This is a genomic window from Bacillus sp. NPDC094064, assembly GCF_050279585.1.
GTDB lineage: Bacteria > Bacillota > Bacilli > Bacillales > Bacillaceae_G > Bacillus_A.
In genome coordinates this window covers 131,826-176,722 of record NZ_JBNNUI010000011.1, presented here as the reverse complement: position 1 = coordinate 176,722, position 44,897 = coordinate 131,826, and the positions used below count along the sequence as shown (strand labels likewise).

The following is a 44,897-nucleotide window of genomic DNA, read 5'->3' as shown; positions in this document are numbered from 1 at the left end:
ATTCGCTCGACTTGCATGTATTAGGCACGCCGCCAGCGTTCATCCTGAGCCAGGATCAAACTCTCCAATAAAGTTAGTTTGTCTAGCATCTAAAATAAAAATTGACGTTTCACGTTGTTTGTTTCGTTCAGTTTTCAAAGAACTTGTCCGCCGCTTCAGAAGCAACTTCATCATATTAACATCTTCATTTTTCGATGTCAACTATGTTTTTTAATTTCTTTTTTATCGTTTTCTGCGTTTCCGCATCAGCGACGTTTATTAATATACCATTATGATTTTGAAATAACAAGTATTTTTTATAAAAAATACAAAAAAATTATCCACTCTACTTCCTTCTATAGAAAGAACTATTATCTTTTCTACTAAAAACGAGTATTTCAATTGTATACCAACAGACCCTGATTAACCAAATTGTATTCCACAATAACTTCTCATATTTTCATTCCCTTCTATATTAAAGTTCATAATCATTTACCTCTCTATAGAATAACGATATAAATAACGAATCCCTCACACATTAAAAAGCAACTCGAATGAACACTTTCTTCTCCAACCCACCATTTCACTTTCTACAAATACTAAAATCTCCACAAAAACATTAACTTAAGATTATTGTTAGAATTTTTTTACATTTAATTAATGAAAAATATCCATTTTTTGTTATATAGTAAGAACGTGCCCACAAAACTATAAATATTAATGGAGGAATTATCTTATGGATAGGTTAACAAAGTTTTCATTAAAAAACCGAGCCGCTATTATTATCATGGTTTTTCTCATTTCCGTACTCGGCGTTTATTCCGGCTCTAAATTGCCTATGGAATTTTTACCCAGCATCGATAACCCTGCAATAACTGTCACGACATTATCTCAAGGGCTCGATGCTGAAACGATGACCAAGGAAGTAACTGATCCCCTTGAAAAACAATTTCGTAACTTAGAACATATTGATGGCATCACTTCTTCCACACACGAGGGATTATCACGTATCGACATTGCATATACATCCAAGGCAAATATGAAAGACGCGGCACGCGAAGTCGAAAAAGCAATTAATATGATTAAATTACCTAAAGATGTATCCAAGCCTGTAGTTAGCCAATTAAATACTTCTATGATTCCACTCGCTCAAATTACCATTCAGAAGCAAAACGGATTTTCAAAAGCTGACGAAAAACAAATCGAGAAAGAAATCGTGCCACAACTCGAAAACATTGATGGTGTTGCTAATGTCATGTTTTTCGGAAAATCAACTTCCGAATTATCCATTGTACTTGATCCTAACAAACTAAAAGATAAAAGCGTAACATCAGAGCAAGCATTAAAAGTTTTACAAGGAAAAGAAACCTCCACTCCAGCTGGAGCAATTACCGTTAATAAAGAAGAATACAACCTTCGTGTAATCGGAGATATAAAAAATGTAGATGACATTAAAAATATTACCGTTGCACCTCAAGTAAAATTGCAAGATGTTGCTCAAATTGAACTCAAACAACACTATGATACAATCTCACACATAAACGGAGAAGAAGGCACAGGATTAGTCATCATGAAAGAACCAAGTAAAAATGCGGTGGCAATCGGAAAGGAAATTGATAAAAAAGTTAAGGATTTAAGCAAAGAATATAAAGGTCAGTTTTCTATTAAACTTCTAGCCTCAACTCACGAGCAAGTCGAAAATGCTGTTACTAGTATGGGAAAAGAAGTAATCCTGGGGGCAATTGCCGCAACTCTTATTATCTTAATTTTTTTACGCAGCTTCCGAACGACACTCATCGCTGTCGTCAGTATTCCTTTATCTATTTTATTAACACTCTTTTTACTACATCAATCTAACATCACACTTAACATTTTAACTCTTGGTGGTTTAGCTGTTGCAGTTGGACGTCTTGTCGATGATAGTATCGTTGTCATTGAAAATATTTTCCGCCGTTTACAAAAAGAATCTTTCTCTAAAGATATTATTCTCGATGCAACAAAAGAGGTCGCCGTCGCAATTACTTCTTCTACTTTAACAACGGTCGCTGTTTTTTTACCAATCGGCCTCGTATCAGGAGTAATCGGAAAATTAATGTTACCTATGGTATTAGCAGTTGTATATTCTATCCTTTCTTCTTTAATCGTTGCATTAACAGTTGTTCCACTTATGGCCTTTTTACTACTCAAAAAAACAAAGCATCGCAAGACGAGTTCTTCACCACGATATGTCGCTACATTAAAATGGGCTCTTTCTCATAAATTTATCATTCTACTTACTTCTTTTTTATTATTTGCAGGATCAATCGCCGCCTACATAGTACTACCAAAAGCGAACATAAAGTCTGAAGACGATACAATGCTATCCGTTAATATGACATTTCCAGCCGATTATGATTCTGAATCTCAAAAACAAAAAGCCTTTGATTTCGAGAAGAAACTACTCTCTAATTCCGCTGTCACAGATGTTATTTTACGAATGGGATCAAGCGCAGAAGATGCACAATGGGGACAAACGACTAAAAATAATCTTGCTAGTATATTTGTAGTCTTCAAAAAAGGTTATGACATCGATCAATATATTAAAGAATTAAAAAAAGAACAAAAAGCTTTTGAGCCCGCCGAACTCGAGTATATAAAAACGAGTTATTCAAGCTCTGGCGGTGGCAACAATCTGCAATTTAACGTAACAGCTACTAACGACACGAATTTAAAAAAAGCTGCTAACATCGTCGAAACGAAATTAAAGAGTATGGATACTCTTTCGAAAGTAAAAACGAATTTAGAAGACTCTAAAAAAGAATGGCAAATTCACATTGATCAAACAAAGGCTGAACAACTAGGTTTAACACCAGAATTAGCTGCTCAACAAGTATCCTTCCTTATGAAGAAATCACCTATTGGTGAAATTTCAATCAATAACGAAAAAACTACTATTATGATAGAACACAAAAAGGAAAACATTAATAAACAAGAAGATATTTTAAATACAAACATACTATCACCTATTAACGGACCAATTCCTTTAAAAGACATCGCGACTATTTCAGAAAAACAAACTCAAACAGAAATTTTCCATAAAGACGGAAAAGAAACAATTCAAATTACCGCAGAAGCTTCAAATGAAGATTTAAGTAAAGTAAGCGCAGAAGTAAACAAAGCGATAGCTGACATAGATTTACCTAGCGGCGCAAAAGTAAATATCGCGGGCGCCACTGAATCTATGCAAGAAAACTTTACAGATTTATTCAAAATTATGGGGATTGCAATTGGGATTGTATATTTAATTATGGTTATCACCTTCGGGCAAGCGCGCGCCCCTTTTGCAATCTTATTCTCCTTGCCATTAGCTGCTGTCGGTGGCATTTTAGGATTAATCGTTTCACGAACACCTGTTGATATAAACTCCTTGATTGGTGCATTAATGTTAATTGGAATCGTCGTTACAAACGCTATTGTATTAATAGAAAGAGTGCAACAAAATCGGGAATACGGCATGGAAACAAGAGAAGCCTTACTCGAAGCTGGTTCTACTAGACTACGCCCAATTATTATGACAGCTATTACAACAATCGTTGCAATGCTACCACTCCTGTTCGGTCAATCACAAGCAGGAAGTATGGTATCAAAAAGTCTAGCTGTCGTCGTCATCGGTGGTTTAGCAGTCTCAACTGTCCTTACATTAGTAGTCGTTCCCGTTATGTATGAACTATTAGATAAAATCGGGAGAAAAAGGCGCTCTCGTAGAAAAATAAGCACTTCTACAGAAACACCGGATATTTAAAAGCTAAAGGCGTTATCTTCACGAATGAAGATAACGCCTTTTCTCTACTTACTGATATAATCCATCATTTTTTCCGCATACTGCTCTAGGGATTCACTAGAATCCACAATAAGATATTCACTATTTAACTGTCTTTTGCTACCATGTAACCACTTTTTTAATTTGACTAATCATAATTATTAATCTCTTCTATATCATTTATAGCACCTGTTAACTTCGTTATACACTTAGAAACTGTCGACTTTCCCGCCCCAGGAAGACCTGACATTTGCAGAAAAACAATCCCCCATTCGCACCTATTCAGCTATATAATTAATTACAAATGCAACACTCATTACATTCATTCCTTCTATTATTAAAATACAAAAAACTCCCTACTTATAAATAGAGAGTTCTCCTTTGTAACTTATGCTGCTTTTACCTTCTTCGCCGCTTTACTTTTTCTTTTCGTTCCTGTAAAACGCTTGTGTAATACAGATGCTACAAAACGTGAAATGATATTGAATAGTAATACCATAATAATTAATACAGCGGCAGATTTTGTCGCAATTAACTTCGCATCTGGGATAACCCCTTCAGAATTTAACTTCCAAATGTGAACCGCTAACGTTTCAGCCGGTCTAAATGGATTTAAAGGGTGCGAAGGGCTCGATAAATCCGCTGCTGAATTTAAAATTGGAGATGTTAAACCCGCTGTGTAAATTAATGCTGCCGCTTCCCCGAATATACGACCCGCTGCTAAAATAATCCCTGTAATAATTTGTGGTAATGATGACGGAATAATAATACGAGCGATCGTTTGCCACTTTGTTGCACCTAATCCAAGACTTGCCTCTTTTACATTAGGAGGAACTTCTGAAATCGCATTTTCACAAACACGAGTTAAACCTGGTAAGTTTAAAATAGTTAAAGCAAGAGCACCACCCATTACCGTGTATCCCCAACCTGTCATTGTAACAAACACTAACAAACCGAATAAACCAACAACAATAGAAGGTAAAGATGCCATCGTCTCAATACACAAACGAACAAAACCTAAAAAACGTCCTTGTTTTGCATACTCGGCTAAATATATTCCAGCTCCTAATCCAAGAGGAATAGATATAACAAGCGTTATAACAAGCATGTAGAAGGAATTGAATAACTGCGGACCAATTCCACCACCAGCTCTTGTATTGCTTGGTTCTCCAAACAAGAAATCAGGATCCCAAAATCCCCATCCCTTTTGTAAAATTTCAAACACCAAGAATACTAGCAGAGCTACAACTAAAGCCGCAACTGCGTAAAAGATACCCGTCCAAATTTTATTTACCGTTCTTGCATTCATTATTATCGCTCACCTCTTTGTCCAATCGCTCGAATTACTAAAATAAACAGGAATGAAATAACAAGTAAAATCATCGCTAAAGTCCATAGCGCATTGTTCCAAGCAGTTCCGTTCAATGTATTTGTCATATCCATTGTCAAAATACCTGTTAACGTTGCTGTCGGACTATATATTCCTTCTGGTAATTTAATCGTATTTCCGATTACCATTTGAACCGCTAACGCTTCACCAAAAGCACGCGCTAAACCTAAAACAATACCTGTCAAAATCCCTTTTTTAGCAGCCGGAACAATTACACGGCTAACCGCTTGCCATTTCGTTGATCCTAGACCATAAGAAGCTTCTAAATATTCAAACGGAACAGAGCGGATTGCATCAGAAGCGATACTAGCAATAGTAGGTAAAATCATAATACTTAGTACAATAATACCTGCAATTAAACTAAATCCTACTCCCCCAAATGAATCACGTAATAACGGAACTAAAATCGTAACCCCTAATAATCCGTATACAACTGAAGGAATACCGACTAATAATTCTAAAACAGGCTTCAATACTTTGTTTCCAAACTTTGGCGAAATTAAATTCATGAATATAGCAAGAGCTATAGCAATCGGCGCACTAATAATAACCGCACCTAATGAAACCACTGTTGAACCTACAATAAAAATCAAAGCCCCAAAGCTTCCTTCGTCAGCATTTGGATTCCATTTTGTCGATGTTAACATCTCAGTAAATGAGATACCACTTTGCGTAAAAGATTGGATTCCTTTACCGCAAATAAATGCAATAATAGCTAATGTAATTAAGACAATTAAAATACCACAAAACGTAACAAGTGTTCTTCCTATATATTCACTTTTCACGTAATTAATTTGTTTTTTCCCCTTCATCACAGGACAGACCCCACTTCACAGATTGAAATGAACAGGACTGGCCTTGCAGCCAGCCCCATAAATTTGATTACTTATTTAATTTAGACATTGGAATGTAACCCATATCTTCTACTTGTTTCTCAAAGTCTTTACCTTTTACATAATCAATGTAAGCTTTTGTTGCTTCTTTCGCTTCACCTTTTGTTACCATGTATTCGTAAGACCAGAATGGATATTTACCAGACGAAATATTTTCAACTTTCGGTTCAGCACCATCAATTTTCACTGTTTGTAGCGCACCTTTTTTCTCACCAACCATGTAAGACATTGCTAAATAACTTATTGAGCCTGGCGTAGAATTAATCGCTTGCTCTACTGCACCGTTAGAATCTTGTGTTGTACCAGTTCCATCATTGATTTTCGCATCTTTCATAACTGTCTTTTCAAATGTAGCACGCGTACCAGATGAAGCCGGACGATTAATTACGTTGATTTTTTCATCTTTCCCGCCTACTTCTTTCCAGTTTGTTACTTTTCCAGTAAAGATATCTTGTACTTGTTGTACTGTTAAGTTATCAACTTTTACATCTTTATTTACGACAAGAGCGAATGCAATACCCGCTACCTTGTTATCTACTAGTTCTTTCGCCTTTTCAGCATCTTTTATTTTATCCGAAGACGGAACATCTGAGTTACCAATTTGAACTGCACCAGATGCTACTTGGTTAATCCCAGTCCCACTACCGCCACCTTGAACTTGAATAGAAACTTTTGAATTTTCCTCCATGAATTTCTTTCCAGCTTCCTCCGCAAGAGGCAGAAGAGCTGTAGAACCAGCCGCTGCAATCGTACCTGATAATTCTTGTTTTGCACTATCGCTTCCTTTAGCAGCCTCTTTATCCGTACTTTCTGCTTTTCCACATCCAACTAATGCACCTGCCACAACTAAAGCTGCTAAAGAAAATTTAATACCTTTTTTCATAACCATGTCTTGTACCCCCATTTGGATTATCGCTTTTCGAATTCATTTTCTTTCGAACCTAAATTCATTGTAGGACAACAATATTATGTGAGTGTTAAGCAATTTTTAAGTTTAAGTAAATAGAGGTAACAGTCCGTAAAAGCTAGACATTCCAACATTTATAGTTAAAAAAGCCAACAAAACCCACATTAAACATGAAGTATTGTAAATTTAATCTTAACAATGTAAATCTAATGTAAATAACTTTCTATATTTTGCCCTTTAGCTTAAAAATATATTTACAATTTCGCTCTCTTTTTCATTTTTACACCCTTACTTTATTTACATTAAAAAGAATTTCAGTAATATTTTTTAGTACAACTAAATAAATTGGAACAATTCTAAAAATAATTGAATATTTTTAAAGTACTAATTGACAGCATTATTCAATGTGGTCTACTATATTACTAACAAAAAGTTTACCTAAGGAAACTTTTTAAACTAACACTAAAAATATAGAGATGAGGTAACTTTTATGGTATCGGCTAATACTAAACCTCTTTCCGATTTTAAAACAGGGGAATTTGTACAAATTGAGAAGATACAATTAGAAGGAACTATGAAACGACGTTTATTGGATTTAGGATTTATTCCTGGGGCAACGATTAAAGTATTACAGCGCAGTCCACTTGGCGATCCAGTCGCTTATCAAGTAAGTAACACAACGATCGCACTGCGTAAGGAAGAGAGCTCCCTTATTTTCGGGATATTAATAGGAGATGATTTCAGATGAGCAAACATCGTATTGCTTTAGCTGGTAACCCGAATACCGGGAAAAGTACATTATTTAATACTTTAACAGGCTTAAAACAACATACTGGAAACTGGACGGGAAAAACTGTTTTAAAAGCTGAAGGGGAATATGAACATAACGGAAGTAATTATACATTAATAGATTTACCCGGAACTTACTCACTGTATTCAAATTCTGCAGATGAAGAAGTAGCAAGGGATTATATTATATTTGAAAAGCCAGAAGTAACTGTAGTCGTTGTAGACGCAACTGCTATGGAAAGAAACTTAAATTTAGCACTCCAAGTGATGGAAATGACAAGCAACGTAGTCATTTGTATTAACTTAATTGATGAAGCCGAGAAAAAAGGTATCGTTATTGATGAAAAGAAATTAGCAAAATCACTCGGTGTACCTGTAGTTAAAATTTCAGCTCGTAACCGAGTAGGTATTGGTCATTTGCTAAACGTCATCGCTAAAGTGGCAAATAGAAAGCTAATTCCAACACCAATTAAAGTTACTTATAGTGAAAAAATCGAAAATATGATTCGAGAATTAGAACCACAAATTTATAAAGTATTCGGTGATACGTATCCAGCACGTTGGATTGCATTACGTATATTAGATGGAGATAAAAATTTCTTAACTGCACTTCAAAAACACCATAACGAACCACTTGTAAGGGAGGTCATAATCAATGGAATCTCACTCAGCCAGTAAAGCTCTTCCATTAGACTATATTATTCAACACGCTCAAACACTTTCAAAAGAAGATATACGAGATGATATTGTCGGAGATATTTATCGAACATCTGCGAGTATCTGTAAAGAATCTGTTCAATATACAAATACTGATAAATTGTATCGTTCTGAGAAACTAGATAAAATTTTTACATCTCCAATCTGGGGATTCCCAATCATGCTAGGTATTTTATCTATTATTTTTTATCTTACAATTGCAGGTGCTAACGTACCTTCTGATATGATTGCTGAGTTCTTTGGATGGGCAGAAGGATATTTAACATCTTGGTTCCAAGCAATGCATGCACCTGAATGGTTACATGGCATTTTAATACTTGGTTTATTCCGTGGTATCGGTGCTGTCATTAGCGTTATGTTACCACCTATGGCAATCTTTTTCCCCATGTTCGCACTATTAGAAAACTACGGATACTTACCACGTGTCGCGTTTAATATGGACCGCTTGTTTAAACGATCTGGCGCACATGGTAAACAATCTTTAACGATGGCAATGGGATTTGGTTGTAACGCCGCAGCTATTATGTCAACACGTATTATTGAATCACCACGTGAGCGTATGCTTGCTATCTTAACAAACAACTTTGTTCCATGTAATGGACGCTGGCCTACATTAATTTTAATGGCTTCATTATTTATGGCTGCTGGATATACAGGTAGCATGCAAACACTTGTTACTGCCGGCGTTGTAGTTGGAATGGTTGTAATTGGTGTTATTATGACATTAACCGTCTCTTGGGTACTATCAAAAACAGCTTTAAAAGGCGTTCCAACTCACTACACACTTGAATTACCACCATACCGTAAGCCAAAAGTTTGGAATACCATAGTTCGTGCAACACTCGATAAATCAGTCTATGTTTTAAAGCGAGCTATAGTTGTAGCTGCCCCTGCAGCTGCATTAACTTGGTTACTTGCTAATATTTTCGTCGGTGACACAAGCCTACTTATGTATTTCGTAAACTTCCTAGATCCATTCGCTAAAATGCTAGGACTTGACGGCTTTATTCTAGCTGCATTCATTCTTGGGTTACCCGCTAATGAAATTGTTATCCCGATTTTATTAATGTCCTACTTATCAACTGGAGCTTTAACTGAAATAGATGATTTTAATCAGATCAAAAATCTATTCTTAGAAAATGGTTGGACTTGGTTAACAGCATTAAACACAATGTTGTTCTCACTTCTTCATTTCCCATGCGGAACAACACTAGTTAACATATATAAAGAAACAAAAAGTGCGAAATGGACATTCTTATCGTTTGCAATCCCTACCGTAATCGCCATTGTTGTTACATTCCTCACTACACAATTGGTACATTGGTTAGGGCTTGTATAAACAAAGCATATGTGAAGGTATCCCCCTTCACATATGCTTTGCGTAAAAGAAACCTGAAATTATTCAGGTTTCTTTTTTTGCACATCAGTATTCCAAGGCTGTGCTCCATACGTTGTAATTTTTTTATGAATGAAGTATATAGCTCCTGGAAGAACCGCCATTAATATCGTGCAACTAATTCCTAATCCAGTAAACAACTTACATCACCTTATTTCACTCTCTTCGGTAACGCCGAACCTGAATGTTCAATTGTTGGATGAACATGAACAGTAATTTCAGCATTACTAAAATAATTTTCGCCTTGATCCCAATTCTTACTTATTTTTTTCCACTCTTTATAGTTATGCCGTTTATATACCTCTCCTAGTTCTAAAACATCCACCTTATATTTTTTTTGAACAAGTCGTATTGACTTTTCAATACGCTTCTTCATTTCCTTTGAAATCTCTTTCGCTAAAAGGTTTTCATTCATCACTTGTTTCGGTTCATTAAAATGCAACTCAGCTAATGTCCCTTCTGTAGATAGATAAATATCAAACTTCGGTTTTGTAGCATTTGTCGTAGACACCTTAATCTTTCGGCGCAACTTATGAATTTCATATGTAATTAGCTGATCTTTTTTACGAACAGTAAAGAAACCTCCAATTTTTTTACCTATTATATAGTTCATCCCTAATGTTTGTTCCCCACTCAAAGTTCCAACACATTTATTATCCTTTCCACGGAACAATGCTGCTCCTTCCATTTGCACCCCTTGTTTCGTTAGCCCTAAAAGAGGTAATGCGAAGCTTCGGTTTGCGATCATTTTCCCCTGTACTACACCAATTCTTGCAGCCTCAATCATTTCCGCATTTTTCGGAGGATGTTCAGCTAACATATCAATATACTGAGCCGGTAAATTTTCAGGTTTTGCACTCTGCTTTAAAAGAGCTTCTGCCTTTTTCTCAGAAACAAACAAACGAATATTTCTTCTCATTTCATGATCGCGAATGTATACATCTAATGTATTTTGCAAAACATGTGGATTCGCCAGTAATTCTTCCGAAAAAATAATCACTTGTATATGCGGAAAAAATAATGTTCGACTAATTTTTGTAGCAATAATTCTTATTTGCTCAAAGACACTATCTGCTTTCGCACTTACGTTAATATAATTTTTACTATCTCCCCCCCCTTGTCCACCTTGTTGCGACAATTTACTCGGGAGTACCATTTGATACGTCCCTTTCATAATCGGATTCGATTTCTTCTCCTTCACAATATCGTAGGCCGCACCTACTACAAATCCTCTTTCTTCTATTTCTTCTAGTTCAGAGCACCCACTTATACATCCAGCTAAAACCATAACCATTATAATTTTAAGAAGGTTTTTCATTTCTACCATTCCTTCTTTTTATTTTATATACAATAAAAACTAACAAAGGCGCTAACACAACAAAACCCATATCTATCCAAGCTAAATAAGTTCCGTAATTTGACAACGTATTTAAATTACCCGGCAACATATTCACCATAAAAATCATAGGAGCACTCACGAAAATGAAAATATGCTTCTTCACTTTCGGAAACATAGCACAAAACAACAAAGAAGCTACGTCATAATACATTGCAGTAGTGTTATAAATAGTAATAATCCAAGTCGTAAAAAAAATCGCATCAAATCTTTCTAAAAAACCTCCTCCAATTTCAATTTCTTTTCCTAATTCAATTGTTGGATACGTTAATCCACGGGTTGTCATATATGTAAAGACACTAATACAAGTTACATAAATTAAAATGTACGACAGCACGTTTACCATCACTGCTTTTGCAACTGCCATTGGTGCTTTTTTCGCTGTCTTATCGTTCAACATCACAGCATAAAACAGAGCTACCTCAAATCCAATAAACGTAAAAATAGAATTTTTAACTCCTACAGCATATTGAGTGACGCCCGTTTGAAAAGCTGGAAATAAATTATTTATTTCCATTAAATTTATATTCAATAAAGAAAGAAGTACTATCGCAATTAAAACAATAGGTAAGAACATAACATTTAACCGTAAGAAAGCTGCTCTCGATCCTGCTATTCCATAAATAACAACTAATAAGAAAAAGAAAGACAGTAGCTGTACGGGCGTATCACTAAATAAATATGTTTGTGAAATAATTGCAATCATTCGCGATTCATACGCTGTCAAAGCAGCAAACGTTAATACTAAAATGCTACTAATTGTGTATGCAACAGGCTTCGTCAAATGTGTACTTGTATATTGAACAAAGTTTTGCTTTGGGAATAAAATAGCCACCCTCGTTACAAACCAACCTAAAACCGCACATATCAATCCACCCAAAAGCAAAATAATCCAACCGTCCGAAAATAAAGTTTGATTGGCAATATCCCTTGGCATAGACAATGCACCTATTCCAATAATCGTCGACGATACTGCAAATCCAATTTCCCGAGATCCAATTTCTTCATCGCCATACTCAAATGGTTTCAATTATTCTCGCTCCTTTGGACGTATTGTAGAATCCTTCGTTTGCAAGTACTCTGGTCTCTCTTTCAACATTGATTTTGGCAAACGAACAATTTCTTCTTTCCAATCTTTATAAAACGCAGGAGCAATCGGAGTTGTATACGGTACACCAACGCTTGTTAAATTCGTAATATGAACACCAAGTGCGATAAGAGCTAGAATAATTCCATACAATCCAAAAGCCGTTGCAGCTAATACGAAGACGAACAGCAAAATCCGAAACGTAATCGTAATACTATATACAGGCAGTGAGAACGTAGCAATTGCAGTAACTGCAATAATAATGACTAAAAATGGATTTACAATCCCGGCATTCACCGCAGCTTCTCCAATTACAAGCCCCCCCACGATACCAATCGTTTGTCCCATCGGCTTTGGTAATCTAATTCCAGCCTCCCGTATTAACTCCATCGTTAATGCCATCATTAACGTTTCAATATAGGCTGGAAACGGAACACCTTCTCTTGCTCCAGCAATTGAATAGGCTAATTTAGATGGAATCAGCCCTTGGTGATATGAAACGAGCGCTACATATGTTGCTGGCAACAAAACTGCCATTATGCCAGAAATCATTCGTAAAACTCTCAATAACGTCCCAATCACCCAGCGCTCGTAATGGTCTTCTACCGATTGAAAAATATCAACAAATACGAGCGGTGCAATAAGAGCAAACGGTGATCCGTCTACTAAAATAGCCGCCTTTCCTTTCGCTAATGAGGCCACAATATTGTCAGGCCTTTCTGTATTCAAAAACTGCGGAAATGGCGATAGGTTATTGTCTTGAATTAATTGTTCAATCGTACCCGTCTCAAAAATAACATCTGTCACTATTGATTGAAGGCGCCGATCTAGTTCTTTTACAATATAAGGGTTAATAATATCTTCTATATATACTAGGGTTACTTCTTTCTGTGATCGCTTCCCCATAATATAAGATTGAAACCGCAACTTCGGATCACGTAAACTACGGCGAATTAGCATTTTATTCACATTAATATCTTCATTTAATCCAACTCTCGGTCCACGGATTAAATCTTCTGTCACTGGAGGTTCTAGACTTCTTTTCTCCCAAGCCCTACTATTAACAACGATAGCAGTCTGATTATTATCGATTAAAATAACCGTATCTCCTGCTAAAATTGCATTCATAATATCTGGAAATGTTGTCTTTACACTCACTTCCGCGATAGAAATAAAACGATCCAATAACGTTTGAACAACAGCTGCTTCATTTGGAATTTCTTCGTATTGCAGTGTACGAATTACATATTTATAAACATTATCCTTGTCTGTTAATCCACATAAAAAAACAACTGCACAACGTGTAAAACTACCAGCAAGAGCGACTTCTCTAATTGTTAAATCATTAGGTGAACCTAACTCATCCCTAATTTCTTTCATAACTTCAAACAAGTTACCTTTTAACTCTAACAATTCCCCCACCTAACTTCCTTTTCAACAAGTTTTTAGTTAGATTCCACTAATAGAAGCAAATATATACAAAAAAGAGCTATCTCTTTTCAAAGATAGCTCTCATACATGAATTATTTTTCTACTATTATATTCTCTCTTTATAGATACACTTTTCGTAAATTCACTAACTACAAATATCACAACAAGATTAATTAACAATGCGACTATATGCCCAGCCACTTCCTCCTAAAAATGTGAATGTCGTATAAATTTCTCCTGCCATAAGAAGAAAGACGAAGATTGTTCCAAACCCTCTTCCTCCAACTGACCATTGTTCTAAATTCATATCTTTTCCATGCTGCGCCCGAATCCCTAAAAAGAGTACCACAAATAAAAATAAAATAATGATAAGTAGTGCTGTCATTTTATATCCCCTTATTAGCAGAATCGAATACGTACACAAGTCCCATACAAAGAGAGGTAATGAATACCGATAATAATACCCAAAATAATAAAAATGCCATCCCGAGTACGTAAGGAGTGACCGAATTTGCAAATACTGGTCCAACTACTAAACAAAGAACTGGAATAAGCGCTAGCACGTGTAGTGTCTTCATCTCATTTATTTATGAAATTCATAATGGATGATACAAAGACTTCCACTCCAATTGGCAATGCGTCTTCATCAATCGTAAAACGAGGATGATGGTGAGGATATATAATTCCTTTCTCTTTATTTCCTGCTCCGATAAAAAAGAATGTCCCTGGTGCCTTTTGTAAAAACGCGGAAAAATCTTCCCCAGCCATCGTCGGCTGTAAACGAGTAACTCGTTCCCTTCCATAAAGCTGTAATGCTGTTTGCTCTATAAGCTCTGTAACTTCATAATCATTTACTACTGGTCGATATCCATATTCATACGAAAACGTATATTTCGCTCCGTAAGCCTCCGTCACATGCTTCACAATCCGTTCGATCCTTTTCTCTGTTTCTTCTCGCAACTCATGCCTTAAACTCCGTACTGTCCCTTCAATCTCCGCTTGTTCTGGAATCACATTATGGGTTGTCCCAGCATGAAATTGCGTAACAGATACTACGAGAGAATCTAACGGATTCGTGAGACGAGATACAATTTGCTGAAGTTGCGAAACGACTTGTGCACCGATTGCAATACTATCAACCGTTTCATGAGGGATTCCAGCATGTCCACCTTTTCCTTCTATCGTAATTTTAAAAACATCTGGTGCAGCCATTGCAGGGCCATAAATTACACCTACTTTCCCAACCTCTAACGACGCCCAAAGGTGAGCACCAATAATATAATCTACCCCCTCCATTACACCTGCTGTGACCATCTCCTCTGCACCACCTGGAAAATTTTCTTCAGCATGTTGGAATAGAAAACGAATCTCCCCTTTAACCTTCTCTCTTTCTTCTACTAACTTATGTACGACCCCAAGTAATATCGCCATATGTCCATCGTGGCCGCACGCATGCATCACACCTGAATATGTAGAAATAAAATCAAACTCATTTTCTTCATGAATAGGAAGAGCATCCATATCGGCACGAACCGCAATTGTTTTACCAGGTTTCTTACCGATTAACTTTGCCATTACACTATATTTAGTAGGCCTTGATACTTCTAAATGCGGGACATTCCGAAGTATATCGAATACAAATTGAGATGTTTTTTCTTCTTGAAAAGATAACTCTGGATACTTATGAAAATGCCTTCTCCACTCAATCAACTGATTCTTTGACAAAACAAGTTCCTTTGCAACATCCATTTCTCATCTCCCCTTCTTCACCAAGTTAAATGTTATTATAGCGTGAATCACTTTCACTTAAAAGAATATTCCGAATTTTCAGTAATGATATTATAAAATAAAAAGGCATCCTTAGATGACTTTTTATTTTTTATAATATAGTAATTGCTTGTTTCCCCATTTGCTCCCAAGCTTTCTCAAATTCTGCTCGTGGAACAGCGAAACGCGGATTGTTTTTTAGAGGATCATTTACATATACAAAGTTTTGATCATATCCAACCACTACTACACTGTGCTCATAATATGTAATTTTCACTTCTCCTGAACCCGTATTCCATGTTTCAAAACTACTTTCAGCTAGCGGCTTAAACGTCGTATTAATAATGACCCACACTGGTGAACCAGAACTAATTACTTTATATAAATCTTGCACGTCTCTACCCGTTAAATTAAGTACTTTTTCAGGAATATATTTTTCTGCTAAATTAAAAATCGGTTGATTATATACGCCATATCCAGGTTCAGATTTCGTATAAATGTTACCAACAAATCCTTCATAAGGGTTGCCTTTCAATCCATTCTGTTCGAATGGGACGCGATGGATCTCACTAGCAAGTTGCATCTTATCTATTTGAATACCGTTATATTGTAATAACATAGCTAAACTTGTCACTTCGCATCCTCGAGGTAATTCTGGTAACTGTTTTATGAATGGTACATTTTCAATCATTGCCGCTTCTTTCATTTCAGACATGAAATCTAATCGTATTTGTTGCACTTTTTGCATAATTTTATCTTTCCCTACAAAAAAAGCTACGCATAATATTATACCGAGAACAAAAATATATTTTAACTTTTTCACCATTAACCAAACTCCATTATATCAATTATTTTTAAGACGTAACTTCTCTCATTGTACCTTTCTTCTCACTAGTTTGCTAGAAAGATTATGTAAATTATCATTCATATCTATATCGTTATAAAATTCCAATTATTTTTAACAAAAAGAAAAATGATGTGTTTTTTCGTAATTTTTTGCTAAAATCAAAATTATTAACGTAGTGACGATATCACCTTGTTAATACACATTCTTATTGTATTTAGTCATAGTTCTTTTTTGCATACTTCTTTCATTACATTTGTTAGTTCAACTTTCATTCCAGATTAGAGAATCGCTCTTTATTGCGGCATTCCATTTCTGATTATTTTTTACATTTTATACTAAGTTAAATATAAAAAAGTTGTCACATTTGAACAGCAACGAACTATCACACGCGAAATAAACTAAATATACAAAATATTCAGCTATCTTCCTTATGATAAGATAGCTTTTTTCTATTTCTTGGATATCTTGGTATAACTTTATTTATCTTAAAATTTTCACAATCACGCTTTTCTCTGGAAAATAGTTTACAATGTAATCAAGTTACAAATGATATTCACCTTAAAAAGTGTGCATTTGTGTCTATTTTTTAACAATATCACAAAAACTATTGCCTTCTATAAATTAATAGGTTTATATTGTTTTATTGGCATAGTTTCAATCCAAGGAGAAAGGAGATTTTCAATCGTGCAACTAAAGAAAGCGTTTTGGAAGTTGGCTTCGCTTCTTCCGTTATCATTACTTCTGTTCCTCGGTGGCTGTGATAAGAAACTCGCAGTATTAAATCCGCAAGGACCTGTTGCAAAAGCACAATATGATTTAATTATTTGGTCATTCGTGCTTATGTCGTTAATTATCGCAATTGTATTCATCTTGTTTACAGTCATCTTGATCCGTTATCGTGAAAAACCAGAGAATATGGACTATGAGCCACCTGATCAACACGGTAACACATTATTAGAAATCATTTGGACGCTTGTTCCTGTTATTATCGTTATCGCATTATCGATTCCAACAGTTAAAGCAACTTATGCTTCGGAAGAGGTTCCGGAAGAGTCCAAACATATTAAACCAGTTGAAATTTATGTTACATCTGCAAACTGGAAATGGTTATTTAGTTACCCGGAGGAAAAAATTGAAACCGTTAACTATTTAAACATCCCAGCTGGTGTACCAATTCAATTTAAGCTTACTTCTGTAGGTCCAATGAATGCTTTCTGGGTTCCAGAACTTGGTGGTATGAAGTACACTATGGACGGCATGATTATGGATTTATATTTACAAGCTGATAAGCCTGGCTCTTACCTAGGCCGTAGTGCGAACTTCTCTGGTGAAGGATTCACTCACATGGAGTTCGAAGTTGAAGCAAAAACAAAAGAAAAGTATGACAAGTGGGTTAAAGAAGTACAAGAAACTGCTCCTAAACTAACAGAAGATAAGTACAACGAAATTGTTAAACCTGGTGTAGTTGGTCGTATGACGTTCTCTAGTCATCACTTAAGTTATGTAGATCCAAAATCACTTGAATATTGTGATTACAACTACTACAAAAACAAAAAATAATAGCTATTATTCCAACAGATTGGAGTGAACACAGTGAAGCTTGATGAATTCTTTGTCACAGGTGACCCGATTATTTACGGTGCAGACGCTTCTATCGTCCTTGTGACATTAGCAATCATTTTCGTACTAACAAAGTATAAAAAATGGAAATGGCTTTGGGACGAATGGTTAACAACTGTTGATCATAAAAAAATCGGAGCCATGTATATTATTTCTGCGGTTATCATGTTATTCCGTGGTGGTATGGACGGTTTAATGATCCGTGCTCAATTAACATTCCCGGAAACAACTTATTTAAACGCTGAACACTATAACGGAATCTTTACAACACATGGTACAGTTATGATTCTTTTCATGGCAATGCCATTCGTTATGGGATTAATGAACCTTGTAGTACCGTTACAAATTGGTGCTCGTGACGTTGCATATCCGTTCTTAAATGCTTTAAGTTTCTGGTTATTCTTTGTCGGAGCAATGTTATTCAACATCGCTTTCGTAATCGGTGGTTCTCCAGACGCTGGGTGGACTTCTTACTTCCCAATGGCAGGTACAGAGTTTACTTCTGGTGTAGGAAATAACTTCTACGCAATTGCATTACAGATATCCGGTCTCGGTACGTTAATGACAGGTATTAACTTCCTAGTTACGATCTTAAAAATGCGTACACCTGGTATGACTTTAATGAGAATGCCAATGTTTACTTGGTCAATCTTAATTACAACAGTCATCATTATTTTCGCTTTCCCAGTATTAACAGTTGCTCTTGCATTAATGACATTTGACCGTCTATTCGATGCTCACTTCTTTACGATGGCGAGCGGCGGTATGCCAATGTTATGGGCCAACCTATTCTGGGTATGGGGTCACCCTGAAGTATATATCGTTATTTTACCGGCATTCGGTATTTTCTCTGAAATCATTAGTACATTCTCACGTAAACGTCTATTCGGTTACAGTGCGATGGTATACTCAATGGTTGCAATTTCTTTACTAAGTTTCGTCGTATGGCTTCACCACTTCTTTACGATGGGTGCAGGTCCAGCGGTTAACTCATTCTTCTCGATTTCGACAATGGCGATTTCGATTCCAACCGGGGTTAAGATCTTTAACTGGTTGTTTACACTGTATAAAGGACGTATTCGTTTTACAGTTCCAATGCTTTGGTCATTGGCATTTATTCCAAACTTCGTAGTCGGTGGGGTTACAGGGGTTATGCTTGGTATGGCAGCAGCTGATTATCAGTACCATAACAGCTACTTCCTAATCGCTCACTTCCACTACGTATTAATCGCAGGTACAGTATTCGCTATGCTTGCTGGATTCACATTCTGGTATCCAAAAATGACAGGTCATATGTTAAATGAACGCCTAGGTAAATGGACATTCTGGATCTTTATGAGCGGATTTAACATCTGTTTCTTCCCAATGTACTTCTTAGGTTTAGACGGTATGACTCGTCGTATGTACACTTACTCTGAAAGCCTTGGATGGGGTTGGTTGAACCAAATCGCATCTGTCGGCGCAGTAATGATGGGTATCGGATTCGTACTTCTTTGTTACAACGTAATTTGGAGTGCACGCCACGGTGAGCGTGACACAACTGGAGATCCATGGGATGGCCGTACGCTTGAATGGGCAACTCAATCTCCTGTACAACATTACAACTTCGCGAAACTTCCTGAAATTAAAGAAGCTGATGCTTTCTGGTTCATGAAAAAACGCGGAGAAACAGTTACACCAACAGCAGAAGAATTAAAACCAATTCACATGCCAAGTAACTCTGGCGTGCCTATTATTGCGTCTTTATTCTTCGGTCTTGCAGGTTTTGCATTAGTATTTAGCTGGTTCTGGATTGCAGCAATCGGCGGCGTTGGTATTTTAGCTTGCTTAATCTATCGTTCATTCGATTATGACGATGGTTACTACGTAAGTGTTGATGAAATTAAAGAAACAGAACATATAGCATGAGAGGTGAAATGACATGGCGGCTTTAGATAAAAGCTTACCTTTGGAATATCAATCCGAACAAAGCAGATTGAACATCCTAGGATTCTGGATTTTTCTTGGGGCTGAAATTATGCTGTTCGCAACACTTTTCGCCTCTTATCTAGTCCTTGCTGGTCGTACGGCAGATGGCCCAACACCAGCGCAACTGTTTGAACTTAAAACACTTTTAATTCAAACAATACTACTTTTAACAAGTAGTTTCACATGTGGTATCGTAATTCACGAAATGCGTAAGCATAACCAAAAAGCAATGCTTGGATGGTTCATCCTTACATTACTTTTAGGCGCAGGCTTCCTATTCTTCGAAATTGAAGAATTTATTTTGTACGTTGGTGAAGGCGCAACAATTCAAACAAGTGCTTTCTTATCTGGATTCTTCGTTCTTCTTGGAACGCACGGTGCCCACGTAACAGGTGGTATCATCTGGGCGACTTGTGTTATTATCCAAATTTTAAAACGAGGTTTAACACCAGTTACAGCTCGTAAAGTATTTATTATCAGCTTATACTGGCATTTCCTTGATCTTGTTTGGGTCTTTATTTACACACTAGTTTACTTGAACGGGATGGTGGCATAAATGAGTCAACATAACAATCAAGCAAACAGTCATGCGCATAGCGGATTCCCATGGTCACACGTTTTCGGATTTATTTTATCGCTTGCACTAACGTTTCTAGCGTTATACGTGGCACTTTACACAACCCTGCCACTTTCAACGATTTTAACAACTATCATCATAATGGCAGTTGCGCAAGCGTTGTTACAATTAATTATGTTCATGCACTTAAAAGAAGGAGAAGGAAGAATTCAAGTTCTTACAATGATATACAGTTTCTTCGTTGCAGCAGCAACAGTTGGTTTAACTGTATGGATTTTCTTCTCAATGTAATTTGCATGAAAAAGACTGCTGAGGAATCTCAGCAGTCTTTTTTTATCCCCTCTCCTATTACATCCACATTACGGAATTTTCAACAGAATCATGAAATATATACTTATTATGACAAATGTTAAGAAAACTCTTTCTTTATGAAATCGAATCCATATGCGTTGCTTTTCTTCCTATTATATGGCTAAATAGGTACTATATTTATTTGAAGGGAGAGAACGCAATGGAACATCACACTTCTGTTCTATCACTTATGGTTGTCGTTGCAATCGCGTTTTTCGTTCCCCTTTTGTTACAACGCTTTAAATTAAAAGCACTTCCTGTCGTTGTTGCAGAAATTATCGCAGGAATCTTTGTAGGTAAAAGTGGATTTAACATCATTGAGCCAGATATGTGGCTTCAAGTCTTATCAACACTAGGATTTATCTTCCTAATGTTCTTAAGTGGTTTAGAAATTGACTTTTCGATCTTTAAGCAAAAAGGGAAAAAGAATACGACAAACGAACCAAATACATTCCAAGCAGCTAGCATGATCTTCTTATTTATTTTCATCTTATCTTACGCCCTATCATTATTATTCGTATGGCTAGGATTTGTAGACAATGCAATGTTCATGACTTTAATTATTTCAACTATTTCTTTAGGTGTTGTCGTGCCAACATTAAAAGAAAATAACTTAGGAAAAACGGCAATCGGACAAATCATTTTATTAGTCGCTGTTATTGCTGACTTAGTTACAATGATTTTACTCGCTGTATTCGTCGGATTACATTCCGAAAGCGGTCAAAGCATGTGGCTTCTACTTCTTCTATTCGGCGCTGGTATTGTCATTTACTTTGTCGCAAGACGCTTCAAAAACATTCCATACCTAGAAAACTTAAAAGCCGGTAGTGTACAAATTGATACACGAGCTGTTTTTGCACTCATTTTAATATTAGTTGGTTTATCTGAATCTGTTGGGGCAGAAAATATTTTAGGTGCCTTCTTAGCAGGTGTACTCGTATCGTTATTATCACCAAATGAAGATATGGTAGAAAAACTTGATTCCATCGGATATGGTTTCTTCATCCCCATTTTCTTCGTAATGGTTGGTGTAAATCTAGAAGTTTGGTCTATTTTCAAAGAACCTTCAAGTATGCTAATGATTCCAATATTAATTGTAGGACTATTTATCTCAAAACTATTACCATCACTCGTTTTACGAAAATGGTATCCACGTAATATCGTACTCGGAAGTGCCATCCTATTAACATCAACACTTTCTTTAGTTATTGCGGCTGCACAAATCGGTGAAAAATTAGAGATCATTAGTCCAAGTTTATCAGCTTCTCTTATTTTAAGTGCAGTTATTACTTGTATTTTTGCACCTATATTATTTAAAAAGATGTTCCCAAAAGTAGAAACACCAAAACCAAAAGTATCTATTATTGGTGCGAGCAGAATTACCCTTCCGCTATCGCTTGATTTAAAACGAGAAGACTATGACGTAACGCTATATATGATACGCCAAAATAAACTAAATGATGAGGAAGCGACATCCCATGACTTCCCTATCGTTAAACTTGATGAAATGACAATTGAATCATTAACTGAACAAACAGCCTTTGATGCAGATCGTGTTGTTGTTGCAACAAGCGATGATGGGCAAAACTTATTATTAGCAGAACATGCAAAAGAGCTAGGTGTTGAACATGTCATTGCAAGCGTAGAAGATCCACTTCTACAAGAAAAAGCAACGCAAGAACATATTGCAGTATTCTCAACAATTAACTCTACACGTATTTTATTACGTGCCCTTATTGATAAGCCAAGTCTCGTTCGTTTAATTACAACAGCGAATGAAACAGTACGTGAAGTTGAACTGCGTAGCAATACATATAACGGTGTTGCACTACGTCGCCTTCCGTTTTTAGGTGATGTACTCGTCATTCAAATTTATCGCGGCAATAAAGCATTAATACCGCACGGTGATACGAGACTCCAACACGGTGATACTTTACTTGTAACAGGTTCAAAAGAACATATCGATACATTGAAAAGCATATTAGAATAAAAAAATGCCCCTCATATAATTGAGGGGCATTTTTTAAAGTTCCATATGGTAAAATGTTACTATCATATATTATGGGGATGGATCACATTATGTCTATTGCAACTTTAGCTCTATTATTATTAGCGGAAGTACTCGTCGCCATTATTCTCATCGGTATTAGTATTGAAATTTGTAGTTACGGCTGGAAGAAATCAAATGGAGTCAAATACACTTGTCTCTTCCTTTCCCTCCTTCTTGGAACCGCTAGCATACTCGGACTTTTCGCTGCACCAGCCTACTTCTTTATACAACTAACCGAAAAAAGCTTATAAGAAAGGATGTTAATATGATTACCGTGAAAAATATTGATGGGTCTGAAACTTACGTATTACGTCAAAAAATTTTGCGACCGAGTCAAACATTAGCAGATTGTAAATATTCTTCTGACTTCGAAGTAAACACTTTCCACTTAGGCGCTTTTGTAAACGATGAACTGATTAGTATTGCTTCCTTCTCAAAAGAAATATATCCTTCCTTACCAGCTGGTAGCCATTATCGACTACGTGGAATGGCTACATTACCAAAATTTCGAAACAAATACGCTGGAAGCTCCTTAATCCAGAAAGCTGAGCAAATCTTACAAGAGCGTAACGCAAACATTTTATGGTGTAATGGCCGAATTACTGTAGCTGACTATTACAAACGATTAGGTTTCCACGAACATGGTGAAATCTTTGAAATTGAACCGATTGGCCTTCATAAAGTTCTGTATAAAAAAATATAAGCAAAGCTTTCCTCAATGCAGGAAAGCTTTGCTTATATTTCAATCTTCACTTTTTATCCTTTTCATATATATGTATATAAACAAACTAGGAACTGAAAAACAAGCAAACATAATAAGTGCTGTTATACTAATTTCCTTTATTGAAATATCTGGTGTTACAATGATACAAATAGCTAAAATCCCAATCACAACACCTACCGGAATGAATAATAACTTCATGAAATAACGACGCGATACTCCTCCTGTATGCTCATACACTTCCACTGAATTTTTTAAATTTAAAAAGTTAATAACTACTATCCCGCCCATAAATACCATTAATAAATCCGAAACACTTTCATATCCCGCTCCTTGCAAGACATAGCGATAAAAAACAATACCTAGTATGACAATATTTTGTAAGACGAAAGCTAATCTAATATGTTTTAATCCCTCAATCATTAAACGTTCATCTTTCACGATTTTCACCCTATCCCCCCTGTTCCTCCCAAAATAAATCATTCAATGTTTTGTCTACCGCATAACAAATTTTCAAACATAAATCTAAAGACGGATTGTATTTCCCCTTTTCAATTAAACTAATCGTTTGCCTTGTAACGCCTACTTTTTCTGCTAACTGTTGCTGTGTTAAATCTAACTGAACACGCGCGACTTTTATTTTACTTACAGCCATTCATGCTCCTCCTCTACATTAATTGTAACATATATATTCCATTAAGTAATTTATAATTTGCGTAATGATTTAAGTTTCACCTTATTATACACAAAAAAGGGCCTCTCATAAGAAGCCCCCTCTCCTATATCTATACTATAAGAATAAATGACATCCAAATAAAATTGTAAATAAGTATAGTAACGGATGTACTTCCATCCCTTTCCCTTTCACAATCTTTAAGACTGGATACACTAAAAATCCAATTGCAATTCCATTCGCAATACTAGACGTTAACGGAATACCTACGAAGATTAAAAATGCTGGTAATGCATCTTCAAACTCATTCCAATTAATATCACGTATACTTTGCGCCATTAAACTACCTACAATAATTAATGAAGGAGCTGTAATAGCAGCTACACTTGATAAAGACGCAATAACAGGACTGAAAAATGCCGTTATAATTGTTAGTCCAACAACCACAATACCTGTTAATCCAGTTTTACCACCTGCAGCAATACCCGCTGATGATTCAATCGTCGCTGCTGTTGGGCTTGTTCCAAAGATAGAGCCTGTCGTTCCGCCAATCGCATCTGCGATAAATGCTTTACCAAAACGCTTCTCCGTATTATCTGTAATTAAACCTGCTTGTTTAATTAAACCGAGTAATGCACCTGTCGTATCAAATAAAAGCACAAGTAAAAATGAAAATACAACACCATACAATCCGTATTCAACTACATCTGAAAATGCATTGATTGGATTTGAAACGATAATTCCTTCTGGTAAATGAGGCATCGCAACAATTTTATCAGCAAACTTCAGTTGCCCTGTAAAGAAGGCGATAACTCCTGTCACAAGCATACTAATAAATAATGCACCACTCACACGTAATGTCATTAATACCGCCGCTAAAATTAAACCAATTAAAGTTAATATAACGGCTGGAGAATGAAAATCACCAATCGTCACTAAATTAGATGGATGATCCACGATAATTCCAGAAAGGCGTAATCCAATGAACGCAATAAATAGCCCAATTCCACCTGCAATTGCATGCTTTAAACTATCAGGAATTGCAACAATTAGCTTTTGCCTAAATGAAGTGAAAGATAATAAAAGAAAAATGATACCTGTTACAAATACTGCTGAAAACGCAATGACATATGTAATCCCCTCTGCCTGTTGAACAACAGAATAGGCAAAATATGCATTCATTCCCATAGCTGGAGCAATAACGATTGGATAGTTAGCTAAAAACGACATACATAGCGTCCCAATAACTGTCGCAATAATAGTTGCCGTAAAAGCTTGATCAAATGGTACACCTGCATCAGATAATATTTTCGGATTGATGACAAGAATATACGCAAATGTAAAAAAAGTTGTGATGCCAGCTAAAAGCTCTTGCTTCACAGAAGTGTTATATTTTTGTAATTGAAACATGCTTATGTACCCTTCCTACATCTGAATTATTATTACATATTCTTTTCTTACTAGTATGTGAGAAAATATAATACTTAATCTTAACAATCAATAAAAAGAAGAGTCAATATATTCTCTAATAGTGAGAATTTTAAGTTTAAGTCTGACAAGTTCAGATATAGTACAGTTCTTTATGATTATTTTTGTAGCATAACAGATAGAAATGTTTTATAATTTGAAATAGTTAAATATTTAGTACAAACATTCAAATATCGGTCATTCTACAAGGGGGATTCTTCTTATGCAGCACTCAAACAAATCTGGAACTTTAAACCGTGGTTTAAAAGAACGACATATTACTTTAATGTCACTTGGTTCAGCTATTGGCGTTGGCCTATTTTTAGGATCCGCTTCTGCTATTAAACTAGCTGGCCCTTCTATTTTACTAGGCTATATGATTGCCGGACTCGTTATTTTTTTCATTATGCGAGCACTTGGAGAAATGGCAATTGAACAGCCTGTTGCTGGTTCTTTTAGTAAATATGCAAATGATTATATTGGACCACTAGCTGGCTATATTACCGGTTGGAACTATTGGTTCTTATGGGTTGTTACTTGTATGGCTGAAATTACGGCGGCAGGGATTTATATGCAGTACTGGTTCCCAGATATTCCACGCTGGACTTGGGCACTCTTAGCTCTATTATTAATGAGTGCTTTCAACTTCTTATCCGTAAAAGTCTTTGGAGAACTTGAGTTTTGGTTTGCTCTCATTAAAATTGTCACAATTATCTGTATGATAGTAGTTGGAACTGGCATTATTTTATTCGGATTTGGAAATGGTGGCATCGCTACTGGCATTTCAAACCTTTGGTCACATGGTGGCTGGTTCCCTAATGGCTTTTCTGGATTACTACTCTCCTTGCAAATGGTACTATTCGCTTATTTGGGAGTTGAACTAATCGGTGTTACTGCTGGTGAAGCTCAAAATCCGAAGAAAACAATCGCAAAAGCAATTGATAACGTATTTTGGAGAATCTTAATCTTCTACGTTGGGGCATTATTCGTTATGATGGCAATTTATCCATGGAACGAACTTGGTGAGAAAGGAAGTCCATTCGTATTAACATTCCAACAAATCGGTATCGCAAAGGCAGCGGGTATTATAAACTTTGTTGTTTTAACAGCTGCACTTTCTTCTTGTAACGGCGGTTTATTTAGTACAGGCCGTATGCTATATACATTAGCACAACAAAAGAAAGCCCCTGAACGATTCGGTCGTTTAAATAAAAACGGTATCCCAAGTCAAGGAATTGTAGCAACAGCAATCGTTTTACTCGTCGGCGTTATATTAAACTATCTTGTTCCTGCTAAAGTATTTACATGGCTTACTAGCATTTCAACTTTCGGGGCAATTTGGACTTGGGGCATTATTTTAGTCGCTCAAATTAAATTCCGAAAAGGATTGCAAACTGATAAAAGGGACAACCTAACATATAAAATGCCTTTACATCCATTCAGTTCATATTTCTCACTCGGTTTCCTCGGACTTGTACTAGGTATAATGGCCTATTCGGAAGATACACGAATCGCATTGATTGTTGGCCCAATTTGGCTTATCGGCTTAGCGATCGTATATTACATGAAAGGGTTTCATAAGAGTGATGAAACACCTAATTCAAAAATAAGTTAAACCTGTGATCTCTTCCTATTTACCGGAAGAGATTTTTCATTATTCACACAAATATTTATCAATCAAATTAACGCTATCTTTACACTATTTAATATTTTCTGTCTTTCTTTCCTGAACAAAATAGATTACATTATGAAAGCACATATATTTATTATTAGGGGGATTCTTCTATGAAGAATAAAAAATGGATTACATTTTCTTTAGCAGCAGCAATTACACTTAGTATAGGAAGTTCGTACATTCCGGCTACTTATGCCGAAAGCTCAGCAAATCCGGCTCCTGAAATTGCCGCAAAAGTTGTAAATCAAAACAATGGGAAGAAAGTATTATTCGATAATACACACGGTCAAACTGCCGGCACCGCTGACTGGGTTATTGATGGCGGCTTTTCTGACTTTGGAAACGGCATTGCCCAAAACGGATATCATGTAAAGGAACTCCGTAAATCAACACCTATTACGTACGAAGATTTAAAAGATTACAATGTATTTATCGTTCCAGAAGCTAATATTCCTTACAAGAAATCTGAACAAGACGCAATGTTACAATACGTGAAAAATGGCGGTAGTATCTTCTTTATTGCCGATCATTATAATGCGGATCGTAATAAAAATCGTTGGGACTCTTCTGAAGTATTCAATGGATATAGACGCGGTGCTTGGGATAATCCGGCAAAAGGAATGTCAAACGAGGAAGTAACTTCACAAGCTATGCAAGGAGTAGAAAGCTCTGATTGGCTAGCTGACAACTTCGGTATTCGTTTCCGCTACAATGCAATTGGTGATGTTGCAGCTAAAAATATTGTGTCACCTGAACAATCATTCGGAATTACAGAGGGGGTTTCATCTGTAGCAATGCATGCTGGTTCAACTCTAGCAATTACAAACCCAAAACTAGCAAAAGGACTTGTTTACCTTCCAGAAAACCCATCAAAATGGAATAACGCTGTTGATAGTGGTGTTTATAATGGCGGTGGTGTTGCAGAAGGTCCTTACGCTGCAATCGCAAAAGTAGGACTTGGAAAAGCGGCCTTCATTGGGGACTCTTCTCCTGTTGAAGATGCATCGCCAAAATACGTTCGTGAAGATTCTGGCCAAGCAAAGAAAACTTATGATGGATATAAAGAAGAAAACGATGCTATTTTGCTAGAAAACATCGTAAATTGGCTATCGAAGAAAGAAACATTTACAAGTTTAGACCAAGTTAACGGTTTACAGCTTGATGCACCTACAGCTCTACAAACATTTGAACAACCAAGTTTATCAACAGAACCACAACCAGAGCCTTGGAGTGCACCAAACGCAGGTTATCAATGGTTTAATACAAATACTTTTAAACCAGGATCATACGGTTATAACGGTGCAGTAACAGCAAACGACTACGTAGTTACACATCCTAGCACATTACCAAACAATGAAGTATTCCAAATAAAGATTCAAGTGAATAACTTACTACCAAATACAACTTATAACAACTATTCTTTAGGTATATTCACTACTGGCGGTACACAAGTAGCAAAAGTTCAAAATGCAAACGGTACTTGGCCATCTACTTTCGGATATAGCAATGTATTCTCTTTCACAACAAACAGCTTAGGCTCTGCTGAAAAAATTGCAAATGTGCAAATCAATCCAAATACAACTGGACAAGCAACGCTTCGTCTACGCCAAAATACAACAACGAAATATAATGAGGCTGTAACGATTAACAAAAAATAATGAAAAAGGCAATCCGCAGATGGATTGCCTTCTTTTTACTTTTCTTCCTTTGAGAAAAACATTCTTGAAATAACGATACCTATACTACCTACAATTAAAAATAACACTGCCCTAATCATCATTGATACTTCTGGTAAGTCCAGAAGGAATAGCTTCCCTATCGTTACGACTAACACGACTAAACCAGCATACAATATTTCATTCATGTTTCTATTTCTTCCAAGCCAAACTGCAAATAATGCATATACCATCCATAATAACGATACAGGTACGCTTATTATACTTCCATCTGTAGAAAGAACTTCACCGACTCTCGTAATTGCAACGAATACAATGACCATAAACGAATAGAGTGCTATAGAATAAACATATTTTCCAAAGCTTATTAACACATCTTTCGCTTGTTTCATGCAATAATAAAATGTACCTATTAAAATAAGGTGAGCAACAAATCCAGATGAGAGGAATTGATCAAATGGGCTAAAAATCGTCTGTATCATTCCAATCGCGTAAATCGTTGCACTCACATACAATTTTATCTGTTGTTTTACTTTAATAGCAGTAATCATACCGAGGAAACCTTGTAACAATAATACGATTGCTGCATTCACTAAACTGTATTCATATAAAATTGCTAAACTAAATGCTCCCATTGCGAAACCAAATAACAGATTTGTAAATGTAGAGTGTCTATTCTTCCTATATTCAAATACGAACATAATAGCATGCACGAGTGCACTAATGATTAATCCCCATGTTGTGAATTCTGGAATTTTTGCAATGGTTAATACAAAGAAAACGGCATTCGCACTAAATATCGCCAAGCGTGGTTCTAATATAAAACTTCTCTCCGTAAACATATGCCAAAATAATAGTAAATGAATTAAGCCATAAACAAACGTTAATTGTATTTGCAAATTCTCTACTAACATTGACATAACCGCAAAGAAAACAAAAAGGACAATCGCAGCAACAGCATAAGAAATCATATATAAATACTTATAATGATTTTTTAACGCATACCATAATAAACTAAGCGTTAATATCGTCTCATATCCAAAGAAAATGTAAGGATTAGGAGTCGTACTATTTAACAAGAATGGCACAAAGAACGCCCCGACCGCTACGAAAATAGTGAGATATTCCGATTGATATCTTTTCGCTAAATAAATGCCTAAAATGACCCATGCAATATTACAAATAAATGCGACACTTGCTGGAATGAATCCATATAAATAATGTGCCGCAAACGTTGTTAAAACAATACCCGTAATACTCCCTCCAGCTAATACTAGCCCTAAAGCTTGCCGCTCTCGTTTAATTTGAACATCCCCTATATAATACAAACCGATAGATAGGGCGATACCAAACACAATTCGTATCGCTGGTGTTAATAAACCAGCATCTACCCCTGCTTTAAATAACCAAATAACCCCGAGTAACATAATACCGACAAATATGCGCGGCAACCACGTTTGGCAAAACTTAATAATATTGAATGGTTCCGGTTTAAAAGCAGATATATTTACTTGTTTTTCCTCAATTTCTTGCATGGGCTCTTTAATTGTAACTACATTTTCTTGTGATTTTTCATCCACTATCGGTTCAATATACGCTTTCTTTTCCTTACGAACATGTTGCTGAGCGTTTTCTATTTCTATTTCTCTTCGTTTCGCTTTCAATTCAGAAAGTGCTTCTTGAATCGTGTCTATTGCAGTTTCGAGTGCTTCTATTTTCTTATCCAGATCTTCCTTCATACGCTCCCCCCTCATCTCCCATTTAAAACCTATATATTACCAATTACCTTCATCATACTATTAGTCTATTCATTTTCAAAAGTATTTTTCCAAAAAAAGAAAGGTGTTTTCCGAAATAGGAAAACACCTTTTACTTATTTCTTCTTATTTAGAGCAATACTAACGATGCTGCCAATACAAGCACCTATAATAGCTGGAACAATCCACCCAACACCTTCTGTATAAAACGGAATGTATTTCAATACTGACGTCCACTGATCCATCAGTACATTTTTATTTAAAATATCAATCGCACTAAATAACGCTACGATTCCAATGGTTACCGAATATACATATACATACTTTCCGATATACTTATGGAATAACCCTAAAATAATAAGGGTTAGTGCAACCGGATAAATAAATCCGAGAATTGGTACTGATACTTTTAAAATTTGCGTTAATCCTAAGTTAGCTAAAACCATACTAATAAAACTTAATATAAACGCCCAAACTTTATAAGATACTTTCGGAAATACACTAGCGAAAAATTGACTACAGGACGTAACGAGTCCGATCGAAACACATAAACACGCAATAGTAAAAATAAGACCTAATAAAACTACCCCGCCTTGTCCAAATAATGCCGTCATAACTTGTGCTAACACTTGCGCACCGTTATCAAATGTACCTAACGAGCCACTAATTGAACCAACATATCCGAGGACGACATAAATAATAGATAGTAATAGTCCTGCCCCGATTCCAGCAATACTCATATATTTCGCTAAACCTTTATCATCTTCAACACCTTTTGCACGTAGAGCATTTGCAATCACAATCCCAAAAATTAAAGCTGCTAGCGCATCCATCGTTAAATATCCATCTAAAAACCCTTGGAACATAGGCGCTTGTCCATAGTTTCCAGCAGGCTCTTTCAAACTGCCTACTGATGTAAACATACTTTTTATAAATATAATGGCAATCATACATAATAATAAAGGTGTTAAAACCTTTCCAAACAAGCCCATTAATTTAGATGGGGATAAACTTAACCAATAAACAATACTAAAGAAAATAACCGTGTAAAACAATAATACAATGCCTCCCGCTTCTGGGAGCAACTGCCCTGGACCCATTTCAAATGCTAAACTTCCTGCACGTGGTATACCAAGACCAGGTCCAATAAACAAGTACACAATACACGGAAAAATAATTGCAAATGAAGGATGAACTCTCCCCGCTAACGTTTGAAAACTTCCCGCTTTCGCAATAGCAATAACACCTAATATTGGAAGTCCTGTTGCTGATATAATAAAACCTAACAGTGCAATCCATACATGTTCTCCTGCTTCATATCCAAGGAAAGGCGGAAATATAAGATTCCCTGCTCCAAAGAACATAGAGAATAACATAAGACTAATAAGTAAAATTTCTTTTTTCTGTAACAATTTCATTTCTTTCTCCTTCTTCAATTTCATCACGCATGAAATCTATTCCACACATAGGAAAAACGCGATAATCCGCTTCCTTACAAAGAAAACATAGTCCATAGTCTATCACAAAAGAATCACCCATTCTATAGCTATACCCCTTTTCCAATTTCTTCTGAAAAATCGACCTTTATTGACTTTTAATAGTTAATAAAGTAAACTATTAAATATACAAAACTATTCACTTTGTTTTTGTTTGTGTCAGGAGGAAAATTACATGGAATCAGCGATACAACTAGAAAAAGAACAACAAAGAAAAAAGAAACATCCTCCAGGTTTATACTTACTCTTCTTTACAGAAATGTGGGAAAGATTTAGTTACTATGGATTAAGAGGATTATTAACATTATATTTAACGACAGCTTTAGTAAGCGGTGGTCTTGGGTTTAGTCCAGCATGGGCACTCTCTATTTACGGATTTTATACTGGAGCCTGTTATTTCACACCAATGATTGGTGGATACTTAACAGACCGTTTTCTAGGTAAACGAAAAGCCATCACAATTGGTGGTATAACAATGGCAATCGGTAACCTTACACTATTTGCCTTGCAAAACCAATTAGGCCTATACCTCGGATTAGCGCTTATTATTATTGGTAATGGATTCTTCAAACCAAATATATCTACACTTGTTGGAGAATTATATGAAGAGCATGATCCAAAACGTGATAGTGCATTTACCATTTTCTATATGGGTATTAACGTCGGTTCATTTTTAGCTCCACTCGTTTGCGGGTTTTTGTCAGAAAATTTATTCAAAACAACAGTAGATGGCGTTGTTCATTACGGATTCCGTTACGGTTTCTTAGCGGCTTCAATCGGAATGATCATTGGACAAATTTTATTTACAACACTATCTAATCGCTTCCTTGGTGATATTGGTAAAAAACCAACTCGCGATTTACAAACGGCTGCTGGACAACCAACAGTAGGCGATACACCGTTAACAAAAAAAGAAAAACAACGTACCGCAGTGATCGTCATTTTAACATGCTTCGTTGTCTTCTTCTGGGCTGGCTTTGAACAAGCTGGTAGTTCGTTAACATTATATACAAACAACTTTGTAGACCGCTCTGTGTTCGGATGGGAAGTTCCAACGTCTTGGTTCCAATCGGTCAACCCGTTATTTATTATTTTACTTGCTCCAATCATTTCAGCATTATGGGCAAAACTTGCAACTAGAAAAAAAGGGGACTTAAAAATCCCAACAAAAATGGGACTTGGTATGATCCTACTCGGTATTGGTTATATCATCCTCGTTATCGCTACATTAAAAACAGGTAGTGATGAACATAACATTACAGAAAAAGCAAACTTACTATTTATCGTCTTTACGTATCTTTTCCATACGTTAGGTGAACTATTCTTATCACCTGTTGGACTATCAATGGTTAGTTCACTCGCTCCAGTAAAACTTGCTTCTTTATTAATGGGAGTATGGCTAGCAAGCTCAGGAATCGCCAACATTTTAGGCGGACAACTTGCGAGCTTCACAACTTCACTTGGATATTCTGAAGTATTTACAGTAATCGGAGCTGCCGCAATTGTCTTAGGGTGTGTTTTATTATTAATTTCTAAGAAATTAGTGAAATGGATGGAATAAAAAAGATGAGGAATTTCTCCTCATCTTTTTTATTTCTTCGCCTTCGTTCCTACTAAATCACCAGCAACAACATAACGCTTAGAATTGTCCTTCACAGATACACATGTAATAAGCGTTATCTCATCTTTTCCATGATCCTCTACAACTTCCCACTTATCAGGAGTTACTTCAGATATACCCGTAACTGCATACTCATATTCATTTTCATTATCATACAAATAAATTTTATCGCCCTTTTTCAAAGATGCTATATCGCTAAATAAAACACCTTTTTTAGACATATTATGTCCTGCTAGTGCGTAATTGCCTTTTCCCATTACTTGATTTTCTTTTACTGTCGCTGCACCTGATAATAGGTTTTTCTCAGTAGAAACTTTTAAAATAGGAAGTTCTAATGAAACACTTGGAATCGAAATACGGCCGATCACTTGTTTCCTATCTAATGATGCATTCGCTACTTCTGCCAAGTCTGGCTGATTAATTTTTGAAGCATCTACAAATTCCGTCTCATGCTTTTCATAATCCATCTTTTGAACAGCCTGTACATTTTCAGTCTGTTTCTTTTCAGCCTGATATCCGTCATAAAATGGCTTCCCGATTAAAAAACCACCTACAACAAATAGAAGGATTGCTACTATACTATAAATTCTTTGCTTATTCATATACAATTCCTTTCCGTTACAAAATCTTACTCTATATAAAATGATAAGATAATATCGCTATATGTACAAGTATAAGCTAAAAAGAAACCTTCTTGCCGGTGCAAGAAGGTTTCTTTTTAAGCTAATTTATTTCTGTATAGTGATACGTGGAATACTGTCATTTGAATAAAGAATATAGAAAATATAATATACAACGGATAGCCTGGAAGATATTCATTGGTAATAGGAGAAAGAGTTAAAAATCCAACTGCACAAGGTAACACGTACCATAATGAAACAAAAGTTGTTCGACAAGCTTTCTCCGTAATTGCTTTTTCACGCTCATCTTCTAGCGGAAATAATAATGGATACATCCAGAAGGATAAATTTTTGTATTTTTTCTTTTGAATTCTATAAAAAATTGTAACTATAGTTGCTCCAATAAATAATAAAATGAATGGTACTCCATTAAACCATACTTCAAATGGGAACTTCTCGTTTTTAATTATATCTGCTAGCTCTGTAGTAACACCATACAGTTCAACAAATGTCCAGCATGCTAACGCAGTATAAAGCACGTTTACAATATAAGAAAAAGCAATTCTATTCATCCTCTTCCCCCTCCTTATTTAAAACAAACACATCTTCCATCTTTAACTGGAATACATCACAAATCGTAAGTGCTAATAACAAAGAAGGAACGTAATCCCCTTTTTCAATTGCAGCAATTGTTTGTCTCGTCACTCCAACCTTTTCCGCTAATACACTTTGTGAAAAATTAAAGCGTGCTCTTAATTCTTTTACCCTGTTTAAAATGGTCAAATTTACCACCTCTCACCCTCATTGTATGCTATCCTTAACAAAATGTAAACTCAACTTAACATTATTTTTATAAAAAAATCCAACTTTACGTATTGTAAAGTTGGATCACGTTTTAGTTTAAGATTGTAACTTTAACTGTTCTTCTACCCCAAGCATTAGCTGTCGCTGAATCCGGCATTAATAAATCAATAATATGACCTTTAATTGCACTACCAGTATCTCCAGCAATCGCTGTTCCATATCCTTCTACATATACAGTAGAACCTAACGGTATAACAGCTGGATCTACAGCAATTAATTTCATGTTTGGATTTGCAGTTAAATCATGCCCTAACTTAGATTTTACAGTTTCACCTGGTTTATAGCCATTTTCAGATGGATCAGCTGTATAAGCAGTTGCTGTTACATAAAATTCTTTTCCACCTTGAGCTGGTTTCGTGTCAGGCTTAGACTCTGACGCCGTATTTTTTGCTGCAGGCTCTGCTGGCTTAGCTACTTCTGCTTTCGCTTTCGCTAAAGCTTCTTGCTCAGCCTTTGCAGCTGCTTCTGCTTTTGCACGCTCTTCTGCTGCAATTCTTGCTGCTTCTTGTTCACGAGCAATCGTTTCTTGTACTGCCTTCATATTCGATTCAATTTTAGCTTTCTCTTCTGCTGCTAAATTGATTTCGCTTGCAAGCTGATTATATTTCGCTTGAACTGTTTGTAAGTTATCTTGACGTTTTTTCAAGTTATCTTGCAAATCAGCTTGTGCTTTTGCCAATTTTTGCTTATCCACTACTAAAGATGCTTCTTTTTCGTCAATCGCTTTTTTATCTTCTTCAATTTGACGAAGATCTTGTTCTTGTAGACGTAAAATTTCTTTATCTGCATCTAAAATTGTAGATACTGCATTCATACGTTGTATGAAATCAGCAAAGTTTTTTGATTCTACAACAACTTCTACTACTAAACTCGTATTTGAGCTATTTTGAACAGAAACCATACGTTTTTTCATAATATCCTTACGAGCAAGGACTTTATCTTCTAAAACGATAATATCTGCTTTTTTTTGTTCAATCTGCTTATGTGTTTCATCAATTTTACGTTGAATAGCAGCTTGATCCTCTTTATTTTTTGCAATTGTATTATTTAAATTATGTAGTTCGTTTTCGATACCTTGAATTTCTTTAGTAACAGCTTGCTTCTCTTGCTCTTTCTTCTGCATATCTGCATCGTTTTGCTGCAATTGCTGTTGCATGTTGTTAAGTTTCTCGTCGTTTGACTCTGCTTTTACAGCGACTGTACTAGAAAGACCGATGATTCCTGCTAATACTAGACTACTGATTCGCTTAAAATAGTTCATAATCCGACTCCCTTCATATACAGTTATACATGATTTATTTTACAGTTTGTTTACAATACTATTAAATACAGTTTATTTTTCATGACAAAAAAAGGGAATCACGAACAAAATGTAATAGATTCTTAAATATTTAACAATTCCTATATTTATAAATTATAAAAATGCTAAAATCCAAATATAGAGAAAATACAAATTCTGAAGGCGGTTGAAATAAATACAATGTTTACTCAAAAAAAAACACTCCAACATAAAATTGATCAATTAGAAAATCGTATACACGAATTAGAAGCTGAATTAAAACAAAAAGATATTGAAAAACGAGAAATAATCTCCACTATCCACGATCGTGTACAAAGCGTCGTTCAAGAGCATCAACTTGTAAATAACCAACACCATATACTTCAAAATTTAGTTCAACAATTAAACTCATGTTTTGAAAATGTTTCAACACGTACGACACATTCCAATGAATTAAACAGTGAAATGTTACAAAAAGAACAAAGCTTAATTCAGTCTATTGAAGAAATTATTGACTGCTCTAATGAAGGAAAAGAATCTGTTCACCGCTTACTTATTGTAATTAATAAATTAGGTGAACAATCTCAACGCACATCTAACAGCATGAATCATTTAAGTGAACGCTCAAAAGAAATTGAGCAAATTGTAGAAGTCATTCAAAACATCGCAGCGCAAACAAATCTACTGGCGTTAAATGCAAGTATTGAAGCTGCACGTGCTGGAGAGCATGGTAAAGGGTTCGCTGTTGTTGCCAATGAAGTAAGAAAACTAGCAGAAAGTACTGCAGAGAGTACAAAAAATATTGGTAACTTAACGAAAAAAATTCAAGAAGAAATTGAAAAAGCGTACGAAAATACAAAAGATAATTTACATTTGGTCGATGAAGGTGTAGAAATGAGTGCCGATACAAACGCTAGAATCGAAAATATTTTAATTATGATTCAAACGTTACAAAATGGCGCTACAAACGTTATTCAAGCGATCGAAAATCAGAAATCTTGTAATGATGATATATTACGAGAATTTGCCAACACTCAACAAATGTTCCAAAAATTAAATACTACCATTATGAACCATATTCATGATGCTGAAAAAGTCGATGTTCAACTGACTAAAGGTCTTCAAGAAACGGCAGCTTCTCATTAATGATAAAAATCCCTTATAGCGTTATAGGGGATTTTTTTATTGTATTCCGAATATTTCTTTCTTCTCAATATTCATCCATATCTTTGTTATAATGGAAAAGTTGTTTCTTTATACTAATTAACAAGGAGGATGTTATGGAACAATTTTACTACATTTTAAAATATTTAATTCTTGGTTTGTTCCAAGGACTAACAGAACCAATTCCGATTTCTTCAAGTGGTCACCTCGTTTTAGCACAACATTTGCTAGGACTAAAAATAGAAGGGTTTAGCTTTGAACTACTTGTTAATTCAGCTTCATTATTAGCTGTATTACTTATTTATAGAAATGACTTAATTCGTCTAACGAAAAATGGTATATCTTATATATTTACAAGAGCAGAAGACGCAAAATCAGATTTCTTCTTTATTATTTACCTTGTAATTGCAACGATTCCAGCAGGTGTCATTGGTGTTTTATTTAAAGATTATATCGATCAGTACTTAAAAGGTGTGAAAATGGTTGGGATTTCCCTTCTCATTACTGCTATCGGCCTTTGGATTATTAGAAACTTACGTGGACGTAAAAATGATGGTGATCTTTCTATGAAAGATGCAATCATTGTCGGATTAGCTCAAGCTTGCGCACTCATTCCTGGAATAAGCCGATCTGGTGCTACAATCGTAGCAGCGATGTTACTTGGTATGAAGCAAGAAACAGCTCTTCGCTTCTCATTCTTACTATACATTCCTGTTAGTTTAGGTGGTTTATTGCTAAGTATTACAGACATTGCAAATGATCCAAATCTAGACACTTTATTCGTACCATATATCGTTGCTTTCGTCGCAACATTTATCATGACATATATTTCATTAAAATGGTTTATGAACATTATGGCAAAAGGAAATTTAAAATATTTCTCCTTCTATTGTATTATCGTAGGTGTACTTACTATTATTTTCTTATAAGGTGAAGACTTTTGCGGGTAGCCCCCCACCCAACTTTTTTGTTTTCGCTGAATGTTGAGATAGGGTCTTACTGCCCGCAAATAGCGGGATAAAATGAACTTACAAATTTGAAGCGAGTCATTCTATTAATATAGAATGACTCGCTTTTGTATACTCCGATTAAAATAAAACCTATCATTATAAGAGAGTTCATCTAGTATTTCCCCTCTTACCTTTATCATAGAGTAAGAGGGGTTTCTTATACATAAACTTTCTTTTCTTGACAATACAAACGAATAACATGCTTATTTTGTTGAAATACATCATGTGTTAGGCGAATAATAATAAAGTTTCTTTTTACTTGATTGTCATGAACAAAAATCTGTTCCCCCTCCTGAAAATGCCACGCACTTTCAAAAGTCGTAATATGACCTCCGCTTACAGAAAACAGCTCATATTGCATCACTTGTACCCTCTCTCAATTTATATAATCACAATATCTTTATATTAAATTTATTATAACTTAAACCTTCTAAAATTTGTAATTTTTTCTATTTCAAACTATTATAACTTTGTTTTACATTCTTTTTAGCGCTATAATGATAAACGGAATTTCATTGAAAGGAGCTTCATTTTGACTGCATATTTATTTCCAGTAAAAACAGCTTTTATTTTATTTCCTATTTTAGCAATGTTTCTCTTAATCCCTTTTTTAATATTTAATTATCGAAAATACGGTTATTTAAATAAATGGCGCTCATTTATTTTATACTCATTATTACTCTACTTATTAAATGCCTATTTCCTTGTTATTTTGCCATTACCACAAACATACGATACTTGTAGCCTACAACCAGCTAATACACAGCACATGCAACTCTCACCATTTTATTTCATACAAGAGATTAGCAATCATACATCGGCAATTTTAACGAAACCAGCTACTTATTTCTACTTATTAAAAGAATCTGCATCTTTACAAGTTGCATTTAATGTTCTATTAACCGTTCCATTCGGTATTTACTTACGTTATTATTTCCGACGTAGTTTCTTACAGACCATTTGCATTTCTTTTTGTCTTTCACTATTTTTCGAACTAACACAAGTGACTGGGCTATATGGTATTTATAATTGTGCCTATCGCTTATTTGATATCGATGATTTGTTTTTAAACACACTAGGTGGCGTAATTGGTTTTATCATTGCACCGATATTTACGTACTTCCTTCCGAAAGCGAGCGAATTAGATAGCCATATTGATTTGGAAACGAAACCCGTTGGATTCGTTCGTCGCCTGATTGCGATGCAAATTGATTGGATTTTCTTATCTATCGTTGTACCTGTAATTAAAAACAAAGGGGATTCTGTCTTCCTTTCTAATATTCAATCTTACACCAATATGTACGAACTCATTTTCATTACGTGTTCGATTTTTATTTACTTTATTATCATTCCATACTTTACGAATGGAAAAACAATCGGGAAAGCATTGCTTCGCATTTACGTGAAAGGAAAGTCAGGTCACATTACAATGAAGGAATTATTCATCCGTTACGGTATATTCTATTTCATTTTAGGTGGAATCAATTATATTCTTTCTAGTAGCTCTATCTTAAATCTTACAGAGCCTTTAATATTACTAGTTATATTATTATTCCAATTCGTAATTAACGGCCTATTTATTATCCATGTTTTATTACATGTATTTAGCCATGATAAGTTACTATTTTATGAGCGTATTAGTCAAACAAGGAATGCAATTATACTTAAAAAGGCTGACAAATAATTATTTGTCAGCCTTTTTCATACTCATAAATAATTTTTCTGCATAAGGATTTAAAAACATTCCCATTTCATCTAGTGACTTCCTTACCTGTAAAAACGAATGAAATTCTGGATATATATGTTGTAATTGCTCATACGATAAAGTGTGCATTTTCCCCCAATGTGGGCGCCCTTCATACTTCAGAAAAATCTTTTCCACTTCACCAAAATAAGCTGCATATTTCATACCTTTATACATATGAACAGCAATATAAGCTGAATCTCTTCCGTACGCTGGACTCAGCCATATATCATCACCTTTCACATAGCGACATTCGATTGGAAAATGGACCTTATACTTTTTCTTCTCAATAAGATTTGAAATCTCCTCTACAGCATCCCTCATATAATTCGATGGGACACTATACTCCATTTCATAAAATGGAACCGTACGTGATGTAGCAAATACTTCATAGCTTTGCCCTATTATTTTTGTGTTTGGTACAGCCCTAGCTGATAATCGACTTACTCCCTTACTTATAGAAGGAAACCATCTACACCCTTTAGATAACAAAGAGAACATCCTATTTTCTAGTAACTCCACCTTTAGTTTATGCCATTTCAAATCACTTTCTTTACTCATCGTTTCATTTATAAACTTTACTTGTACCTCCTCTGAATAAGGAAAAACAAAAAATTCGAAGTGGCGATTCTTCTTATATTCTTCTAACCTGTTCATTACAGTAGATAATGACTGTTTTTCACTTTCATAAACGAGCGAATACGCGGGAATAACCTTCAATTTTATCTTCACAATTATACCTAGCATTCCAAGCGACAACTGAAATGCTTTCCAATATTCGATGTTTTCGGTTTCCGAACACACTATACTCTCGCCTGTAGATAAAACTGCCGTAATCTCTATAACTTGTGTTGATAAACTCCCAAAGGTAACACCTGTCCCATGGGTTCCCGTACTAATCGCTCCCGCAATAGATTGAGAATCAATATCTCCTAAGTTTTCTTGTGCATAACCTTTCTCTTCAAGTAATTTCCCTAAATCATGTAGTTTTGTTCCTGCCCATACTTCGACAGTCATATTCTCTATATCAACATCCATAATCCCTTTCAATTCATCTAAAGAAACTAAAATCTCTTCCGTTTGCACAAGAGGTGTAAACGAATGCCCTGAACCAACGACACGAATTTTCTTTCCTTTTTTTCGTGCAAGCCCCACAACTTCTACTACATCTTGTATACTTTCTGGGTACATCGTATAATGCGGCGTTCCTTCTACATTCCCTGTCCAATTTCTCCATTTTTGTCCCTTTATAGAAAGCATCGGCCATCCCCCCGATATGTTAAATACTCCCCAACAATCTCTCCTTTTTTGACACGATATAAAAAAGGAAACCGCTCACATAACTCTCCAGCTTTACTATGGCGAAACAAGATGGAATCACCTACATCTACCCGTTCCTCACCGTTATAAAAAATTGGTGTTTGTACCTCACCAGCACCTTCTAAAGGTAATAGTTTTGCACCACCCGGTCTCCAAACCTCAGGTTCTTTATCTTTTCCAACCGCCCCTGAAGCAATATATCCACCACCGAGGCAAGTATAAATAGACGTGGCTGGTTTACGCACAACTGGTAAAGCAAATCCGACAGCTGGCCGAAATCTCACTTCTTTATAGTAATCAAACAGTTTCGGTGAATAAAAAGCAGAACCTACCGTAATCTCTGTAACTGAGCTATCTTGCTCAGTTGTTTTTATACTTCCTGTTCCTCCCCCATTTACAAACCTTAGTTCAATACCAAGGTTTTGTATTTCGTTTACGATACGTCCTCTTTTTTCTGTAACTTCTATCACTGATTTCTTCTTTAAATACGAAATCACTTTACTTTTCATCCATTGATTCGGTATACGATCTCCCACCCCAGCAATTTGCGCTTCGTACCCCATTGCACCATCTAGTAGTAAATAGGATGAATCCCTCACCCTCCTAGCTATTTTCAAAGCACCTTGCACATCTTTTACCGGGGATCTTTTTACACCAAAATGAAATTGTAAAAAACGACTACTCATATCAATATCCAAACAAACACGAAAACACCCTTTAGACTTCTCAGCAATTTTTTCTAAATAAACAATATGTTCTTCACAATCCACCATACAAGTTATAGAGAGCCCTTGCTTTGTTAGTAAACTAATTTCATATAAAGCTTGTTCATCATACGCAGGGTACCCTAACAACAAATCATTAAACCCTTGTTCTATTAAGAACAAGGCTTCTCTAGGTGAAAAGCACATAATACCTTGAAACCGATGATTTGCAGCTAAAATCTTTTTCATAATTGGAACAGAGCGTAACGATTTACTCGCTATACGAATCTTCTTATTTCCACTTAACTCTATAATCGATTGAATATTCCTCTCTAAAGCCACTTCATCTAAAAATGCACACGGTAATGGAACCTCCTTAAAAATTCCTCTATCCACATTTTTCTCTCCTCTTCTATATATGTCTTATACATATTGGAAAGAAAGTTTAAATTTCCTCTTACAAAATAAAAAAGTTTCTTCATAATTAAGAAGAAACTTTTTTAGGACTACTTCAAAGATTTAACGATTTCCGTACGTATCAAACCAAAGCTGAATATATCCAGCTGTTACACGTTGCGCTTCCATTAATCGCTTACCAGTCGTTGGTGTAACTTCAGCACGCCATTTGTCCGCATAACTTTGTGATACAGCCGCTTTCACAAACCAACTCTTTGTATTACTATTTACGATACCAGAGTAATCTTGCTTCGCAGCAGCTGCTGCTCCATGAATCCAATCTTCTGAATTCATACCTTTCCAATTCCAATATCCATTTCCGTCCGTTACTTTATAATTATCTTTAATTGTATCTACAAAGTTTTCATATTTAGAGTGGAACCCTTGCGGATACGAAAGATTCGTAAAGTTTGCCGCATGCATCGGCTGATTTACATCTCCTAAATAATGAAGAGATAGTCCTAAATAGAAGAATGCTTGTTTCATATCTTTATTTTTGTAAGACTCACCAGCTAGTTTGAAATACTTTGCTCCCGTTTCCTTTGCTTGTTTTGCAAATGGAATATATGTACTTCCATCATCTGGATCATAGAAATGCGATGCAAATGTACTATTATCATAATATGGATTTTCATAGTCAGCAGAATAAATACCGTTTTCTAAATCTGTACGCCATTCATTTAATAACGCAACTTCATCTTGTCTTACAAGTGTCGTATTACGAGACATAATATCAATTGCACGATTTACAATCCATAAATGAGAGTTTACACCTTCTGAATGCTTATCTTCAGCAGACCAATACTGAATAATTTCCGCTCTATTTCCTCCATCATTTTCATGTGCAAATGCCACACTTTGTAACGGAGCTACTAACGTAATTGCTGCTGCTAAAGCAAGAACTTTCTTTTTCATCTGAAATCCTCCATTTTATAATTAAGTTATGGTAAATATTTCGTTAGGATCCTACGATGTCTTTCAGTTAACTTATGACTAGAATATCCCACCTTTCATCGAATTTCTATCATTTAATCAAAATATGAAAATGTTCATATCACTTTAACTTTATACATAGTGAATGTAATGAATGCACTTACATTGTAATAAAGTATTATTAAGCTACTGCAAATGCCCGTCTAAAATAATGTAAAAAAAGAGTAAAGCAATTAATGCTTTACTCTTTTTTTCTCTTCGATAGTATACTCGGCAATTGCACGTTAACTGCCAACTTATGTATAAACCCAAAAACTAATCCGATTCCGATAAATATGTATAGTATCGTAAATATCTTCCCAAAATCAGTTTGAGGACTGAAATCCCCATCACCAACAGTAGTTAGCGTCACGACGCTAAAATATAAAGCATCAAGAGGACGTAATCCCTCCACTGTGCTATAAAAGATCGTACCAGATAGTAAAGTCAAAATTGTTAATACGAATAAAACTTGAAATTCTTTATCTTTCCACGCTCGTAAACAAGCTTTTAGCATCCGTTTCAATGTCAACATAAATGAAAGCATTAGACTTCCCCTTCCAAACAAAATACCTTTAGTTAAGGGAAAGTCTATCATCTTTCAGTATAGAAAAAAAGTAACCCTCTTCTATTTCAAGAAAAGGGCTACTTTCTATTATTCTATTTTATTTAGGTGAAACAAGAATTTTCACTTGTGTTTTATCTTTTACAAGT

General features: G+C 35.5%; 42 protein-coding genes, 1 rRNA gene and 2 pseudogenes (1 of these 45 only partly in view). 18 read left to right on the top strand and 27 right to left on the bottom strand.

The features are described from left to right. Positions 1 to 71: ribosomal RNA gene (locus tag ACQKNI_RS22510) — 16S ribosomal RNA — on the bottom strand; the annotation flags it as partial. 644 nt (positions 72 to 715) lie between these two features. On the opposite strand from ACQKNI_RS22510, the gene ACQKNI_RS22505 reads away from it, so the two are divergent. Beyond that, positions 716 to 3,760: an efflux RND transporter permease subunit gene (locus tag ACQKNI_RS22505; RefSeq protein WP_088232592.1), complete on the top strand. Its 3,045-nt coding sequence runs from the start codon at positions 716 to 718 to the stop codon at positions 3,758 to 3,760. Between the two features lie 406 nt (positions 3,761 to 4,166). Here ACQKNI_RS22505 and pstA read toward each other — a convergent pair whose 3' ends face one another. The 3 genes from pstA to ACQKNI_RS22490 form a co-directional block, all read right to left on the bottom strand. After that, positions 4,167 to 5,087: a phosphate ABC transporter permease PstA gene (pstA, locus tag ACQKNI_RS22500; RefSeq protein WP_088232591.1), complete on the bottom strand. Its 921-nt coding sequence runs from the start codon at positions 5,085 to 5,087 to the stop codon at positions 4,167 to 4,169. 2 nt (positions 5,088 to 5,089) lie between these two features. After that, entirely contained in the window at positions 5,090 to 5,980 is an 891-nt protein-coding gene (gene pstC, locus ACQKNI_RS22495) for a phosphate ABC transporter permease subunit PstC (RefSeq protein WP_140417490.1), read from the bottom strand. 70 nt (positions 5,981 to 6,050) lie between these two features. Next, the gene (locus ACQKNI_RS22490) at positions 6,051 to 6,950 is read right to left on the bottom strand and encodes a phosphate ABC transporter substrate-binding protein PstS family protein (RefSeq protein ID WP_088232589.1); all 900 of its coding nucleotides are present in this window, start codon (positions 6,948 to 6,950) and stop codon (positions 6,051 to 6,053) included. A 508-nt stretch (positions 6,951 to 7,458) separates the two neighbouring features. Between ACQKNI_RS22490 and ACQKNI_RS22485 the strand changes: the two genes are divergently transcribed. Genes ACQKNI_RS22485 through ACQKNI_RS22475 form a run of 3 tightly spaced genes read left to right on the top strand, consistent with a single transcriptional unit; the run spans position 7,459 to position 9,813 of the window. Continuing rightward, positions 7,459 to 7,716 carry a FeoA family protein gene (locus tag ACQKNI_RS22485; RefSeq protein WP_088232588.1) on the top strand — a complete coding sequence of 86 codons (258 nt, stop codon included), beginning with the start codon at positions 7,459 to 7,461 and terminating at the stop codon, positions 7,714 to 7,716. Further along, entirely contained in the window at positions 7,713 to 8,435 is a 723-nt protein-coding gene (locus tag ACQKNI_RS22480; RefSeq protein ID WP_088232587.1) for a FeoB small GTPase domain-containing protein, read from the top strand. Before ACQKNI_RS22485 ends, ACQKNI_RS22480 begins: the two co-directional genes overlap by 4 nt. Then, the gene (locus ACQKNI_RS22475; RefSeq protein WP_088232586.1) at positions 8,413 to 9,813 is read left to right on the top strand and encodes a nucleoside recognition domain-containing protein; all 1,401 of its coding nucleotides are present in this window, start codon (positions 8,413 to 8,415) and stop codon (positions 9,811 to 9,813) included. Before ACQKNI_RS22480 ends, ACQKNI_RS22475 begins: the two co-directional genes overlap by 23 nt. A gap of 59 nt (positions 9,814 to 9,872) precedes the next feature. Here ACQKNI_RS22475 and ACQKNI_RS22470 read toward each other — a convergent pair whose 3' ends face one another. The 8 genes and pseudogenes from ACQKNI_RS22470 to ACQKNI_RS22435 form a co-directional block, all read right to left on the bottom strand. After that, a complete protein-coding gene (locus tag ACQKNI_RS22470) occupies positions 9,873 to 10,010 on the bottom strand; it encodes a hypothetical protein (protein ID WP_000493986.1) in 138 nt (45 codons plus the stop codon). Between the two features lie 11 nt (positions 10,011 to 10,021). Further along, on the bottom strand, positions 10,022 to 11,188 hold the full coding sequence (locus ACQKNI_RS22465; protein ID WP_140417489.1) for a Ger(x)C family spore germination protein: 1,167 nt from the start codon (positions 11,186 to 11,188) through the stop codon (positions 10,022 to 10,024). Further along, positions 11,172 to 12,296 (bottom strand): spore germination protein GerLB, encoded by a 1,125-nt coding sequence (gene gerLB / locus ACQKNI_RS22460; RefSeq protein WP_088232584.1) that lies wholly within the window; start codon positions 12,294 to 12,296, stop codon positions 11,172 to 11,174. The genes ACQKNI_RS22465 and gerLB overlap by 17 nt, the downstream gene beginning before the upstream one ends. After that, positions 12,297 to 13,775, bottom strand: coding sequence for a spore germination protein GerLA (gerLA, locus tag ACQKNI_RS22455; protein WP_098253309.1), 1,479 nt, complete (start codon positions 13,773 to 13,775; stop codon positions 12,297 to 12,299). 190 nt (positions 13,776 to 13,965) lie between these two features. Further along, positions 13,966 to 14,169: pseudogene (locus ACQKNI_RS22450) on the bottom strand (sodium:solute symporter family protein); the annotation flags it as partial. 1 nt (position 14,170) lies between these two features. Next, positions 14,171 to 14,362 carry a DUF3311 domain-containing protein gene (locus ACQKNI_RS22445; RefSeq protein WP_088232583.1) on the bottom strand — a complete coding sequence of 64 codons (192 nt, stop codon included), beginning with the start codon at positions 14,360 to 14,362 and terminating at the stop codon, positions 14,171 to 14,173. A gap of 1 nt (position 14,363) precedes the next feature. After that, a complete protein-coding gene (locus ACQKNI_RS22440; RefSeq protein WP_088232582.1) occupies positions 14,364 to 15,533 on the bottom strand; it encodes an amidohydrolase in 1,170 nt (389 codons plus the stop codon). Between the two features lie 130 nt (positions 15,534 to 15,663). Then, complete coding sequence (locus tag ACQKNI_RS22435; RefSeq protein WP_170952784.1) at positions 15,664 to 16,377, bottom strand: C39 family peptidase; 714 nt, start codon at positions 16,375 to 16,377, stop codon at positions 15,664 to 15,666. Positions 16,378 to 16,638: 261 nt separating this feature from the next. Between ACQKNI_RS22435 and ACQKNI_RS22430 the strand changes: the two are divergent. From ACQKNI_RS22430 to ACQKNI_RS22395, 8 genes and pseudogenes are all read left to right on the top strand, one after another. Next, a pseudogene (locus ACQKNI_RS22430) lies at positions 16,639 to 16,800 on the top strand (amino acid permease); the annotation flags it as partial. A gap of 282 nt (positions 16,801 to 17,082) precedes the next feature. Then, a complete protein-coding gene (locus ACQKNI_RS22425) occupies positions 17,083 to 17,958 on the top strand; it encodes a cytochrome aa3 quinol oxidase subunit II (RefSeq protein WP_088232581.1) in 876 nt (291 codons plus the stop codon). Between the two features lie 33 nt (positions 17,959 to 17,991). After that, positions 17,992 to 19,926 (top strand): cytochrome aa3 quinol oxidase subunit I, encoded by a 1,935-nt coding sequence (gene qoxB / locus ACQKNI_RS22420; protein ID WP_140417488.1) that lies wholly within the window; start codon positions 17,992 to 17,994, stop codon positions 19,924 to 19,926. Between the two features lie 13 nt (positions 19,927 to 19,939). Beyond that, positions 19,940 to 20,542 (top strand): cytochrome aa3 quinol oxidase subunit III, encoded by a 603-nt coding sequence (gene qoxC, locus ACQKNI_RS22415; RefSeq protein ID WP_088232579.1) that lies wholly within the window; start codon positions 19,940 to 19,942, stop codon positions 20,540 to 20,542. After that, the gene (gene qoxD / locus ACQKNI_RS22410; RefSeq protein ID WP_088232578.1) at positions 20,543 to 20,854 is read left to right on the top strand and encodes a cytochrome aa3 quinol oxidase subunit IV; all 312 of its coding nucleotides are present in this window, start codon (positions 20,543 to 20,545) and stop codon (positions 20,852 to 20,854) included. A 220-nt stretch (positions 20,855 to 21,074) separates the two neighbouring features. Then, positions 21,075 to 22,904, top strand: a complete 1,830-nt coding sequence (locus tag ACQKNI_RS22405) for a monovalent cation:proton antiporter family protein (protein ID WP_088232577.1) — start codon at positions 21,075 to 21,077, stop codon at positions 22,902 to 22,904. A 53-nt stretch (positions 22,905 to 22,957) separates the two neighbouring features. Then, positions 22,958 to 23,215 carry a DUF4022 family protein gene (locus ACQKNI_RS22400; RefSeq protein WP_140417487.1) on the top strand — a complete coding sequence of 86 codons (258 nt, stop codon included), beginning with the start codon at positions 22,958 to 22,960 and terminating at the stop codon, positions 23,213 to 23,215. Positions 23,216 to 23,229: 14 nt separating this feature from the next. Continuing rightward, on the top strand, positions 23,230 to 23,667 hold the full coding sequence (locus tag ACQKNI_RS22395; protein ID WP_088232576.1) for a GNAT family N-acetyltransferase: 438 nt from the start codon (positions 23,230 to 23,232) through the stop codon (positions 23,665 to 23,667). A gap of 39 nt (positions 23,668 to 23,706) precedes the next feature. Here the strand turns inward: ACQKNI_RS22395 and ACQKNI_RS22390 are convergent, their stop codons facing one another. From ACQKNI_RS22390 to ACQKNI_RS22380, 3 genes are all read right to left on the bottom strand, one after another. Beyond that, entirely contained in the window at positions 23,707 to 24,135 is a 429-nt protein-coding gene (locus ACQKNI_RS22390) for a hypothetical protein (protein WP_088232575.1), read from the bottom strand. 1 nt (position 24,136) lies between these two features. Continuing rightward, the gene (locus tag ACQKNI_RS22385) at positions 24,137 to 24,340 is read right to left on the bottom strand and encodes a helix-turn-helix transcriptional regulator (RefSeq protein WP_088232574.1); all 204 of its coding nucleotides are present in this window, start codon (positions 24,338 to 24,340) and stop codon (positions 24,137 to 24,139) included. A gap of 135 nt (positions 24,341 to 24,475) precedes the next feature. Further along, positions 24,476 to 25,768, bottom strand: a complete 1,293-nt coding sequence (locus tag ACQKNI_RS22380; protein ID WP_088232573.1) for an NCS2 family permease — start codon at positions 25,766 to 25,768, stop codon at positions 24,476 to 24,478. Between the two features lie 280 nt (positions 25,769 to 26,048). Between ACQKNI_RS22380 and ACQKNI_RS22375 the strand changes: the two genes are divergently transcribed. Together ACQKNI_RS22375 and ACQKNI_RS22370 are read left to right on the top strand one after the other, a co-directional pair. Beyond that, the gene (locus tag ACQKNI_RS22375; protein ID WP_088232572.1) at positions 26,049 to 27,440 is read left to right on the top strand and encodes an amino acid permease; all 1,392 of its coding nucleotides are present in this window, start codon (positions 26,049 to 26,051) and stop codon (positions 27,438 to 27,440) included. A 170-nt stretch (positions 27,441 to 27,610) separates the two neighbouring features. Then, on the top strand, positions 27,611 to 29,158 hold the full coding sequence (locus tag ACQKNI_RS22370) for a DNA-binding protein (protein ID WP_088232571.1): 1,548 nt from the start codon (positions 27,611 to 27,613) through the stop codon (positions 29,156 to 29,158). Positions 29,159 to 29,193: 35 nt separating this feature from the next. On the opposite strand, the gene ACQKNI_RS22365 is transcribed toward ACQKNI_RS22370, so the two are convergent. Then, positions 29,194 to 30,915 (bottom strand): DUF2339 domain-containing protein, encoded by a 1,722-nt coding sequence (locus ACQKNI_RS22365; protein ID WP_088232570.1) that lies wholly within the window; start codon positions 30,913 to 30,915, stop codon positions 29,194 to 29,196. Between the two features lie 134 nt (positions 30,916 to 31,049). Continuing rightward, on the bottom strand, positions 31,050 to 32,351 hold the full coding sequence (gene brnQ1 / locus ACQKNI_RS22360; RefSeq protein WP_088232569.1) for a branched-chain amino acid transport system II carrier protein BrnQ1: 1,302 nt from the start codon (positions 32,349 to 32,351) through the stop codon (positions 31,050 to 31,052). A gap of 253 nt (positions 32,352 to 32,604) precedes the next feature. Here brnQ1 and ACQKNI_RS22355 point away from each other — a divergent pair, with 253 nt between their 5' ends. Then, positions 32,605 to 33,990, top strand: coding sequence for a peptide MFS transporter (locus tag ACQKNI_RS22355; RefSeq protein WP_088232568.1), 1,386 nt, complete (start codon positions 32,605 to 32,607; stop codon positions 33,988 to 33,990). Positions 33,991 to 34,019: 29 nt separating this feature from the next. On the opposite strand, the gene ACQKNI_RS22350 is transcribed toward ACQKNI_RS22355, so the two are convergent. From ACQKNI_RS22350 to ACQKNI_RS22335, 4 genes are all read right to left on the bottom strand, one after another. After that, positions 34,020 to 34,652: a class A sortase gene (locus tag ACQKNI_RS22350; RefSeq protein ID WP_088232567.1), complete on the bottom strand. Its 633-nt coding sequence runs from the start codon at positions 34,650 to 34,652 to the stop codon at positions 34,020 to 34,022. Between the two features lie 116 nt (positions 34,653 to 34,768). Next, positions 34,769 to 35,242 (bottom strand): DUF2178 domain-containing protein, encoded by a 474-nt coding sequence (locus ACQKNI_RS22345; protein WP_088232566.1) that lies wholly within the window; start codon positions 35,240 to 35,242, stop codon positions 34,769 to 34,771. Beyond that, a complete protein-coding gene (locus ACQKNI_RS22340) occupies positions 35,235 to 35,453 on the bottom strand; it encodes a helix-turn-helix transcriptional regulator (RefSeq protein ID WP_000154011.1) in 219 nt (72 codons plus the stop codon). Before ACQKNI_RS22340 ends, ACQKNI_RS22345 begins: the two co-directional genes overlap by 8 nt. A 112-nt stretch (positions 35,454 to 35,565) precedes the next feature. Continuing rightward, entirely contained in the window at positions 35,566 to 36,795 is a 1,230-nt protein-coding gene (locus ACQKNI_RS22335; protein ID WP_088232565.1) for a 3D domain-containing protein, read from the bottom strand. A 219-nt stretch (positions 36,796 to 37,014) separates the two neighbouring features. Between ACQKNI_RS22335 and ACQKNI_RS22330 the strand changes: the two genes are divergently transcribed. Together ACQKNI_RS22330 and ACQKNI_RS22325 are read left to right on the top strand one after the other, a co-directional pair. Further along, entirely contained in the window at positions 37,015 to 37,959 is a 945-nt protein-coding gene (locus ACQKNI_RS22330; protein ID WP_088232564.1) for a methyl-accepting chemotaxis protein, read from the top strand. A 134-nt stretch (positions 37,960 to 38,093) separates the two neighbouring features. After that, complete coding sequence (locus tag ACQKNI_RS22325; RefSeq protein ID WP_088232563.1) at positions 38,094 to 38,906, top strand: undecaprenyl-diphosphate phosphatase; 813 nt, start codon at positions 38,094 to 38,096, stop codon at positions 38,904 to 38,906. A gap of 238 nt (positions 38,907 to 39,144) precedes the next feature. Here ACQKNI_RS22325 and ACQKNI_RS22320 read toward each other — a convergent pair whose 3' ends face one another. Further along, positions 39,145 to 39,348 carry a hypothetical protein gene (locus ACQKNI_RS22320; RefSeq protein WP_088232562.1) on the bottom strand — a complete coding sequence of 68 codons (204 nt, stop codon included), beginning with the start codon at positions 39,346 to 39,348 and terminating at the stop codon, positions 39,145 to 39,147. 171 nt (positions 39,349 to 39,519) lie between these two features. Between ACQKNI_RS22320 and ACQKNI_RS22315 the strand changes: the two genes are divergently transcribed. Further along, the gene (locus ACQKNI_RS22315) at positions 39,520 to 40,671 is read left to right on the top strand and encodes a VanZ family protein (protein WP_088232561.1); all 1,152 of its coding nucleotides are present in this window, start codon (positions 39,520 to 39,522) and stop codon (positions 40,669 to 40,671) included. Here ACQKNI_RS22315 and ACQKNI_RS22310 read toward each other — a convergent pair whose 3' ends face one another. The 5 genes from ACQKNI_RS22310 to bdhA form a co-directional block, all read right to left on the bottom strand. Beyond that, entirely contained in the window at positions 40,672 to 41,991 is a 1,320-nt protein-coding gene (locus ACQKNI_RS22310) for a D-arabinono-1,4-lactone oxidase (protein WP_088232560.1), read from the bottom strand. It abuts the gene before it with no gap. Continuing rightward, positions 41,979 to 43,151 carry an amino acid deaminase/aldolase gene (locus ACQKNI_RS22305; protein WP_088232559.1) on the bottom strand — a complete coding sequence of 391 codons (1,173 nt, stop codon included), beginning with the start codon at positions 43,149 to 43,151 and terminating at the stop codon, positions 41,979 to 41,981. The genes ACQKNI_RS22310 and ACQKNI_RS22305 overlap by 13 nt, the downstream gene beginning before the upstream one ends. Positions 43,152 to 43,274: 123 nt before the next feature. Next, the gene (cerA, locus tag ACQKNI_RS22300) at positions 43,275 to 44,126 is read right to left on the bottom strand and encodes a phospholipase CerA (protein ID WP_088232558.1); all 852 of its coding nucleotides are present in this window, start codon (positions 44,124 to 44,126) and stop codon (positions 43,275 to 43,277) included. A gap of 259 nt (positions 44,127 to 44,385) precedes the next feature. Continuing rightward, positions 44,386 to 44,730, bottom strand: coding sequence for a potassium channel family protein (locus ACQKNI_RS22295; RefSeq protein WP_088232557.1), 345 nt, complete (start codon positions 44,728 to 44,730; stop codon positions 44,386 to 44,388). A gap of 118 nt (positions 44,731 to 44,848) precedes the next feature. After that, positions 44,849 to 44,897, bottom strand: the end of a protein-coding gene (bdhA, locus tag ACQKNI_RS22290; RefSeq protein ID WP_088232556.1) for a (R,R)-butanediol dehydrogenase. It continues 1,004 nt past the right edge of the window; 49 of the gene's 1,053 nt are visible here — the last part of the coding sequence; the start codon falls outside the window, past its right edge; its stop codon occupies positions 44,849 to 44,851.

Bases quoted from the DNA above. Each gene is read 5' to 3' on its own strand.
- ACQKNI_RS22465 (WP_140417489.1), bottom strand. From the start codon at position 11,188: ATGAAAAACCTTCTTAAAATTATAATGGTTATGGTTTTAGCTGGATGT.
- ACQKNI_RS22440 (WP_088232582.1), bottom strand. From the start codon at position 15,533: ATGGATGTTGCAAAGGAACTTGTTTTGTCAAAGAATCAGTTGATTGAG.
- cerA (WP_088232558.1), bottom strand. From the start codon at position 44,126: ATGAAAAAGAAAGTTCTTGCTTTAGCAGCAGCAATTACGTTAGTAGCT.
- ACQKNI_RS22320 (WP_088232562.1), bottom strand. From the start codon at position 39,348: ATGCAATATGAGCTGTTTTCTGTAAGCGGAGGTCATATTACGACTTTT.
- qoxC (WP_088232579.1), top strand. From the start codon at position 19,940: ATGGCGGCTTTAGATAAAAGCTTACCTTTGGAATATCAATCCGAACAA.
- ACQKNI_RS22435 (WP_170952784.1), bottom strand. From the start codon at position 16,377: ATGGTGAAAAAGTTAAAATATATTTTTGTTCTCGGTATAATATTATGC.
- ACQKNI_RS22485 (WP_088232588.1), top strand. From the start codon at position 7,459: ATGGTATCGGCTAATACTAAACCTCTTTCCGATTTTAAAACAGGGGAA.
- ACQKNI_RS22350 (WP_088232567.1), bottom strand. From the start codon at position 34,652: ATGAATAAGCAAAGAATTTATAGTATAGTAGCAATCCTTCTATTTGTT.
- ACQKNI_RS22475 (WP_088232586.1), top strand. From the start codon at position 8,413: ATGGAATCTCACTCAGCCAGTAAAGCTCTTCCATTAGACTATATTATT.
- ACQKNI_RS22310 (WP_088232560.1), bottom strand. From the start codon at position 41,991: ATGCTTTCTATAAAGGGACAAAAATGGAGAAATTGGACAGGGAATGTA.
- ACQKNI_RS22445 (WP_088232583.1), bottom strand. From the start codon at position 14,362: ATGAAGACACTACACGTGCTAGCGCTTATTCCAGTTCTTTGTTTAGTA.
- ACQKNI_RS22505 (WP_088232592.1), top strand. From the start codon at position 716: ATGGATAGGTTAACAAAGTTTTCATTAAAAAACCGAGCCGCTATTATT.
- pstA (WP_088232591.1), bottom strand. From the start codon at position 5,087: ATGAATGCAAGAACGGTAAATAAAATTTGGACGGGTATCTTTTACGCA.
- ACQKNI_RS22375 (WP_088232572.1), top strand. From the start codon at position 26,049: ATGCAGCACTCAAACAAATCTGGAACTTTAAACCGTGGTTTAAAAGAA.
- ACQKNI_RS22365 (WP_088232570.1), bottom strand. From the start codon at position 30,915: ATGAAGGAAGATCTGGATAAGAAAATAGAAGCACTCGAAACTGCAATA.
- ACQKNI_RS22380 (WP_088232573.1), bottom strand. From the start codon at position 25,768: ATGTTTCAATTACAAAAATATAACACTTCTGTGAAGCAAGAGCTTTTA.
- ACQKNI_RS22335 (WP_088232565.1), bottom strand. From the start codon at position 36,795: ATGAACTATTTTAAGCGAATCAGTAGTCTAGTATTAGCAGGAATCATC.
- ACQKNI_RS22405 (WP_088232577.1), top strand. From the start codon at position 21,075: ATGGAACATCACACTTCTGTTCTATCACTTATGGTTGTCGTTGCAATC.
- ACQKNI_RS22490 (WP_088232589.1), bottom strand. From the start codon at position 6,950: ATGGTTATGAAAAAAGGTATTAAATTTTCTTTAGCAGCTTTAGTTGTG.
- ACQKNI_RS22355 (WP_088232568.1), top strand. From the start codon at position 32,605: ATGGAATCAGCGATACAACTAGAAAAAGAACAACAAAGAAAAAAGAAA.
- ACQKNI_RS22325 (WP_088232563.1), top strand. From the start codon at position 38,094: ATGGAACAATTTTACTACATTTTAAAATATTTAATTCTTGGTTTGTTC.
- ACQKNI_RS22330 (WP_088232564.1), top strand. From the start codon at position 37,015: ATGTTTACTCAAAAAAAAACACTCCAACATAAAATTGATCAATTAGAA.
- ACQKNI_RS22480 (WP_088232587.1), top strand. From the start codon at position 7,713: ATGAGCAAACATCGTATTGCTTTAGCTGGTAACCCGAATACCGGGAAA.
- pstC (WP_140417490.1), bottom strand. From the start codon at position 5,980: ATGAAGGGGAAAAAACAAATTAATTACGTGAAAAGTGAATATATAGGA.
- ACQKNI_RS22295 (WP_088232557.1), bottom strand. From the start codon at position 44,730: ATGCTTTCATTTATGTTGACATTGAAACGGATGCTAAAAGCTTGTTTA.
- ACQKNI_RS22370 (WP_088232571.1), top strand. From the start codon at position 27,611: ATGAAGAATAAAAAATGGATTACATTTTCTTTAGCAGCAGCAATTACA.
- ACQKNI_RS22385 (WP_088232574.1), bottom strand. From the start codon at position 24,340: ATGGCTGTAAGTAAAATAAAAGTCGCGCGTGTTCAGTTAGATTTAACA.
- ACQKNI_RS22400 (WP_140417487.1), top strand. From the start codon at position 22,958: ATGTTACTATCATATATTATGGGGATGGATCACATTATGTCTATTGCA.
- ACQKNI_RS22345 (WP_088232566.1), bottom strand. From the start codon at position 35,242: ATGAATAGAATTGCTTTTTCTTATATTGTAAACGTGCTTTATACTGCG.
- ACQKNI_RS22395 (WP_088232576.1), top strand. From the start codon at position 23,230: ATGATTACCGTGAAAAATATTGATGGGTCTGAAACTTACGTATTACGT.
- brnQ1 (WP_088232569.1), bottom strand. From the start codon at position 32,351: ATGAAATTGTTACAGAAAAAAGAAATTTTACTTATTAGTCTTATGTTA.
- qoxD (WP_088232578.1), top strand. From the start codon at position 20,543: ATGAGTCAACATAACAATCAAGCAAACAGTCATGCGCATAGCGGATTC.